This window comes from Alistipes sp. CHKCI003, from assembly GCF_900021155.1.
Classification (GTDB): domain Bacteria; phylum Bacteroidota; class Bacteroidia; order Bacteroidales; family Rikenellaceae; genus Alistipes; species Alistipes excrementavium.
Genome location: NZ_FCNT01000012.1, coordinates 171,561 through 227,923, shown reverse-complemented (window position 1 = coordinate 227,923; position 56,363 = coordinate 171,561). Strand labels below are relative to the sequence as shown.

The 56,363-nt window shown below is 58.9% G+C and carries 52 protein-coding genes, 1 tRNA gene and 1 riboswitch (2 of these 54 cut by a window edge); of the genes, 27 read left to right on the top strand and 26 right to left on the bottom strand.

Annotated features, from left to right (window positions below):
• From BN3659_RS02270 to BN3659_RS02250, 5 genes are all read right to left on the bottom strand, one after another.
• Positions 1-1,604 carry the 5' portion of a tetratricopeptide repeat protein gene (locus BN3659_RS02270; RefSeq protein WP_091534233.1) on the bottom strand. The gene continues 388 nt to the left of window position 1, outside the view, so the window shows 1,604 of its 1,992 coding nt (coding positions 1-1,604); the start codon lies at positions 1,602-1,604; its stop codon lies beyond the left edge, outside the window.
• 80 nt (positions 1,605-1,684) lie between these two features.
• A complete protein-coding gene (gene era / locus BN3659_RS02265) occupies positions 1,685-2,566 on the bottom strand; it encodes a GTPase Era (protein ID WP_091534231.1) in 882 nt (293 codons plus the stop codon).
• A 250-nt stretch (positions 2,567-2,816) separates the two neighbouring features.
• On the bottom strand, positions 2,817-6,209 hold the full coding sequence (locus BN3659_RS02260; protein ID WP_091534230.1) for a DUF5689 domain-containing protein: 3,393 nt from the start codon (positions 6,207-6,209) through the stop codon (positions 2,817-2,819).
• 254 nt (positions 6,210-6,463) lie between these two features.
• Entirely contained in the window at positions 6,464-7,786 is a 1,323-nt protein-coding gene (ffh, locus tag BN3659_RS02255; RefSeq protein WP_091534228.1) for a signal recognition particle protein, read from the bottom strand.
• A gap of 413 nt (positions 7,787-8,199) precedes the next feature.
• Positions 8,200-8,273, bottom strand: a tRNA-Gln gene (locus BN3659_RS02250).
• Between the two features lie 543 nt (positions 8,274-8,816).
• Between BN3659_RS02250 and nhaD the strand changes: the two genes are divergently transcribed.
• Together nhaD and BN3659_RS02240 are read left to right on the top strand one after the other, a co-directional pair.
• A complete protein-coding gene (gene nhaD / locus BN3659_RS02245; RefSeq protein ID WP_171847679.1) occupies positions 8,817-10,145 on the top strand; it encodes a sodium:proton antiporter NhaD in 1,329 nt (442 codons plus the stop codon).
• Between the two features lie 306 nt (positions 10,146-10,451).
• Positions 10,452-10,664: a hypothetical protein gene (locus BN3659_RS02240; protein WP_091534226.1), complete on the top strand. Its 213-nt coding sequence runs from the start codon at positions 10,452-10,454 to the stop codon at positions 10,662-10,664.
• A gap of 181 nt (positions 10,665-10,845) precedes the next feature.
• On the opposite strand, the gene BN3659_RS02235 is transcribed toward BN3659_RS02240, so the two are convergent.
• Positions 10,846-11,220 carry a thioesterase family protein gene (locus tag BN3659_RS02235; protein WP_091534224.1) on the bottom strand — a complete coding sequence of 125 codons (375 nt, stop codon included), beginning with the start codon at positions 11,218-11,220 and terminating at the stop codon, positions 10,846-10,848.
• Positions 11,221-11,492: 272 nt separating this feature from the next.
• Here BN3659_RS02235 and BN3659_RS02230 point away from each other — a divergent pair, with 272 nt between their 5' ends.
• On the top strand, positions 11,493-12,074 hold the full coding sequence (locus BN3659_RS02230) for a DUF4294 domain-containing protein (protein WP_091534316.1): 582 nt from the start codon (positions 11,493-11,495) through the stop codon (positions 12,072-12,074).
• A gap of 497 nt (positions 12,075-12,571) precedes the next feature.
• Here the strand turns inward: BN3659_RS02230 and BN3659_RS02225 are convergent, their stop codons facing one another.
• The 6 genes from BN3659_RS02225 to BN3659_RS02200 form a co-directional block, all read right to left on the bottom strand.
• Positions 12,572-12,937, bottom strand: a complete 366-nt coding sequence (locus BN3659_RS02225) for a hypothetical protein (protein WP_091534222.1) — start codon at positions 12,935-12,937, stop codon at positions 12,572-12,574.
• Between the two features lies 1 nt (position 12,938).
• The gene (locus tag BN3659_RS02220) at positions 12,939-13,190 is read right to left on the bottom strand and encodes a GlsB/YeaQ/YmgE family stress response membrane protein (protein ID WP_091534220.1); all 252 of its coding nucleotides are present in this window, start codon (positions 13,188-13,190) and stop codon (positions 12,939-12,941) included.
• Positions 13,191-13,436: 246 nt separating this feature from the next.
• The gene (locus tag BN3659_RS02215; RefSeq protein ID WP_091534219.1) at positions 13,437-13,691 is read right to left on the bottom strand and encodes a TIGR03905 family TSCPD domain-containing protein; all 255 of its coding nucleotides are present in this window, start codon (positions 13,689-13,691) and stop codon (positions 13,437-13,439) included.
• A 144-nt stretch (positions 13,692-13,835) separates the two neighbouring features.
• The gene (gene yajC / locus BN3659_RS02210; RefSeq protein ID WP_091534217.1) at positions 13,836-14,162 is read right to left on the bottom strand and encodes a preprotein translocase subunit YajC; all 327 of its coding nucleotides are present in this window, start codon (positions 14,160-14,162) and stop codon (positions 13,836-13,838) included.
• Between the two features lie 74 nt (positions 14,163-14,236).
• On the bottom strand, positions 14,237-14,662 hold the full coding sequence (locus BN3659_RS13585; protein WP_224757819.1) for a DUF1573 domain-containing protein: 426 nt from the start codon (positions 14,660-14,662) through the stop codon (positions 14,237-14,239).
• Position 14,663: 1 nt separating this feature from the next.
• On the bottom strand, positions 14,664-15,599 hold the full coding sequence (locus BN3659_RS02200) for a transcription antitermination protein NusB (protein WP_091534215.1): 936 nt from the start codon (positions 15,597-15,599) through the stop codon (positions 14,664-14,666).
• A 913-nt stretch (positions 15,600-16,512) separates the two neighbouring features.
• Between BN3659_RS02200 and BN3659_RS02190 the strand changes: the two genes are divergently transcribed.
• The 6 genes from BN3659_RS02190 (at position 16,513) to BN3659_RS02165 (ending at position 21,623) form a co-directional block, all read left to right on the top strand.
• Entirely contained in the window at positions 16,513-17,862 is a 1,350-nt protein-coding gene (locus BN3659_RS02190; RefSeq protein WP_091534212.1) for a C10 family peptidase, read from the top strand.
• Between the two features lie 9 nt (positions 17,863-17,871).
• Positions 17,872-18,513: a hypothetical protein gene (locus tag BN3659_RS02185; protein WP_141682458.1), complete on the top strand. Its 642-nt coding sequence runs from the start codon at positions 17,872-17,874 to the stop codon at positions 18,511-18,513.
• A 136-nt stretch (positions 18,514-18,649) separates the two neighbouring features.
• A complete protein-coding gene (locus BN3659_RS02180) occupies positions 18,650-19,276 on the top strand; it encodes a hypothetical protein (protein WP_141682457.1) in 627 nt (208 codons plus the stop codon).
• Between the two features lie 137 nt (positions 19,277-19,413).
• Positions 19,414-20,076: a hypothetical protein gene (locus tag BN3659_RS02175; protein WP_141682456.1), complete on the top strand. Its 663-nt coding sequence runs from the start codon at positions 19,414-19,416 to the stop codon at positions 20,074-20,076.
• Between the two features lie 136 nt (positions 20,077-20,212).
• A complete protein-coding gene (locus BN3659_RS02170; protein ID WP_141682455.1) occupies positions 20,213-20,836 on the top strand; it encodes a hypothetical protein in 624 nt (207 codons plus the stop codon).
• Positions 20,837-20,978: 142 nt separating this feature from the next.
• Positions 20,979-21,623, top strand: coding sequence for a hypothetical protein (locus tag BN3659_RS02165; protein ID WP_141682454.1), 645 nt, complete (start codon positions 20,979-20,981; stop codon positions 21,621-21,623).
• Between the two features lie 225 nt (positions 21,624-21,848).
• Here the strand turns inward: BN3659_RS02165 and BN3659_RS12735 are convergent, their stop codons facing one another.
• The gene (locus BN3659_RS12735) at positions 21,849-22,277 is read right to left on the bottom strand and encodes a hypothetical protein (protein WP_141682453.1); all 429 of its coding nucleotides are present in this window, start codon (positions 22,275-22,277) and stop codon (positions 21,849-21,851) included.
• Between the two features lie 22 nt (positions 22,278-22,299).
• On the opposite strand from BN3659_RS12735, the gene BN3659_RS02155 reads away from it, so the two are divergent.
• The 4 genes from BN3659_RS02155 (at position 22,300) to BN3659_RS02140 (ending at position 25,093) form a co-directional block, all read left to right on the top strand.
• Entirely contained in the window at positions 22,300-23,586 is a 1,287-nt protein-coding gene (locus BN3659_RS02155; RefSeq protein ID WP_091534198.1) for a BaiN/RdsA family NAD(P)/FAD-dependent oxidoreductase, read from the top strand.
• A gap of 140 nt (positions 23,587-23,726) precedes the next feature.
• On the top strand, positions 23,727-24,101 hold the full coding sequence (locus BN3659_RS02150) for a hypothetical protein (protein ID WP_224757820.1): 375 nt from the start codon (positions 23,727-23,729) through the stop codon (positions 24,099-24,101).
• Positions 24,098-24,649 carry a cob(I)yrinic acid a,c-diamide adenosyltransferase gene (locus tag BN3659_RS02145; protein ID WP_091534195.1) on the top strand — a complete coding sequence of 184 codons (552 nt, stop codon included), beginning with the start codon at positions 24,098-24,100 and terminating at the stop codon, positions 24,647-24,649. Before BN3659_RS02150 ends, BN3659_RS02145 begins: the two co-directional genes overlap by 4 nt.
• Positions 24,650-24,871: 222 nt before the next feature.
• Positions 24,872-25,093 carry a DUF2795 domain-containing protein gene (locus BN3659_RS02140; RefSeq protein ID WP_091534193.1) on the top strand — a complete coding sequence of 74 codons (222 nt, stop codon included), beginning with the start codon at positions 24,872-24,874 and terminating at the stop codon, positions 25,091-25,093.
• A 546-nt stretch (positions 25,094-25,639) separates the two neighbouring features.
• On the opposite strand, the gene BN3659_RS02135 is transcribed toward BN3659_RS02140, so the two are convergent.
• From BN3659_RS02135 to BN3659_RS02105, 6 genes are all read right to left on the bottom strand, one after another.
• Complete coding sequence (locus tag BN3659_RS02135; RefSeq protein WP_091534313.1) at positions 25,640-26,074, bottom strand: PepSY-like domain-containing protein; 435 nt, start codon at positions 26,072-26,074, stop codon at positions 25,640-25,642.
• Positions 26,075-26,273: 199 nt separating this feature from the next.
• Positions 26,274-26,969, bottom strand: a complete 696-nt coding sequence (locus BN3659_RS02130) for an SOS response-associated peptidase (RefSeq protein WP_091534191.1) — start codon at positions 26,967-26,969, stop codon at positions 26,274-26,276.
• 40 nt (positions 26,970-27,009) lie between these two features.
• Complete coding sequence (locus tag BN3659_RS02125; protein WP_091534189.1) at positions 27,010-28,269, bottom strand: Y-family DNA polymerase; 1,260 nt, start codon at positions 28,267-28,269, stop codon at positions 27,010-27,012.
• A gap of 661 nt (positions 28,270-28,930) precedes the next feature.
• Positions 28,931-29,368 carry a LexA family protein gene (locus tag BN3659_RS02115; protein ID WP_091534186.1) on the bottom strand — a complete coding sequence of 146 codons (438 nt, stop codon included), beginning with the start codon at positions 29,366-29,368 and terminating at the stop codon, positions 28,931-28,933.
• Positions 29,369-29,667: 299 nt separating this feature from the next.
• A complete protein-coding gene (locus BN3659_RS02110) occupies positions 29,668-30,432 on the bottom strand; it encodes a class I SAM-dependent methyltransferase (RefSeq protein WP_091534184.1) in 765 nt (254 codons plus the stop codon).
• The gene (locus BN3659_RS02105; protein ID WP_091534182.1) at positions 30,432-31,271 is read right to left on the bottom strand and encodes a CvfB family protein; all 840 of its coding nucleotides are present in this window, start codon (positions 31,269-31,271) and stop codon (positions 30,432-30,434) included. Before BN3659_RS02105 ends, BN3659_RS02110 begins: the two co-directional genes overlap by 1 nt.
• A 105-nt stretch (positions 31,272-31,376) precedes the next feature.
• On the opposite strand from BN3659_RS02105, the gene BN3659_RS02100 reads away from it, so the two are divergent.
• The 4 genes from BN3659_RS02100 to BN3659_RS02085 all read left to right on the top strand — a co-directional run bounded on the left by BN3659_RS02100 (position 31,377) and on the right by BN3659_RS02085 (position 36,351).
• Positions 31,377-32,147 (top strand): nitrilase-related carbon-nitrogen hydrolase, encoded by a 771-nt coding sequence (locus BN3659_RS02100; protein WP_091534181.1) that lies wholly within the window; start codon positions 31,377-31,379, stop codon positions 32,145-32,147.
• 146 nt (positions 32,148-32,293) lie between these two features.
• Positions 32,294-35,116 carry an excinuclease ABC subunit UvrA gene (gene uvrA, locus BN3659_RS02095; protein ID WP_091534179.1) on the top strand — a complete coding sequence of 941 codons (2,823 nt, stop codon included), beginning with the start codon at positions 32,294-32,296 and terminating at the stop codon, positions 35,114-35,116.
• 48 nt (positions 35,117-35,164) lie between these two features.
• Entirely contained in the window at positions 35,165-35,707 is a 543-nt protein-coding gene (locus BN3659_RS02090) for a DUF4251 domain-containing protein (protein WP_091534178.1), read from the top strand.
• A gap of 5 nt (positions 35,708-35,712) precedes the next feature.
• Complete coding sequence (locus BN3659_RS02085) at positions 35,713-36,351, top strand: hypothetical protein (protein ID WP_091534176.1); 639 nt, start codon at positions 35,713-35,715, stop codon at positions 36,349-36,351.
• Between the two features lie 241 nt (positions 36,352-36,592).
• Here the strand turns inward: BN3659_RS02085 and ispF are convergent, their stop codons facing one another.
• Positions 36,593-37,072 (bottom strand): 2-C-methyl-D-erythritol 2,4-cyclodiphosphate synthase, encoded by a 480-nt coding sequence (gene ispF, locus BN3659_RS02080; RefSeq protein ID WP_091534311.1) that lies wholly within the window; start codon positions 37,070-37,072, stop codon positions 36,593-36,595.
• 305 nt (positions 37,073-37,377) lie between these two features.
• Between ispF and BN3659_RS02075 the strand changes: the two genes are divergently transcribed.
• From BN3659_RS02075 to obgE, 6 genes are all read left to right on the top strand, one after another.
• Entirely contained in the window at positions 37,378-38,832 is a 1,455-nt protein-coding gene (locus BN3659_RS02075; RefSeq protein WP_091534174.1) for an aminoacyl-histidine dipeptidase, read from the top strand.
• Positions 38,829-41,258 (top strand): TonB-dependent receptor, encoded by a 2,430-nt coding sequence (locus tag BN3659_RS02070; protein WP_091534173.1) that lies wholly within the window; start codon positions 38,829-38,831, stop codon positions 41,256-41,258. The genes BN3659_RS02075 and BN3659_RS02070 overlap by 4 nt, the downstream gene beginning before the upstream one ends.
• Before the next feature lie 158 nt (positions 41,259-41,416).
• Complete coding sequence (locus tag BN3659_RS12730; RefSeq protein ID WP_141682452.1) at positions 41,417-41,878, top strand: hypothetical protein; 462 nt, start codon at positions 41,417-41,419, stop codon at positions 41,876-41,878.
• A 10-nt stretch (positions 41,879-41,888) separates the two neighbouring features.
• On the top strand, positions 41,889-42,380 hold the full coding sequence (locus tag BN3659_RS02065) for a hypothetical protein (RefSeq protein ID WP_091534172.1): 492 nt from the start codon (positions 41,889-41,891) through the stop codon (positions 42,378-42,380).
• A 269-nt stretch (positions 42,381-42,649) separates the two neighbouring features.
• On the top strand, positions 42,650-43,756 hold the full coding sequence (gene ald / locus BN3659_RS02060; protein ID WP_091534171.1) for an alanine dehydrogenase: 1,107 nt from the start codon (positions 42,650-42,652) through the stop codon (positions 43,754-43,756).
• A gap of 331 nt (positions 43,757-44,087) precedes the next feature.
• The gene (gene obgE / locus BN3659_RS02055) at positions 44,088-45,080 is read left to right on the top strand and encodes a GTPase ObgE (protein WP_091534169.1); all 993 of its coding nucleotides are present in this window, start codon (positions 44,088-44,090) and stop codon (positions 45,078-45,080) included.
• Here obgE and BN3659_RS02050 read toward each other — a convergent pair.
• Genes BN3659_RS02050 through serB form a run of 3 tightly spaced genes read right to left on the bottom strand, consistent with a single transcriptional unit; the run spans position 45,010 to position 47,982 of the window.
• Positions 45,010-45,972 carry a DUF5689 domain-containing protein gene (locus tag BN3659_RS02050; RefSeq protein ID WP_141682451.1) on the bottom strand — a complete coding sequence of 321 codons (963 nt, stop codon included), beginning with the start codon at positions 45,970-45,972 and terminating at the stop codon, positions 45,010-45,012. The genes obgE and BN3659_RS02050 overlap by 71 nt on opposite strands.
• Positions 45,950-46,750 (bottom strand): DUF5689 domain-containing protein, encoded by an 801-nt coding sequence (locus BN3659_RS02045; protein ID WP_091534165.1) that lies wholly within the window; start codon positions 46,748-46,750, stop codon positions 45,950-45,952. Before BN3659_RS02045 ends, BN3659_RS02050 begins: the two co-directional genes overlap by 23 nt.
• Before the next feature lie 11 nt (positions 46,751-46,761).
• Entirely contained in the window at positions 46,762-47,982 is a 1,221-nt protein-coding gene (serB, locus tag BN3659_RS02040) for a phosphoserine phosphatase SerB (RefSeq protein ID WP_091534164.1), read from the bottom strand.
• Positions 47,983-48,153: 171 nt separating this feature from the next.
• On the opposite strand from serB, the gene BN3659_RS02035 reads away from it, so the two are divergent.
• The 3 genes from BN3659_RS02035 (at position 48,154) to BN3659_RS02025 (ending at position 50,406) form a co-directional block, all read left to right on the top strand.
• Positions 48,154-49,068: a mechanosensitive ion channel family protein gene (locus BN3659_RS02035; RefSeq protein WP_091534162.1), complete on the top strand. Its 915-nt coding sequence runs from the start codon at positions 48,154-48,156 to the stop codon at positions 49,066-49,068.
• 26 nt (positions 49,069-49,094) lie between these two features.
• Positions 49,095-49,520 (top strand): DUF5606 family protein, encoded by a 426-nt coding sequence (locus tag BN3659_RS02030; protein WP_091534160.1) that lies wholly within the window; start codon positions 49,095-49,097, stop codon positions 49,518-49,520.
• Between the two features lie 397 nt (positions 49,521-49,917).
• Positions 49,918-50,406, top strand: a complete 489-nt coding sequence (locus BN3659_RS02025) for a methylglyoxal synthase (RefSeq protein ID WP_091534158.1) — start codon at positions 49,918-49,920, stop codon at positions 50,404-50,406.
• A 192-nt stretch (positions 50,407-50,598) separates the two neighbouring features.
• Here the strand turns inward: BN3659_RS02025 and BN3659_RS02020 are convergent, their stop codons facing one another.
• The 3 genes from BN3659_RS02020 to BN3659_RS02010 all read right to left on the bottom strand — a co-directional run bounded on the left by BN3659_RS02020 (position 50,599) and on the right by BN3659_RS02010 (position 55,519).
• Positions 50,599-52,476, bottom strand: coding sequence for a DUF5074 domain-containing protein (locus BN3659_RS02020; RefSeq protein WP_091534156.1), 1,878 nt, complete (start codon positions 52,474-52,476; stop codon positions 50,599-50,601).
• A 138-nt stretch (positions 52,477-52,614) separates the two neighbouring features.
• Positions 52,615-52,833: riboswitch (cobalamin riboswitch) on the bottom strand.
• 401 nt (positions 52,834-53,234) lie between these two features.
• The gene (gene dusB, locus BN3659_RS02015; RefSeq protein WP_091534155.1) at positions 53,235-54,257 is read right to left on the bottom strand and encodes a tRNA dihydrouridine synthase DusB; all 1,023 of its coding nucleotides are present in this window, start codon (positions 54,255-54,257) and stop codon (positions 53,235-53,237) included.
• The gene (locus BN3659_RS02010; RefSeq protein WP_091534153.1) at positions 54,254-55,519 is read right to left on the bottom strand and encodes a hemolysin family protein; all 1,266 of its coding nucleotides are present in this window, start codon (positions 55,517-55,519) and stop codon (positions 54,254-54,256) included. The genes dusB and BN3659_RS02010 overlap by 4 nt, the downstream gene beginning before the upstream one ends.
• Positions 55,520-55,754: 235 nt before the next feature.
• Here BN3659_RS02010 and argS point away from each other — a divergent pair, with 235 nt between their 5' ends.
• Positions 55,755-56,363 carry the 5' portion of an arginine--tRNA ligase gene (gene argS, locus BN3659_RS02005; protein WP_091534309.1) on the top strand. 1,173 nt of this gene lie beyond the right edge of the window, so the window shows 609 of its 1,782 coding nt (coding positions 1-609); it begins with the start codon at positions 55,755-55,757; its stop codon lies off the right edge, out of view.

Below are 56,363 nucleotides of genomic sequence, written 5' to 3'. Positions count from 1 at the left end.
ATGAAGTCGATCATCTCGGCCCGCGTGGTCGAGCGGTTGAGGTAGAGGAACGGATTGCCCGGGTTGAGTTCGATGGCTGCCGAATAGGTGTTCACCGCGTTGGTGTACTGCTTGATGAGCGACTGCGTGATGCCCCGTTCGAACAGCACGGTCCATGCGTCGGGCGTGCGGCGCAGCTGCTCGGCGCAGTGTTTATCGAATCCGATGAGCGAGTCGGCCGGAATGTCGCTCTCGCCGCACGAGATGGTGAGGTATGCGTTGCCGACGCGCTGTTTGAAGTCCTCGATACGCTGCACGTGGTAGCGGTCGGGGGCGGGCGCCGTGTCGGGATACATGAGCGTGAATTTGAAGAGCGGCAGCAGCTGCAACTCCTCGCCGCCCGTCCCGCGCGACGCGGACCGCTCGAAGCTGCCGCCCGAGAATTTGCTGTCGAACGAGAGCAGGCGGTCGAACCGCTGCGTGGTGTCGGCGAAAATCGAGTAGGTGCTGTCGCTCAGGCGCGAGCGGTATTCCGCGATCTTTTGTCGGGCGATGGCGCGGTCCTGCTGTGCTCCGGCTTCGTCGCGCAGCAGCGCGCGGAGGTTGCTGCGGTTGAGGTAGGCGTTGGCGAAGTCGGGGTAGAGTTCGATCGCCCGCGTGTAGTCCCGCACGGCGTCGTCGAGATTGCCCAGTTCGGTGTTCAGCAGTGCACGGTTGTAGTAGACCAGCACGTTGTCGGGCGAGTAGAACGCCACCTGATTGTAGTCGTCGAGCGCACGGTTGTAGTCGCCGATCTGCGTGCGCAGGATGGCGCGGTTGAAGTAGGTGAGGGCATTGGTGGAGTCGAGCCGGATCACCCGGTCGAAGTCCCCGAGCGATTGCATCGGGCGGTTGGTTTCGGAGTAGACCAGCGCGCGGTTGAAGTAGGAGAGCAGATACGTGGAGTCGCAGCCGATGGCTTTGTCGAAGTCCGCTTCGGCTTCGCGGTAGCGTTTCTGCTGCATGTAGAGCGTGCCGCGCCGGTTGTAGCTGTCGGGGTTTTCGCGGTTGGTGCGGATCGCGGTGTCGAAATTCTCGTAGGCGCGGGCCGTGTCCTTGAGGTAGAGATAGCAGACGCCGCGGTTGATGAAGGCGTCGGCCACCTTGTTCTCCTGTCGGATGAACATGTCGAAATCCTCGATGGCCTCCTCGAACTGCTGGTTCAGCAGGCGGGTAACGCCGCGGCTGTAATAGGGGTTGGGCAGATCGGGCCGCAGCTCGATGGCCTCCTCGAAGTCCCGCAGTGCGTCGTCGTAATTGCCCAGCCGCGAGCGGGTGATGGCGCGGTAGGTGTAGGCCGTGGTGAAGACGGGGTTCTTTTCGATGGCGGTCGTGAAGTCGGCGTCGGCGCCCAGCAGGTCGTCGAGGTTGTACTTGGCGATGCCGCGCAGGAAGTAGCCCTCGTAGGCATCTTCGTCGAAACGCAGCAGGGTGTTGAGCGTGCGTATGGCCTCCTGATAGTCGTTGTTCATCATGCAGGTGCGGCCCATCCAGAAGAAGTAATCCCGGTTGTACTGCGCATGCGCCGTCGCGCTCCCGAGGAGCGTGGCGAGCATTGCGATGATACCTGCGATCGATTTGCGCATCCTGTCCGACAGCCTGCTGTGTTTCGTTTCAGTGTATTTATTTGTATGACGAACGGATATTCCCGTCGAATTCGTATCCGTCATTCGGGATCGTAGCCGAAACGTTTGAGCTGGCGCTCGTCGTTGCGCCAGTCGTCGCTCACCTTGACGTGTAGTTGGAGGAAGACCTTTTTCCCGAGAAATTCCTCCATGTCCTCGCGGGCGGCCTGCCCCGCGCGCTTGAGCTTTTCGCCTTTGTGTCCGATGAGAATGCCTTTCTGCGAGTCGCGCATGACGTAGATCGTGGCTGCGATGCGGTCGATCGCAGGCTCCTCCTTGTAGCTGTCGATCTCGATCTGGCAGCTGTAAGGAATCTCCTTGTCGTAGAACTTGAGTATCTTTTCGCGGATGATCTCCGAGGCGAAGAAGCGCAGCGATTTGTCCGTCAGCGTGTCCTTCGGATAGAACGCCGGTCCCTCGGGCAGCAGCTCCAGAATCCTGCGGAACAGCCCCTCGACGTTGAACCGCTCCTTGGCCGACACGGGGATGATCTCCGCCGCGGGCAGCCGGTCATGCCACTCGTCCACCAGCGCATCGAGCGCTTCGGGGTTCGAAAGGTCGATCTTGTTGACGACTACGATCGTCGGGATGCCGCTCTCGCGGATGCGGCCGACGATCTCGGACGAACGGTCGCTCTGCTCGACGGTGTCCGTAACGTAGAGGATCACGTCGGCGTCGCCCACGGCGCCCGTTACGAACTTCATCATCGACTCCTGCAATTTGTAGCTGGGTTTGAGGATGCCCGGCGTGTCGGAGAAGACGATCTGGAAATCGTCGCCCGAGACGATGCCCATGATGCGGTGGCGCGTGGTCTGGGCCTTGGAGGTGATGATGGAGAGCTTCTCGCCCACGAGGGCGTTCATCAGCGTCGATTTTCCGACGTTGGGGTTGCCGATGATGTTTACGAATCCGGACTTGTGCATGCGATACTGTCGTTATAGTGAACAAATGTACGAAAAAAACGGTAAAAAATCGTCCGGAGGCGTTTTTTCGCTTCCGCAAGACGTTTCGGCCGCTCCGGCCGGAAGACGGCGGTTGCGGGCGCTTGCGCGGATGTCCGCACCTCGCTTCGGCGGAGGGGAATGAAAAGGAACCGGATGAATCCGGCAAATGTCCTGCCGAATATCCGGTTCCCTGCGAAAAAAGTGCCGGCTTATGCGCCGGAGCGGAGGATCATTCGAAACCTGCTACGTCCGCGAGGCTGACGGGGTAGATCTGATAGGTTCCTCTGTAGATCTCCATCACGCCGCTCAGGTCCGCCGTCTTCTGAGCGATCGTCCTGTCCTTGAATACGGCGTAGTTGGTTACACGGGCGGCAATGGTGATTCCGTTGGCTCCCGTGAAGTTCGTGGTGGTGGTTTTGCCGCCCACGACCCACGTGGTCGCCGATTTATCGGGCGTCAGGGATTTCACGGTTACGTACTGTCCGAGGTAGTCGCCGGCCTGCGTGTCGTCGATCACGGGAACCTTCATCTCGGCTTTGTCTCCCGTGGCGAAGACAGTCGCCCTCTTCACTTGCGGGAGCCCCTGATAGAGGTCGTATTCGGCGTATTTCAGGCTGACGATCACCTCCGAGCCGACCGGCAGGGTGGCGTCGGTATAGTCCATGCCCTTGAGGATGATGCCCGAACCGGGTTCGCCCGTATTGTCCACGAGCGAGAGGATCTGATAGAGGTTGCCGCCTTCGTTGTTGGCTGCGATGTAACCTTTTACGGCCACCAGATCGCTCAGCGGCGCACCCGGTTCGAGAGCGGCCAGACGCGCGTTGAGCTCCTTGACCGTGAGTGCCTCGCTTTCGTCGGGCATCACCTCCTGCTGGGTGTTCTCGATGGAGATCGCCATCGTGTTGAGGTATTTCACGTCCGATCCGGAGACGCCGACCGCATAGCCCCTGACACGTACTTCGCGTTTTTCGAAGCTGGAGATGTTGAGCGAGCTGTTGGGGTAGACCACCGAACCTACGACGGACGTTCCGTCCACTGCCACGTTATAGTGGTACTGGTAGTGCTGGTCGCGGTAAGTGGTGAGCGTACCGACGTATTCGATGTAACGGATGTCCGGTGCTAAGACGTATGCGTCGAACTGCTCGGCCTCGAACACTTCGGGTTCGGGCTGCGTGAAACTACCCTTGCCGAGCACCGTGATCTCGCTCGATTCGCCGAACTGCTTCATGCCTCCGTATTCGGTGGTCGCGCCTTCCACCGAGACGCGGTCGCCTACGGATGTACCGTGGTTTTTCTTGAACACGAGGATCGTGCCCGTGTCGTCGCGGACGAGGAAACCCTTGCTGTGGGTGCCGATCACCTGTCCTTCGATCTTGTAGATTTCGTCGATGGGACCGGCGAGCACTTGGTCTACGGTCGACAGAGGCACTTCGTCTTCGGCGCCGAAGACGATCTGCTGACCGCCGTCGCCCGCGAGCAGCAGCACGTCGTCGATGCGATTGGCGCTGCCGATCTTAGCCGTGAATTTGATGTAAAGGGTTGAAGTCCCCTCCGGCAGCGTGAAGTCGGCCGTGGCCAGTCGCCATTGTCCGGGATCGTCGGCGACGCCGCCGAAGTCGTAATCGAGTTTCTGAGACCACATCTGTCCGTCGGCGGAGAGCCGTACCTCGAAGTCGGAGGTAATGAATTGGTTGCTGCCGCCTTGTGAATAGCGCTGCGCGCCGAAGGTGAGCCGGAGATCGCGCGACGGAACGGCGATTTTGGCAATCGTGAAATGGTTGGGAGCCGTAGAGAAGAAGATGTTGTTCTTGCCCGAGCCCTCGTAGAGCGAGAGGCTGCCTTTCGAGGACTGGTTCGACCGCACGGACATATGTTCGTAATCGTAGGTTACCTGATCCGCGCCCGAACCTTTGTGGTTGATCCAGCCGTCGAACTGATCGAGGAAAGGCCACTGGCTGCCGTCGCCGAAGGTTTCGGACGAGAGCGACTTGTCGAACGTCGAGTAGTAGATCGCTCCGTCGGGTACGGGTTCTTCGTAGACGCCGTTGTCCTTAACCTCGACCGGAATCGTGTAGAGGTAGTTCTTGTACGATCCGAAGAGCCAGCCCGTAATGGTGAGTACGTGGTTGTCGTACTGCTCCTTGAACCGGTCGCTCATGTAATCGAGACTGCCCTGTACCGAGGTGCCGTCGATTTCGACGTTGACGTAGTTGCCGGAGACCAGCACGGTGCCCGTGTAGGTCGCGTAGCGGATTTCGGGAGCGTCCATATAGGCTTCGATGTCCGCCGTCGAGAGAACCTCGGGCCGGGGGAGCGCCGCCTCTTCGTGTCCGGTTTTTTCGAGTTCGCAACCCTTGCCGAACTGAAGCAGTCCGTTGCGGATCTCGGTCTTGCCCGAGACGGTTACGATGTCGCCGACGGCAAGGGCGTGTTCGGCACCCTTGAAGGCGTAGATGCGAGCGTCGTCCTGCTGGAGCAGTACGCCCTGTTCGTTCGTACCTACGACCGTCGCGCCTTCTACTTCGAACGAAGAGCCGGCGTCGGCCGCGAGCACGTCGGCCAGCGTGCCCTTGCCGCCCTGAACGACGAAGCGCGCTTCGGTGAGGCGGATGTCGCCGCCCGTGCAAGGCATCAGTTGGAGCGTCGTGTTGTAGATGCTCGCGATGCCCGATACCGAACCGCTCTTGTCGGTCGGAATCGCCTCCTGTGCGTAATCAGCAGTCTGGAGCGTGTAAATTTTGAAGGATTTGCCGTCGCGCGTCTCCATCGAGACGTTGCCTTTGTTGCTGTCGGAATTCCATGTGCCGGTTTCACCGGCTTCGGGCTGTACGGCTTCGATCGTTACGTACTGCGATTCGTACTCCTTGAGCTTGTCGGCCGCGATGGTTATCGGCTTCAGCGGATCGATGTGTTCCGCTACCTCGGGTTTGTTGCCGGTCGAAAGTTGTAGTTGGCCGTTGTAGAGCTGTGCCTGAGCGTCGCTGAGCGAAACCTCGACGACATCGCCGCGGACGAACGTGTTATCCGCTTCGTCGATTGAGAGTGCGAGGCCGCTGCCGCCCTCGGCGGTGTCGTCCGCGACGTTGACGAGGAACGGACGCTGATTGCCGCTTTCGCGGTCCGAAACGACGATCCCGCGGAGCGTCAGTGCGCGGATCTCGTCGGGCAGGTCCGTTTTTTCGGCTGTGGGGCCGGTTGCGAGAATCTTTTCACGGATCGGAGCGACGTTGGTTTCGGCGGCCGGCGTACGGACCGTCTGCTTCACGGTGCAGCGGCCGGTGTCGGCGGCTCCCTGACTGCCGAGGGCCGTAACGACGATCGTGCCCGTGCGGGCTTCCGTATTGGCTTCCACCGTAACGTTCAAGGTTGCGGAACCTTTGCCGCTTTTGCGGTCGAGAATGATCCAATCCTCGGCCTCGACGGTCCATTCGAACGGTCCGTTGAGCTTGATTTCGAGCGTTTGAGTCTGTGTCTGAGCGCAATCGAATTCGAGCGATTCCGTAACCGCGATTTCGGGCAGTGCCGCGTCGTCGGCATCGTCGTCCGAACAGGCGTGGAAGACCGCGCCGAACGTTAACATGGATACTGCGAGGAGCATCCGTTTCCAAAAAGAATGTTGCATCGTCTGTAGAGTTTTTTGTGGAAAATAACGGGACGAAAATAATATTTATTACGATGCCGTCGAATGAAACGGATGTTTAATTCGTGTGAAATTCGTTTTCGGTTCTCTTCCTGTTCATTAAAAAAAGGGCTGTCTAACGAGTTTTAGACACCCCTTTTTATTCGTACCGCTATTCGGGGACTTTTCCGAATACGCGATTCTCGGAGGATTGAAAAAAACTTGTCGGACAGCCCCTTTGCGATGCTGAGGCGCGGTCAGCGTCTCAGGCCCGCACGCGGCATTTTCAGATTGCCGCCCGCCACGGCCTTCATCATCTTGCGCGTCTGCTCGAACTGCTTCATCAGGCGGTTGACGTCCGCGAGGGTCGTGCCGCTGCCCTTGGCGATGCGTTCGCGGCGGCGGGCGTTGATGATTTCGGGGTGCTCGCGCTCGGCGGGCGTCATCGACGAGATGATCGCCTCGGTCTGCTTGAAGGCGTCGTCGGGAATATCCACGTTCTTGAGTGCCTTGCCCATGCCCGGGATCATCGAGGCGAGGTCCTTGAGGTTGCCCATCTTCTTGATCTGGGCGATCTGACCCATGAAGTCGTTGAAGTTGAACTGGTCCTTGACGATCTTCTTTTTCAGCCGCCGCGCCTCCTCTTCGTCGAACTGCTCCTGCGCACGCTCCACGAGCGACACCACGTCGCCCATGCCGAGGATGCGGTCGGCCATGCGTTCGGGGTGGAACACCTGCAGGGCGTCCATCTTCTCGCCGCTCGATATGAATTTGAGCGGTTTGGCGACCACCGAGCGGATCGAGATGGCCGCACCGCCGCGCGTATCGCCGTCGAGTTTGGTGAGCACCACGCCGTCGAAGTCGAGGCGGTCGTTGAACTCGCGGGCCGTGTTCACGGCGTCCTGACCCGTCATGGCATCCACCACGAAGAGGGTCTCCGAAGGTTTCACGGCCTCCTTGATCGCCGCGATTTCCCGCATCATCGCTTCGTCCACGGCCAGACGTCCCGCCGTATCGACGATCACGACGTTGTACGACTTCTGGCGGGCGTAGCGGATGGCGTTCTCGGCGATCTGCACGGGATTCGTGTTTCCCGCCTCGGTGTACACCTCCACGCCGATCTGACCGCCGAGCACCTGCAACTGGTCGATGGCGGCCGGACGGTAGACGTCGCCCGCCACGAGCAGTACTTGACGCCCTCTCTTGCTTTTGAGGAACGAGGCCAGCTTGCCCGAAAAGGTCGTTTTGCCCGAACCCTGCAAACCCGCGATGAGGATCACGGCGGGGGTGCCTTCCAGCCGGATGTCGGTGGCCGTGCCGCCCATCAGGGCCGCCAGTTCGTCGCGCACGATCTTGGTCATCATCTGACCCGGCTTGACGGATTTCAGCACGTCCTGTCCGAGTGCTTTGGACTTCACTTCGTCGGTGAAAGTCTTGGCTACCTTGTAGTTGACGTCGGCGTCGATCAGCGCGCGGCGGATCTCCTTGAGGGTCTCCGCGACGTTGATTTCCGTGATGCGGCCTTCGCCCTTGAGGAGTTTGAACGACCGTTCGAGTTTATCGGTTAAATTTTCAAACATGGTACGGTGGGTTGACTTGTTTTTTCGTTCTGACGGCAAAGATACGAAAAGTCGGGCGCAAAAACGAATTTAATTCGTTTTTGCCGGGACGGAGTACTCTACATGCAGGCCGAAAGCCGGAATTTTCGCCGGGAAATCGCCATGCGCATGATATGAAACGTCCGGCGGCGTGGAGCGGGGAGGAATCGGGATCGTCCGATCCGTCGTCGCCTCGGGTGCCGGTGTAAGCCCCGTTGTCTGTCCGGCTGCATGTCCGGCCGGCCGGACATTTGCTGATTTTCCGGTTGTCGGTTTTGCTTCTGACGGAGGTCTTGTTGCCGGTCCTCCGTTTGCGCGCCGTTCGGCCGGGGGCTGCCCCGCCGGAACAAGGAGACGACGACAGAGGGGAGATTCCCGAAAGAACCTCCCCTCTGTGGTTGAGCTACCTGGATTCGAACCAGGAACGACAGAACCAAAATCTGCTGTGTTACCGTTACACCATAGCTCAATCGTCCGCTCGAAAGCGTTTGCAAAGGTACATAAAAATTCAGAATATCCAATTCTTCGACGAAAAAATGGTGTAAGGCGGAGACCGTATTTCGTTTTTTTCTATTTTAGCAGGAAATCCCGCGCGGAACGAGTGCGGAGTGAACGGCTCGTTTCTTGCAGTCGGACGTCCGGTGCCGTATGTGCGGTGTCGTTCGTGCGTCGGTTTTGTCGTCCGGCGGCGGTTCCGCAAGACGGCGTTCGCCGTCTTATGGAAGGTGCGGGGAGGAAAGGCGGTTTCCGGTTCCGGCAGGCTGGGAATGGTGCCCGGAAATGAGGGCTGGGCCGGAAAGCGGGGCTGTCGTCCGGGCGGTGTGCGGCTGCGGGCGAAACCGCAAGACGCCGCCGTCTGCGTGAGGAGGCCGGGTGCCCCTCCTTTCGGACGTTTTCCGCAAACCGGATGCAGCGCCGGCCCTGATCCGGGCTCTGCCGGGCGAAGTTCGCATTGCGCCCGGCATACCGTAACCGCCGGTCGAATGGGTCGAATTAGTTACATGGAATGCCTATGATTCTTGCGATGATTCTGATTTTCGTGTTGGGCTATGCGTGCATCGCCCTCGAACACAAACTCCGGGTGGACAAAGCCGCCGTCGCACTGCTGATGAGCGGTGCGGTCTGGACCGTCCTCAGCCTCTTCGGCCACGACGCGAACATGACGCACGAATTGGTCGATAAGCTGGGCGATACCTGCGAAATCCTCGTCTTCCTGATCGGAGCCATGACCATCGTCGATCTGATCGACTTCCACGGCGGCTTTTCGGTCATCACCGGCCATATCACCACCCGCAACAAGCATAAGCTGCTGTGGCTGCTGGCCGTCATCACCTTCTTCATGTCGGCTGTGCTGGACAACATGACCACCACGATCATCATGGTAATGTTGCTGCGGCAGATGATCCCCGATCAGCGCGAGCGGTGGATCTACGCTTCGATGATCGTCATCGCGGCCAATGCGGGCGGCGCGTGGTCGCCCATCGGCGACGTTACGACGATCATGCTCTGGATGCGGGGCAACGTGAGCGCCGGACCGTTGGTGGAGTCGTTGTTCCTGCCGTGTCTGGCTGCGGTGGCGATTCCGACCGCCATTGCGGCGCGGTATATCAAGGGAAGCCAGACCGCCGCCGTGGATTTCAAGCCCGACGACTCGCTGCCCGCGGGCGTGGGACCGCGGATGAGCCATTTCATCCTGATCGTCGGCGTACTGAGCCTGTTGTTCGTGCCGGTCTTCAAGAGCCTCACGGGACTGCCGCCCTATATGGGGATGATGGTGTCGCTGGGCGTGATGTGGGTGCTGACGGAGATCCTCTACGACCGGAAGCCGAATATGGAGGAGTCGATCCAATGCCGCGTGTCGAAGGTGCTCAAACACATCGACATGCCGACGATCCTCTTTTTCCTTGGTATCCTGATGTCGGTGGCCGCGCTGGAGAGTGCGGGCGTGCTGGCCGATCTGGCGGCGCTGCTCGATAAGGGGCTTCACGAAGTTTTCGCCATCGCGGGCATCATCGGACTGCTCTCGTCGGTGATCGACAACGTGCCGCTGGTAGCGGCCAGCATGGGGATGTATCCCATCGCCGATGCGGCCGCAATCGCTGCCGCGGCCGATCCGGCCTACATGCAGTCGTTCGTGGCGGACGGTCTGTTCTGGCATCTGCTGACCTACTGCGCCGGTGTGGGCGGCAGTCTGCTGATTATCGGCTCGGCTGCAGGTGTCGTGGCGATGGGGCTCGAAAAGATCAATTTCGCTTGGTACTTCAAGCGTATTTCGCTGCTGGCCTTGGCCGGGTACTTCGGGGGCATCGCTGTGATCTGGATCGAAAAATTGTTGTTCTGAACTCCGGAACAATCGGGGCGCGGACAGTCCCGGCCCCGCGGCGTCGTTGCTGTACCTTCCCCGGAGGCTCGGGCATGCGGTGCCTCCGCCCCGTCCGTTTGGTTTTGGCACGGCCGCCTATGCTGTTTTTTCGGCGCACGTCTTATCCGTTCGGTTCGCCCGGTTTGCTCGGTCCGGACGTGCGGTCTGTCCGGGTTTCGGCATTCGGGCCGGCCGTTCGTCGGCCGCAGGACCGCGACGATCGGTGCGCGGCCCTTTTAGGCATATTGTTTGGAGGGTTCCGGTCGTAACCAAAATACAGCGACGATGAAAAAAGCACAGGAGGGTCCGTTCGGCGAACGGATCGAGACCGACCCGACGGTTCGCGGCATCAAGGTGCGCACGCAGCGGACGCTGGCCGATTCGATGCATGTGGAGTGCCCCGAGCCGTCGCCCGACGGCAGGGTGGGGCGTGAAAAAGTCGAGGAAGATACGATGCTCATCAACCCCGACGTCAACAGCATGGACAGCAGGGGATAACGCTGAAAGGGACAGCCCGACGAATCTCCGTTGAACGGTTCCGCCCATGCCGGAACAAACTCCGGCATGGGCGAAACCGTTTCCGAGGCTGTCGTACGGCTTCGCCGTTTGCGCTCCGCTACGGCACGGTCGCAGGCCGCTCCGCCGTCGCCCGTATGACCTTATGCCCCCGCTGCCTGCGTTATTTCACCTTGGACATGAATTTCTCGCGGTCCACGATGTAGCGGATGTGAACCCCTTCGCCGATCATCCCTTCGGCGTCGCGGGCGCCGACGTTGAAAGTCAGTTTGCGGCCTTCTACTTCGGCGAGCACGGCCGTCGCGGTGATTTCGGCACCCGCCCCGGAGGGTTTGATGTGGGTTACGTTCATCTCGGCGCCTACGGTCGTGGAGCCTGCGGGAAGCGCGGCGGCTACGGCCCTCATAGCCGCATTCTCCATCAGCGCCACCATGGCCGGCGTGGCGAAAACGGGCAGGTCGCCCGAGCCCATTTCGGCGGCCGTGTTGTCTGCCGCCACCACGGTGCGGCTTTGGCAGGTGAGTCCTTTTTCCAACATAATATCCGGAAAGTTTTGTTCGTTTGACTTGTATAATCGTTATCTTTGTTGCAAAGGTATAATTATTTATGTTTATCCGCAATTTTATCTTCCGCTCCGATTTCGTATCGGCGTGCCATGCGCCTGCACGGCGGTTCCGGCAGTCTGCCGCCGCGCCCGTGCGACGGGGTGCGTGCCGCTCCGAAGCGTGCGCTCGGGCGGCCGGCGACGGGTTGCAGGCGAATTGCCGGCGGAGGATCGGGGACGGACAGACATGCCGTTTTTTGCCGGCGATGAAGAGGGCGATTTTTCTTTTGGCCGCCGTGCTCGGCCTATTATCCGCTGTCGATGCCGCGGCCCAGCCCGCGCGGCGCGGTTATTTATTGCAGGAGTGGACGGTCGTGAACGGCGATTCCGTTCCGCTGATCCATATCGCGCCGGTCTACATCTTCGACCGGCCGGTCGATCTGCGCCGCTACCGCAAGCTGGTGGACGCCGTGAAGCGGGTCTATCCCGTGGCGCAACTCGCGCGCCTGAAGATGGCGGACATGGAAGAGGAGCTGCTCCGATTGCCGGACAGAAAAGCCCAAAAAGCCTACATCAAACAGATCTACAACGAGATCAAGGAGGAGTATACGCCCGTGCTGAAGAGGATGACCCGCACGCAGGGCAAGGTGCTGCTGAAACTCATCGACCGGGAGACGGACTACACGGCTTACGACATCCTCAAGGAGTTTCGCGGCGGATTCGTGGCGGGATTCTGGCAGGGCATATCGCGCATCTTCGGCCAGAACCTCAAATCGGAATACGACAAGGACGGACAGGACCGCGTCATCGAACAGATCATCGTCTACTACGAGGCGGGACTGCTCTGAGGCTTGCCGCAGAGGGATGCAGCGCCGGTCCGTGCCGACCGCATCCGTGCGGAGCGGTCGGTCGTGTGCGTCGTCCGGTCAGCCGCAGACCGTCTGTCCGAGCGGACGGTTTTTCTGCGGTGCCCGGTTCATGCCGGCGACGGGCCGATCGGAGGAGGGGTGGCGGCCGACGGCCCGGGCAGGTTTGCGGTCCGGCCGCTGCAGCGGCGTTTCGGCTGGGGCGCTCGTCGCACGGATGGAAGATCGCGGCGACGGGCGGCCCGGGGTGAGTTTCCGGACCGGCTTCCGCGGTGCCGGTTCGTGGAAGGCCGGCGTTTGTCGGGGACGAGATTGCGGCTCGGTCGGAATACGACAGAACCGGCGTTTCCGGCGGATATGCCGCACCGCTTCGCAGTGTGCGCCGCACCGCTGCTTTCGGACCTGTATGATGGGAAACGCCCCTTTCCCGGCGGGTCGATTCCGCGGAAAGGGGCATTCCGAGCGGTGTGGGCGTGGCGCTAACTCCGCATCTTTTCTTTGAGGCGGTTGGCTGTCTCCGCGACTTTACCGGCGGCGGCAGCCACTCCCTCTTTCATCTTGTCGGTCGCTTTCGCTACTCCCTCTTTGATCTTTTCGGAGGTGTTGTGCAGATTCTCCTTCGCGTCGTTGCGTACACGTTCGGCTTTCGCCTCCGTGCGGCGTGTGGCGGCGTCGATCTTTTCCGAAGCGTCGTGCAGCTCTTTGCCGGCTTCGCGGCCGATGCGTTCGCCTTTCGTCTGCGCGCAAGAGGTGGCGGCGTCGGTCTTGCGCGACATCAAATCCATCGTTTCGCGGTCTTGCTCCGCGTTGGAGCTGCCGGCCGTATTGATACTCCGATGGTCCATGTCAAGCGTTTTTTTTGTGATTGATGAGCGAAACGATCCACAGCAGGATGACGGCGCCTGCGATCGAGGTGAGCAGACTGCCCAGCGTTCCGACCGGAATCCAGCCGAACCAAGAGAAGATCCAGCCGCCCAGCAAGCCGCCGATGACGCCGACGACCAAATTGACGAGCAGCCCCGAGCCGCTGCCCTTGACGATCAGGTTGGCCAGCCATCCGGCGACCAGACCGATCAAAAGATACCATAAGAAATACATAACCGCAATGTGATTTAGTTTTCCATTGCGGTTGCAAATTCCGTTCCTTTTTTCAGATATTTATCCGGCGGCAAGTTTCGCCGGACCGGCTCGGAGGCGTTGCGAAGTTCTCCTCGCCGGCTCTATGCGGCAGCTGCGTTCGTAGTTGCCGCATACCGCTTTCGTGGTCGGATCGAGTTCGGTGCTGTGCCATGGCTCGCATCCGGAAGCGGGTGCCGGCACCGGCGGGACGAGCCTCCGCCCGTTTCATTTTGTCGCGAGCTGCCTGAGCGCGCGTGCCAGCTGGTCGGGGCAGGAGGTGCCTTTGCCCCGACAGTCGATACCGCTCAGTCTGGCGATCGCCTCGGCAGTTTCCATACCTTTCACGAGCGCCGAAATTCCTTGCAGGTTGCCGTGGCAGCCGCCCGTGAACACCACGCTGCGGATCGTGCCGTCTTCGACTGCGATGTCGATTTGCCGCGAACAGGTCCCGTGCGGCGTATAGGTGAGTTTCTGTTCCATGACGTTTTTTGCGGTACAAAAATAACGGGTTCTGCGGATTCGTGCAATTTTTTGCGGAGCCGAGAGCCCGGACGGCCGTATTTCAGTCGTGCGGGATGCAAAAAACCGCGGTCGGGAAGACCGCGGTTTTGCATCCTAAGTTTTTTATTTCTGCTGGGCCTGCGGCAGATCCGACGGGTCGGCTACGACCATGTCTTTGTTGATGCGCAGCGTTACGTCGCTGTCCACTTCGATCAAAAGGGTGTTGTCCTTGACCTCTTTGACCGTGCCATAGATGCCTCCGGCGGTAATGATCTTGCTGCCCTTTTTGAGCGATTCGCGGAATGCCTGCATCTGTTTGCGGCGTTTGGACTCGGGTCGCCACATGAAGAGCCAGAGGACCAAGACCATGAGGCCGATCATGATGAGCATGCTGTATTGCTGCATGAAACCCGGCTGGGGCTGTGCGACGGCCTGAAGTAAATGAATCATAGTTCGTTGTTTTTAAGAGTTTGCATTTATCGGTTAACGGGACAAAGATACGAATTATTGCGGGATTCGCAACATTATTCCACTTCGGCCTCGACATAGATTTTCAGCGGTTTCCGACCGCCGGCAAACCGGACCTCCAAAAGTTTGAACTGCCAGCCGGTGAGCCCGCGGGCGTCGAAGATCATCCGTGCGGCCCGCTTCTCGCCGGGCAGAATGGGCTGATTGTCAAATTCCAGTGTCGTGCATCCGCAGCTCCGCGTGCATTCGGCGACGACCGCCGGACGATCCGAGGCGTTGTGCAGGATCAGCGGCTTCACCGCGATTTCGCCCGAGCGCATATAGCCGAACCGCACAGTATCCGTGCCGCCGGAGCGGAGAATCGCGTCGGAAAAGACGATGGTCTGTCCGCTCGGAGCGGCGTGCTTCTCCGTCCGGCGCCCTCCGCAGGACGCACAGGCCGATGCGGCGGCGAGCAGAAGTAGGATCCCCCCTATGCGCATGTCAGATCAGCCCGCGGCCGCTTTTGAGGATGCGGTTGTCGGCCGTGAGCGCTTCGACCATCTTGTCCAGTACGCCGTTGATGAAGACGCTGCTGCCCGGGGTGGAGTAGTATTTCGATATTTCGATATACTCGTCGAGCGTAACCTTCACCGGTATCGAGGGAAACGAGATGAGCTCGGCCATCGCCGTGCCGATAATCAGATTGTCCATGAAAACGATGCGTTCCACGTCCCAGTTCCGTGTGAATTTTTCGATGTATCGCTGGTTGTCCGCGTAGTTGACGAGCGATTTCTCGAAGAGGGTTTTCACGAAATCGAGGTCGTCGTCGCTTTTGAATTGGGGCAGGACCTTCGCTTCGAGGTGCGAAGGTCGCAGATTCGACAGCGTGCGCAACACCATCGCGATGATGTAGCCCAGATCGCCGTCCCACAGGATCGACATCTCTTCGAGCGCCGTGTCCAGCGCGTCGTTGTCCTGCATCTCCTTGAAGAAATCCTCGACGAGTTTCCGGTCGTCGGCGAACGAGCGCTCTTCGCGCGCCATATAGTCTCGGTAGTAGTCGCTGTCGGTGAGCTGCATGTAGAGCGTGCGGATCAGATCCGGTTGCTGCGCCCAGCCCAGCTTGCGGGCTGCGAGCCGGTCGTTGACCGAATCGCTGTTCGCCAGCACGCGGATCACGGCATTATCTACGAATTTGGTGTTGGGGTTGAGATCTTCGTGGGTGGGAAGTTTTTTCCGGCGGTTCAGTTCGATGCGCTGTTCGCCGTAGCGAACCAGCTCGGCCGGCAGTGCAAGCATCTGGAAATAGAGGTCGTAAGCCTTGTCGATGGAGGCCAGCAACGATTTTTCGGAAGCGATCATGCTGTCCGCATCCGATTTCAGATGCGCGTAGAGGGCTTTTATCACCTTGATTCGAAGTAATCTTCTGCTCAACATATATAGAACGGTTTCTGCATTTTGCGGTGCAAAGATAGGAATAAAAAACGAGAATGGGAGCGGATCGGGGCAAGAAGGTTGCAAGCAAGGGATTTAGAGAGGACCGGACTATGCTGGCGAAGCCGAGCGGAAGCCGTCGGGAAGCCGACTGAAACCTGAGCTGCATTATTTTCCCGTTGCTCCGATCCGAATGGCCAAGGCGGTTTCGGAAGGATTTCGAAGCACTGGAATACGAGCTCTGTGCGTCTTGTTCCGACTGCGAATATAGCCGGATTTCCCGAATTCGGACAGAGGAAGGCGAAAAAAGTTATGTCTCGGGTGCGATTGCATGGGTTCGATGCGATTTGCGTATCGAAGAACAGTTCTGCAAGGAATGGTTTTGTAACCAAAGATTGCCGACAAATCACAATCCGCAATACCGGAGCGGGAATTAAATCGGATGCGGCGGCTGTACGGCGTGGAACTCGGTGCGGGGCGTTCCGTCGCACGAATCGTTTGGGCGGGCGACGCGGGACGGGGGCTGCCCATCGGCATCGGACGGGATGCCGGCACGGTCGAGGCTGCGGGCTTTGTCTGCTTCGGGGGCTCGACTACGAACGGCTGGCCCTTAACGCCGGCCTCTGCGAACCGCCGGATTCTTTGATCGCACCGGTCGCGTTTCGGAGCGTTTCATCCGCTGTTCTGTATCCGAATCCGTTGGATTGCATTTTTTCCGCAGACTGCACCGGTGTCGCTGTCATACCGATTGCGACGGGAATTACGACGCAAATATTTTATTGTATTAAGGTTTTATTTTGGTCATTTCAGACGAAAGTACCGGCTGGGATTTGGATTCGAAATAATTTTGTATATCTTTGTTTTATAAACAGATAGCAAAATGCTATCCGGATAAACTTTATAAAATTATTTATTTATGCAGAAGATTTACAAAGTTTTGAAGGTTGCGGTTGCCGCCTCGCTGTTATCCGGCGTTGTCCTGTGCGGCGGCTGCGCCCGCGACGGGATTCTGCCCGTCGAAGAGCCGACGGTGTCGGATGCTGTCGGTCCGGATCATGTAAGCGTCGAATCGGCGCTGGCGGCTTTGGCTCGCTTTCAGGCGGACGATCCGACGACCCGCTCGTCGGATGTTCCGGCCGTATCGCATGTGGATGTGCTGATGCGCAGCGAGGTTTCTCCGGCGACGCGCACGTCGGGCACCGCAGCGGATGCCCCGCTGTGCTACATCGCTCAGTTCGAAGGGGGCGGCTACGCGGTTCTCGGAGCCGACGCGAAGCAGGGCGGCGTGATCGCCTATGTGCCTCAAGGGAGGCTGACGGCCGCGGATATGGCGGCGGCTAAGGCCGCCACGGACCGCGGCGAGGACTACGAAACGCCGACCTACATCCATGCTTGCATGGTGGCTTACCTCGAAGCGGCGGCGGACGGAAAGGTGGAGCGGGAAGCTGAAGCGGAGAATGATATGAAACCAGAGACTCGCATTGATGTGCCCGTATTACCGGAATGGCCTTTTGAACCTATTCCGGATTATGTGTTATTGATGAAGACGACGTGGCATCAGGATTATCCGTACAATGCTTATTGCTATACGTATGACGGGAAACAAGCAAAAGTCGGTTGCGTGGCATTGGCTCTGGGACAAATTCTGGCTTATAATATGAAAACCTTCGGAGTGGGGCCCGATGTGTTGATGCCTCACAATGGATTGATCGGCAATAATTTTCGCCCCAATTGGACTCATATTACCAAAGCTATTGAAACAGCTACTCCGGCTGCCACATATCTTTATGCGATTCAGAGGTATCTTTCGGAATTGGGAAAGGCGGTCGGGATGAACTATGGAGTCGATGAATCTTTAGCTAATTCCGCTTTGGATGTTCCGAATTTTTTGAAAAGAATTCTGGGATATACGAATATCGCCTATAAAGAGATGACAATTGAGGATATTAGAACCCAGTTGAGGTTTAACAAAACGCCTGTTTATGCATGCGGATCGGCTCGATACGATGACACCAGTTTAGGTATTGAAAAGGGCGGACCTCATGCATGGGTTATCGATGGATGGCAGGAAAAAACTGAATGGCATGGCACTGGAGGTGGTGTGGTCGGTGATGTATCGGTTAAGGTAGATTACGTATATTGTCGTTATGGTTATGAGGATGCCAAACACGATGGCTGGGTGAAGTATGATGTGCTTGCCAGTCCTGTTCTCAAAGACGAAATTTATCAAGGTATAAACATGGTTAGTTATTATCTCAATAAATAATAAAATATTATGAATCAATATTTAAGAAGTATTTTTATATTCTTGTTGGTAATTTTTTTGGTAAGCTGCGACAAAGATGATAACCCTGCACCTATGTCGGTGTCTACGCCTGAACCTGCCGAAACGCATCCGGTGGAGACCGTATTGGATGGAACATATTGGAGGCAAGATAAAGTCTGTTTCGTTTATACGAAAAAATGGGCACAAGGAGAGCTGGAATTTTCCGATGATATTATAAATGAGTCCGTCCAATGGTCGGGCGGAAAATTTTATTATCCGCGTTTAGAGATCTTTTCCGTAGAGCCGGATACCCGTAAGGTTCGGGAGTACGATTCGGGTACCTACGTCGGATCGTACTATTATCACAATCGGTATATCATGGAATACCCGGATGGAAACCATGTGCTTATCAGAGCTTTGGATGAATTGACAGGCTATGTGGGCGCAGCGTTCAATGTTCCTTTGGAAGTGGTTTCCTGTACGGATGAAGAAATCATCCTCGACGGACCGATCAAACCGTATATCTGGCAGGAATGGAAGTTGGATGAGATATCGGAGTATCAGAATATCATCTATCTGGGTATTCGCGTCTATTGGACCAAAATCGAGAACGGAGCCGAACTATTGGAGCCGTCGAATCCTCTCGACTGATTTCGAAGTAGACGCTTCTTTGGGGTAATCCCGCTCTATGGAGCGGGATTTTTTTATCAGTTTTGTTTTTGATATTTGCAAGCGAATACCTTTTTTCCTACATTTGTATCAGTCATCCATTAAAACGCCTTATTCTATGAAAACATTCTTAGCAAAACCGTTGTTTCTGATCTTTGCGTCTCTTTTCGTTTTTGCCTGCGATAAGGACGATTCTCCGCAGTTGCAAGCCTCACAGTTGGAAGAGATTATAGCCGGCCATTATTGGAACGAGAAGATTCATTTCATGGTATATGGTTCGTTAGATCAATGGCCGAAAACGATACATGAACATTCGGAAGATATCATTGAATTTTTTAGATCGGATGGTAGCAATCCGTATCCCGACCAGACGACGCTGGATCAAATCTACGTTGAAAAGGATACCCGAAAGGTATGGCGTTATATGAAGGACAAATACGGAGGATATGTAACTCATTATCAAAATAGTTATAAGATTACATACGATGATGTGAACCGGTCGATCCGTATTTGTTCGCCTTTCGATTCGTTGACCTATATGAACGCGGTAACGGAATCCGAAATGAGAATCGTATCGATGGATGAGAACGAGATCGTTTTCGATGCGCCGATCAAACCGTTCATTCGGGAGCATTGGCATTTGGATGTTCTTTCCGAGAGTCATTATGAGGATTACCTCGGTATTCGGATTCATTGGACGAAAATGAATCCGAGTGCGTTTCAATCCAGCAAACCGTTGGATTGAGATTTTAGCGGCGCTTTTTCGGGAGTGCGTCCCGCTCTGCGGAGCGGGATTTTTTTATCAGTTTTGTTTTCGATATTTGCAAGCGAATGCCTTTTTTCCTATATTTGTATCAGTCATCCATTAAAACGCCTTATTCTATGAAAACATTTTTGGCAAAACCGTTGCTTCTGATTATTGCGTCTCTTTTCGTTTTTGCCTGTGCCGAGGACGACGATCCGGTATCGACACCTGTTTTGACACCCGACACCGGGATCGTATCCGCAAAACATCCGGTCGCACAAGTGCTCGAAGGCAACTACTGGCAGGAAAAGATCTGTTTCACATATCAGGAGACAGGAAGAGATAATCCTTATTCGAGCGATATACAGATTACTGGGGACATTGTCGATGAGTTTGCTTGGGAGGGAAAGGTTATGATCGACGAACGTCTCGATATATTTTATGTAGCATCCGGAACGGGAGGTGTCCATGCTTATGAATACGATCAGTCATATACGGGAAATTGGTATTATCGCAAGCGGTATTGGCTGGAGTATCTTGCCGATAACCGGGTTCGTGTCAGTACGGACGACGAGCATAGCGCCTATTACGGTGCCGATTCGAATATCGATCTGCGTGTGGTGAGTTGTACGGATCGAGAAATTGTCTTGGATGGGCCGATCAAACCCTATATCTGGCAGAACTGGGATTTGACGCATGCATATGAAATGAGAGGACACATGTATCTGGGTATCCGTGTCTATTGGACCAAAATCGAGAACGGAGCCGAACTATTGGAGCCGTCGAACCCGCTCGACTGATTTCGAAGTAGACGCTTCCTTGGGGTATTCCCGCTCTATGGAGCGGGATTTTTTTATCAGTTTTGTTTTCGATATTTGCAAGCGAATACCTTTTTTCCTACATTTGTATCAGTCATCCATTAAAACGCCTTATTCTATGAAAACATTCTTAGCAAAACCGTTGTTTCTGATTTTTGCTTCTCTTTTCGTTTTTGCCTGCGCCGAAGACGCCGATCCGGTGCCTGCGTCGGAAACGCCACGTCTGGAGGATATCATAGCGGGAAATTACTGGAGCGAAAGCATCCATTTTATGTCTTATAGAACAGGGGTTTATTGGCCGAAAATAGAAGAATCCGATGAAGATATCATTACGGGTTTCGATCTTGCCGGTGGTCTTTCGTATGCCGATCAGACAGCATTGGATAAAATTTACGTCGAGAAGGATACCCGAAAGGTATGGCGTTATATGAAAGATAAGTACGGCGGATATGTGGGACATTACCGGAACAGTTATACGACCAGATACGATGACGTGAACCAGTGTATCCGGATTCTTTCTCCGTTCGATTCGCTGGCATTTATGAATGCTGTGGTGGGTTCAGAAATGCAAGTCGTCGAAATTCTCGAAGACGAGATCGTATTCGATGCACCGCTCAAACCTTTTATAGAGGATAATTGGCTATTGAATCGGTTCAATTCCGGACGAAAATATGTGGGCATTCGGATTCATTGGACCAAGACGGATCCTAATGCCCTTCAACACAGCAAACCTCTCGACTGAATTTATTAGCGGCGCTTTTTCGGGAGTAGTGCGTCCCGCTCTGCGGAGCGGGATTTTTTTTATCAGTTTTGTTTTCGATATTTGCAAGCGAATACCTTTTTTCCTACATTTGTATCAGTCATCCATTAAAACGCCTTATTCTATGAAAACATTCTTAGCAAAACCGTTGCTTCTGATCTTTGCGTCTCTTTTCGTGTCGGCCTGCGATAAAGACGATAACCCTGCACCTATGTCGGTGTCTACGCCCGAACCTGCCGAAACGCATCCGGTGGAGGCCGCATTGGATGGAACATATTGGAGGCAAGATAAAGTCTGTTTCGTTTATACGAAAAAATGGGCACAAGGAGAGCTGGAATTTTCCGATGATATTATAAATGAGTCCGTCCAATGGTCGGGCGGAAAATTTTATTATCCGCGTTTAGAGATCTTTTCCGTAGAGCCGGATACCCGTAAGGTTCGGGAATACGATTCGGGTACCTACGTCGGATCGTACTATTATCACAATCGGTATATCATGGAATACCCGGATGGAAACCATGTGCTTATCAGAGCTTTGGATGAATTGACAGGCTATGTGGGCGCAGCGTTCAATGTTCCTTTGGAAGTGGTTTCCTGTACGGATGAAGAAATCATCCTCGACGGACCGATCAAACCGTATATCTGGCAGGAATGGAAGTTGGATGAGATATCGGAGTATCAGAATATCATCTATCTGGGTATCCGCGTCTATTGGACCAAGATCGAGAACGGAGCCGAACTATTGGAGCCGTCGAATCCGCTCGACTGAGTTGCGAAGCGGACATTCGAGAGGGCTGTCCCGCAAATTTCCTGTCCCTCCCTTTTGGAATCGGCCTATTCGGAAAAAAGCTTGCGTAACGATGCAGTTAAAAAGAGGTTGTCTGAAACTTATCGGACAGCCTCTTGTTTCGTCAGAATTTGTCCGGAATATTTGCTGTCCGGCCCATGTGTTTTTTGTGTCGAGACACAATTCCGACGAATCGACCCCTCCCCGTTATGAATCTGATTCGTGCAAATATGTCGTCGTTTTAAGGGCGATGGCACTTTCGAGGCTGCAATCCGTCGGTTCGCTTCGACGATCCGGTCGGGCTCGTCCGCCCGACCGATCGAAAAGCGGATGGTTCGGCATGTCGCAGCGGATGCGGAATCGGAGCTCGTATGTGCCGGACGGAGCGTTTTCGGAAAGGCCTTCCGACTGGAAATTCCCTTGGATCGGTTGCCGGATCATGTTCGTTGCGTGGTCTGGAAGGAACGCGATCCTGTCGCTTGGCTGGGTGAACGGCTCTGCATGATGGAGCCGGAGGTGTTCGAACGGGCGTGTCCGAAAGCCGGGGGCAATCGAATCCGAATCCGAAACATCGGGCGGAAGTATCTGTGTGCCGGATGATGTTTTTTCCGTGTTGCCGCATTGCGCTTTGCCCATTGTTTCGTACCTTTGCGACCGTATGGAACAGACCGAAACAACTGCTGTCCGCCAGCCCTACGACGTGATCGTCGTGGGTGCCGGAGCCGCAGGTATGATGGCCGCCGGAACCGCCGCCCGCAACGGACGGCGGGTCCTGCTGCTCGAAAAAATGGAAAAGTCGGGCCGGAAGGTCCGCATCACCGGCAAAGGACGGTGCAATGTAACCAATGCCCGTCCTCCGGAGGATTTTGCGGCGCACGTGAGAGCCAACGCCTCGTTTTTCGCCCCGGCTTTCGCGGAGTTCGACAATAGGGCGACGATCCGGTTTTTCGAACGCATGGGGGTGAAACTCGACATCGAGCGCGGGGACCGCGTTTTCCCCAAGAGCGGCAAAGCTTGGGACATTGCCAATGCGCTGTTGGAGTTTTGCGTGGAGAACGGCGTGAAGATCGAATACAATACGCGCGTTACGGAGATCATGACGGTCGGCAGCCGCGTCTTCGGGGTGCGTTACCTCAACCGGCGCGGCTTCGTGCGCAAGGAGGAGTGCCCGCAGGTGATCGTCTGCACGGGCGGCGTCTCCTATCCGGCAACGGGATCGACGGGCGACGGCTATGCGTTCGCCGCCGATCTGGGGCATACGGTCGTGCCTGTGCGTCCGTCGCTGACGCCGCTCGTAACGTCGCACCCGCAAGCGAAATATATGGATAGAGTGTTGCTGCGCAACGTGCGTGCGACATTGGACATCGACGGCGAAACGGTGCGCGAAGAGTTCGGCGAACTGGGCTTTTCGGAACGGGGCATAGACGGTGCCGTGGCGCTGCGCATGAGCCGCGATGCGGTCGATGCGCTGATCGACGGACGCAGCGTGAAGCTGACGTTGGATCTGAAGCCTGCGCTCGCCGACGAGGTGCTGCGCGAGCGGATCCGGCGAGAGATCGCGGAGATGCAGCCGACGGAGTTCTTTGCCGAGCTGCTGCGCAAGCTGGTGCCGAAACCGCTGGTCATGCCTTTGGCGCAAGAGTTGGACATCCATTCGAAATGTTATATCGAGAAGATCGCGGACGGGCAGATCGAACGCCTCATCCGAGTGTTGAAAGGGTGGGTGTTTCCGATTGCGGATTATGCGCCGTTCGAGTACGCCGTCGTTACGGCGGGCGGCGTGAGCTGCGACGAAGTGGATCCGCATACGATGGAATCTTTGAAAATCAGGGGGCTTTATTTCGCGGGCGAGGTGCTCGATCTCGATGCCGATACGGGCGGCTACAACCTTCAGATCGCTTTCTCGACAGGTCGTATGGCAGGGATGTTGAAGAGACGGAGATGACGTTGGGAGGGCGGTATATTCGGTTGCCGCACTTGTCGGCCCGGGTCGGGGAGCTTCGCAATCGGCTCTCGCGGGCGCGTTATTTCCGCGGACACGGCGTGCATTCGCCGTTCGTCTATTCGGTCGTCCGGCAGGTTTTCATGTCGCACAGACTGCTCTCTGCGGAGACTTCGCTGCGGGATGCGCTCGTTGCGGCGGGGGTTCCCGAGCGCCGGGCGATGGAGTTGCAGAACTTGATGACCCACTGCGAATACCGCACTTTCGCGATCGACGAGGCGTCGGCCGAGTTGTGCGTTGCAACGCGCATGCTGCCGAAGGCGGAGACGCTCCGGCTGGTGCGGACCGCCTGTGGGAGAGGCGCTACGATCGCCGTGATGGAACCTTATGCCGACCGCGACCGGGAACGGATGTGCGGAGCCATCGTGGCCGGACACGGCTCCACGACGGTCGATAATCGGGGCTATCTGTTGATATTCAACAATAAATACCTTCCGAAACAACATTTTAGAATATGAAAGTATATACCAGAACGGGCGATAATGGAACGACTTCGCTTGTCGGAGGCGAACGGGTGCGTAAGACGGACGAACGGGTCGAAGCCTATGGCACGGTGGACGAATTGATGGCTTTTACCGCCTTATTGGGCGATTGTCTGCGCGAAGATCCGTCGCTTGCGGATCGGGTGGAAGAGCTGAACCGCATCCTGTCGCAGCTGATGACGGTCGCTGCTTCGCTTGCTACGGGCAAAGGGGGCGAAGACAAGGTCGTTCCGTTGGGCGAGGAGGCTGCCGGGTGGCTCGAAAGCCGGATCGACGCGATGCAGGAGGCGCTGCCGCCGATTGCCAAATTCACCATTCCGGGCGGTCATCGGGCCGTTTCGATGTGTCATGTGTGCCGTACCGTCTGCCGGCGTGCCGAACGGGCTGCGCTGCGCGCCGACCATGCGTACGGAGCGGAGCCGTCGGCATTGGTCTATCTCAACAGGCTGTCGGATTATTTTTATCTGCTGGGGCGTACCTTGACGGAGTATTTCGCTGTGGAAGAGACGCTATGGATTCCCTGATGCGAAGAGGCCGTTACAGATGCATGATGTTTCATACTATTTTCTTGGTTTGTATCGTTTTTTTTATACTTTTGCAAGTCGGTATTGAGACAGGATACTCGCAAGCGATGTTGGCAAGCAAAATAAGGGACGTTTTTGTCAAGCCGAGTGCAATCCGGGCCTGCCCGGTGATTGCCTAAGCGGGAAACGACTGGGAAAATAGAACTTATAAATTTTACGACTATGTACTGGACACTTGAATTGGCATCCAAACTCGAAGACGCTCCATGGCCTGCGACGAAAGATGAGCTGATCGATTATGCTACACGTTCTGGGGCTCCGCTCGAAGTGCTTGAGAATTTGCAGGAAATCGAAGACGAGGGCGATATTTACGAGTCCATTGAAGATATTTGGCCCGACTATCCCTCGAAGGAGGATTTTTTCTTCAACGAGGAGGAGTATTAAAATGAATTTCGGCCCGAAAAGGCTCGAAATAATTATACGGAATGTTTAACGGCACGATTTTCTCGATCGTGCCGTAGTATTTTTGCGTATATGGGGAAGATGCGACATCTCTCTTTCGGGATCTGCCGTGCAGGGTGATTGCTGTTTGGCGCAAGAGCGTCGTCGGGCGTCGGCCCGGGTAACGATAGCAGGCCCCAGCCGATTCAATTTGCCTCTCCGAGAATTGTCCGTTCGGAACGGTCCCGTTTAGCGGAACCGTTTCGCTGAACCGATGGCAGACGCGAACGCAGGTGCGGGCTCAGCCGAGGCGGGAAAGCGACTGCTCCAGAGCGAACGAATGAACGGGGCTGTCCGACAAGCTTTTTCAACCCTCAGAGAATTGCGTATTGGGAAAAGTTCCCGATGAGCAGTACGAATGAAAAAGGAGCTGTCTAACAAGTCTGATTCCAACGATTTCACCCCTGCCGGAATGAATTCCGACAGGGGTGATTTCCGATTTTCGGGACTTGTTGGACAGCCCCTTGTCGCATCGGCGAAGCTCGACAACTATTTCTCGGCTTTCACGAAGTCGCCGTTGCTGTCGAAGTAGAGGAACGTGCCGTCCGAGAGTTTGGCTTTATAGCCGTCGGCGGTCGTGGCGAGCATCATGATGTGCAGGTTGGGATACTTGGCACCTGCATAGGTTTTGATTTTCACGGGAATCGCCGTTGCGGGAACAGGACCGTTCTTCATGATGATTTCCGACCAGTTGCCGCTGCCGCCTTCGAACGAGATCTGGTTGCCGCTGTTGAAGAAGACGGTGTATTTGTCCCACGAAGCCTCGCGGTCCATTTCCACGTCTTTGACTTTCTCTTTCGGGAAATTTTTCTGGATGAACTCCTGCGAGCTCTTCGGAAGTTTACCGAAATCGACCTTTTGAGGCGCCGCGCTTACGGAAAATGCGGTAGCCGCACAAACCAGAAGAAGTAAGAACTTTTTCATAATTTTAATAAATTTGTTAAAATAAATGCACATGTGGCGTTGCAAAAGGTGTTCCAATTTCGATGCCGGGTCTTTCGAAAAAGAGTCTCGTAGGAGCGTATTTCCTCCGCCGGCTGCGATTCCCCGGCTCTTTTTCACCGGAAAAAGAGCTGCAGGACGCGCGAAGCGCGGCTTTCGGTCGGAGAAAAACGTGCGGCGCTTACGGTTGCGCGGCCGGCGTCAGGATCGTGGGGTCTCCGGCATCTTTGCGCAGAAAGTCGCTGCGGATGATTTCGCACTGCATTTTTGATCCGGGCGGAGGAGTGAAAAACTCCGCGATTTCTGCATCCGTCAGACGGGGATCGAGCCAGCGCTCTTCGTCTTCGTTACGCAGGATCAGCGGCATCCTGTAGCGGGAGTTGTGAATGCGGCGCATCGGCCCGGCGGCCGGAACCGTGAGGATGGAGTAGGTCGCCGCCGTTTCGTCCGTCGTTTCGTCGTGCCAGCAGTCGTAAATCCCCGCGAATGCGAAAATGGGACGGTCGCGGACGGTGATGTAGTACGGGATTTTCCGGTCCGCTTCGTGCCGCCAGTCGAAATAGCCCGATGCCGGAACGAGACAGCGTTTGCGGCGGATCGGTTCGCGGAAGGAGGGTTTGACGAAAACCGTTTCCGCACGGGCGTTGATCGTGCGGTTGCGGATCGCCAGCGCATCTTCGAGACCGCGGGTCCAGAAAGGGATCAGTCCCCAGCGGAAGAGGCCGATCTGTGCGTCGGCCGTAACGACGGGATATTCCGCATGGGAGAATGCCGACACGTGGTAGAGCGGGCGGAAGTCTCCGATCCGGTCGACGCTGCGGCCGAAGCGGCGGCCGAGCTGGACGGGGTCGGCGATCAGGGCGGTGTGGTAGCACATAAGTTATATAGAGTAGATTGAGAGTTGCGACGGTGCGGTTTCAGGTCGATTTGACCCGAATGATCTGCGCCCAGTCGGTCGTGAATTTGCGGGACAAGTGGTTGCGGTTCATTTTGAAGGGTTCGAAACCTTCGGCAGCCGTTGCGACCTTGTGGCGTCCGTAGACGGCGTTCAGTCGGTCCATCGCCGCCATCAGCCGGTCGTGCCGGGCGCGGTCGGCCGCATCGAACAGGTCGCGCTGCACGCCGCATTTGGGGCGTATGTCGGAGAGAATCACTCCCGCACGTTTGTAAACGAAGCCTTTGCGGCAGAGTTGTCGGAGCAGCTGCGCCGCGTAAGCCGTCAGTTCCAGCGTGCTATCGGTCGGCACGGAGAGTTTGAGGAGCCGGCTCTCGTAGGACTGCGGCACCTCTTCCCGATGGCGGTTCGTGAGTAGAAATACGGCGATCTCGGCGCACAACCCGTGTTGCGCACGCAGTTTTTCGGCGCAGGCCGCCGCGTATTGGGCGATGCACCGATGCAGCTCCTCGTAATCGCCCGTGTCGCGGGCGAAGGTGCGCGTCGTGGCGATCTGTTTCTTGTCGGCGGGCATTTGTTCGAATCCGATGCACGGCTCGCCCTTCAGTTCCCGCTGCATCCGGAGACCCACGACGCCCATTCGTTTGCGGATCCACTCCTGCGGCAACTGCGTGAAGTCCCAAGCCGTGCGGATGTTCCGCGTCTCAAGCAGGGCGGCCCACCGGTGGCCGATGCCCCAGACATCGCCGATCGGGAATTTGCGGAGGACCTTTTCGATCTGCTCGGGGCGGTGCATGAAGCAGCAGCCGCCGAGCTTGGGATAACGCTTGCAGAGTTTCGATGCGATCTTGGCCAGTGTTTTGGTCGGTGCGATGCCGAGACTGAGCGGAATGCCCGTGTGGCGTCGCACGGTGCGGACGATTTCGAGTCCCTGCTGGCGGAGGGTCTCTTCGTCGAATCCCGTGAAGTCGAGAAACGCTTCGTCGATGGAGTAGACCTCGGCGGGGGCGAAACGCCGGAGGAGGTTCATCACGCGGCGCGACATATCTCCGTACAGGACGAAGTTGGACGAGAAAACGGCCACGTCGTTTCTGCGGACGAGTTCTCTGATCCGGAAGTAGGGAACACCCATTGCGATGCCCAGCTCCTTGGCTTCGTTGGAGCGTGCTATGACGCAACCGTCGTTGTTCGAAAGCACGACGATGGGGCGTTCCGCGAGCGACGGATCGAACACCCGTTCGCACGATGCGTAAAAATTGTTGCAGTCCGCTAATCCGTACATCGGTTATTGTCTCTATGTTGTCTGTCGTCGTTCCGTGAGCGCCCGTTTCCGGTTCGGGCGGCCGTCCGCCTCCGGTCGGTGCGCGGGGCGGCCGTGTCCGCCGGCGGAATCGTTGCGGCCTGTCCGGCATCGGGCGACCGTGTTGAACGAACGCCGCTGCGGGGCGTTATCTTCCCGGATGAGGCTTCTCAGCCGCCATCCCGCCCCGATGCCGCACGGGTTTTTGCCGTCGGCAGCGTATCTGCGCAGCTGCCGCAGTTGGGATTCGCATTGTCTTCCCGGATGAAGCTTCGCAGCTGCCATCTTGCCCCGGTGCCGCACGATCCGCCGTGCGCACAGCATCGAAGGGGCGCTGCCTTCGGCATCCCGGGACTATCGGAGGCCGTTTTCGGCTCGGGCCGTCGGGTTTCGACGTTTCCGGTCGCGTGCGCGGTTTCGCCCCTCTCTGGAGCTGGAGCGCGGCAGGCGGGATCGAGTGCGTCCGGACAGGACAGGCTCCGCTTCGGAAACGAAGCCTGCATCGTATGTTTGCTCCCCGCAAAACACGCGGTGATGCTGTGCGGCGCGGCAGGAGCGAATGCCGGTGCAGGACGTAAAGAGCGCACGTGTCGCCGCCGCATCTGCCGTCGTTTCCGTCGCTGCGGGCGCGGGGCGCGGGCCGTCAGACGCTTTTAAGGATCCATTTCACCACGCCCCAGACCGCGAATTCGCGGTCGGGCGAGACCTCGATGGTCCGGTATTTCGGATTGGCCGGCACGAGCAGAATCCGGTGCGGTTCGATCCGTACGCGCTTGAGCGTGAACTCTCCGTCGACGTATGCCACGGCCAGACAGCCGTCGTACGGCTCCACCGCCTTGTCCACCACCAGCAGATCGCCTTCGGCGATTCCCTCGCCTTGCATCGAATCCCCCTCCACACGGGCGAAAAAGGTCGCTTCGGGGTGCCGGACGACCAGCCGGTTCAGGTCCAGCGATCCTTCGAGAAAGTCGTCGGCCGGAGAGGGAAAGCCCGCATGCACGCCGCTTTCGGCCAGCGGAATTTCGAGCGGTCCGGCCGGTTCGGGCCGGTAGATTTTCAGTTTGTCGTCGGAAGCTTCCATACGCGCAGGTGTTTCCGCTCCGGAAGGCAAAAACCGTTCCTCCGTGCGCAGGAAAATCTTTGACGGGTGTGGCGAAAACTCCGGTCGGATGATCCGGCGGAAGCGTGCCGGTCCGGTCGGGACCGTTTTCGGGTGCTTACTCCCGGTCCGTTCGCCCGCGCCTCCGTGCGTCCGTTCCCGCCCTTTCAGCACGATCGTTTCCGCGCCTGTCCCCGTGCCTGACCGCAGACAAGACCGTGAAGGTTCCCGTCGGGCGCGGCGAAGACGAACGTGCGGCGGAGAAAGCCTGCGTTGCGCGGTTACTTTCGTGCGACGTAAAAGAGGTCGAAACACGTGTCCGAGACGGGGCCGATGCGATAGTCGTCCATCGTGATCGAGCGCGTGAGTTCGCCGTCGGCACGAAGCAGCCGCCGGCGGTTGAGGCGGTTCAGCAGATCGTAGGGCAGTTGCAGCAGTTTGCGCGGCAGCCGGTGCTGGAGGTCCAGCAGATCGAAGCGCGTGATGCGCTCGACGCTGCGGCGGTTCTTTTCGTAGTACTCCATCACCTTTTCGTTGCCGAAGACGCCGAGCGCTTCGACCCCGGCGAATTCGCATTCGAGCAGGTTGCGCAATTGTCCGGCGGTGTATTCGCGGACGTGCCACGGGTTGCGCGTGAGGGACATCGGGGCGTTGGGCGTGGTCAGGACGAATCGTCCGCCCGGACGCAGCACCCGCCGCACCTCGCGCACGAATTCGCGGTCGCGGCGGATGTGTTCGATCACTTGGAACGAGATCACGCAGTCGAAACTGTTCGACGCGAAGCAGAGCGGCGGTACCACAGCCTGCTGGAACACGACCCGTTCCATGTCCGCAAAGCCTCTTTCGGGCACGTGTTTGTCCACCGTAACGAAATGCGAGGCGCGGGGTGCGACGACTTCGACGCCGTATCCCGCGCCGGTTCCGATTTCGAGCACTTCGCCTTCGATGCGTTCGGCTGCGGCGTGATAGGCCAGCAACGAGCGTTGGAATACGAAGTTGTCCGAGGCGTCGCGCGAGACGCGCTCCGCCGTTGCGATCTTAGCCATTATCTGTCCGTGAGTTTGATTCCTTCGTCCGTGGCCTCCGCTTCGCCGCTTTTGAGCAGCATGCCGAGCGCCCGCTTGAATGCCTTTTTGCTCATCGCGGTACGTGCGGCGATCTCCTCCGGCGCGCTCCGGTCGCCCAGTGGGAGCGAGCCTCCGTTGTCGCGGAGCATCCGGCGCAGTACGTCGGCGGAGTCTTTGACCTGTGCATAGCCCTGCCGCTGGAGGCTCACGTCGATGCGGTTGTCCTCGGTGATGCGGCTCACGAATCCCGTGAGCCGGTCGCCGACGGCCACGGGTCGGAAGAGCTGGTTGCGGTAGAGCATCCCCCAGTGGCGGTTCCGGACGATTACGCGGTAGCCGATCGGGCTTTCCGACGCGACCAGCAGAGGAACCTCTTCGCGGGGTTTTACGGTGATCGTGTCGTTGTTGATGAAACTTTTGAGCCGCTGCGTCGCCACGCACCGGCCTGTGATGTCGTCTTCGTAGAGGTAGACGACGTAACTGTGGCCCGTGAAGACGCCGCCCTGCTGGTTGCGGTTGGGCAGAAAGAGGTCCTTGCCGTAGAGCCCCCAGTCGAGAAAGGCGCCGTGCGGGGTTTTGTCCACGACTTTCAGGAAGCCCGCTTCGCCCGCCCGGAGCAGCGGCGTCTCGGTCGTGGCCACCAGCCGGTCTTCCGAATCGTGGTAGACGAAGACCTCCTTGCGGTCGCCCGCCTTGTCGGCGAGCGAAGTGTAGCGGTTGGGGAGCAGCACTTCGGCTCCCTCCTCGTCGGCGAGGTAAAGACCGTATTCCGATACGCGCGTAACGGTGAGGGTCTGGGTATGTCCGGCTTTGAGCATGGCGGATGGGGGATTGGTTTCGTGTTTGCAAAAATACGATTTTTTCGGGGCTCCGCGGCGCATCGGAGGAAAAATTGCTATATTTGTTTCAAATTACGAAACCAAATGAAGCTGAACGTTGCAATTTGTCAGGTAGATATGGAGTGGGAGGAGATCGGACACAATCTCGCCCGCATCGAAAAAGTGGTGGCCGAGGCGGCGGCCGACGTGGTGGTGCTGCCCGAAATGTTCGCCACGGGATTCAAGCTGCGCCCCTCGGTGGTCGCCGAGCCGATGGACGGGGCCGTGGTTACGGCCATGCGCCGCTGGGCTGGAGAATATAACAAGGCCGTCGTCGGCAGCGTGGTGATCGAGGAGGAGGGGAAATACCGCAACCGCATGCTCTTCGTCGAGCCGTCGGGCAAGATGACCCAATACGACAAGCACCATCTGTTCCGCCCGGGCGGCGAGGCGCGCGACTACACTCCGGGCAACCGCCGCGTGGTGGTCGAATACAAGGGATTCCGTTTTCTGATGCTCGTATGCTACGACCTGCGGTTCCCTGTCTGGAGCCGCAATCGCGGCGACTACGACGCGATCATCTACTGTGCTTCGTGGGACAACAAACGACGCGATGCGTGGCGTACGCTGCTGCGCGCCCGCGCTATCGAGAATCAGTGCTACGTGATTGGCGTGAACCGCGTGGGGACCGATCCCGATGCGGTCTACATCGGCGATTCGATGGCCGTGGACTACATCGGCCGCACGTTGGCCGATGCCGAAAGCGGCGAATGGACGATGGTCGTAACGCTCGACCTCGAAGAGCAGCGCGCTTTCCGTCAGTCGTTCCCCGCATGGATGGACGCCGACGATTTCGAACTGAAGACGGCCGAATAGGGCGCGCAAACCGCAAATCGGGAGATATTTCGCTTCTTTATTGTTTCTCGTTCGGCAAACGAGTCGTATCTTTGCACGGATATTTCCGTGCGAAGATTTTTTTTCGCCGTCCAATAAAGGGAGCCGGCCGCACGTTATTGAATACGATGAAAGAGGAAAGCATCAAGATACTCGGCGCGAGGGTTCACAACCTGAAGAACGTAGACCTCGAAATTCCGCGTCGCAAACTCGTGGTAATCACCGGACTCAGCGGCTCGGGCAAATCGTCGCTGGCCTTCGACACGATCTATGCCGAGGGGCAGCGCCGCTACATGGAGACGCTCTCGGCCTACGCGCGTCAGTTCGTCGGGACGATGGAGCGCCCCGATGTGGACAAGATCACGGGACTGAGCCCCGTGGTGGCAATCGAGCAGAAGACCACCAACAAGAATCCCCGTTCGACGGTCGGGACCGTTACGGAGATCAACGACTTCCTGCGTCTGCTCTACGCGCGCGCGTCGCGTGCCTATTCGCCTGCCACGGGCGAGGAGATGGTGCATTACACGGACGAGCAGATCGCCGATCTGATCCTCCGGGATTTCGACGGTCGCAGGATCGCCCTGCTCGCTCCCGTGGTGAAGGGCCGCAAGGGGCACTACCGCGAACTGTTCGAACAGTTGGCCAAGAAGGGGTATATCTATGCCCGCATCGACGGCGAGATCCGCGAAATCGCGGCGGGCATGAAGCTCGACCGCTATAAGATCCACACGGTCGATCTGGTGGTCGACCGCCTCGGCGTATCGCCCGATGCCGCCGAACGGCTGATGAGCTCGTTGCAGGAGGCGATGCGGCAGGGCAAGGGGACGATGGCCGTCTACGACTACGGTACGGAGAAGCTGCGCTACTATTCGCGCAGCCTGATGTGCCCCACGACGGGCGCGGCGTTCGAAGACCCCGCGCCGCATACCTTCTCGTTCAACTCGCCCAAGGGGGCCTGTCCCCGTTGCAACGGATTGGGCGAGGAGGCGGTCTTCGACCGTTCGAAGATCATCCCCGATCCGAAGCGTTCGCTGCGCGAAGGGGCGGTCGAACCGCTCGGCAAATACCGCAACAACATGCTCTTCGCCATGCTCGAAACGCTCGGCCGGCGCTACGGTTTCACGATCGACGATCCCGTGGAAGCGATCTCCGACGAAGGGATGAACGCCATCCTCTACGGCGATTCCGAGCCGCTGACGATCGACATGACGGAGTATGCCTCGTCGGGCGGCAACCGCTTCGCGTCGTGGGAGGGCGTGGCCGAGTACATCTCGGCGACGGCCGAGGACGACGAATCGGCCCGCGGTCGCAAGTGGCGCGAGCAGTTCCTCGCCTACCGCAAGTGCAGCCTATGCGGAGGCAGCCGTCTGAAGCGGGAGGCTTTGCAGTTCCGCATCGGCGGGCGGAACATCGCCGAAGTCTCGAACCTCTCGATTGCCGAATTCGCCGAGTGGATGGGCGGCGTGGAGGCGCAGATGACTCCGAAGGAGCGGGCGATCGCACAGGAGGTGGTCAAGGAGATCCGCGAACGCACGCACTTCCTGCTGGAAGTGGGGCTGGGTTATCTGTCGTTGTCGCGTGCGTCGCGTTCGCTCTCGGGCGGCGAGAGCCAGCGCATCCGGCTGGCGACCCAGATCGGTTCGAAGCTGGTGAACGTGCTCTACATCCTCGACGAACCCTCCATCGGACTGCACCAGCGCGACAATCAGCGTTTGATCCGCAGCCTCGAAGGGCTGCGCGACGCAGGCAATTCGGTGATCGTGGTGGAGCACGACGAGGATATGATGCGTGCGGCCGACTGCATCGTGGATGTGGGACCCCGTGCGGGCCGCCGCGGGGGCCACATCGTCGCGGCGGGGACGTTCGACGACATCCTCGCCTCGGATTCGATCACGGCCGACTACCTGACGGGCCGGCGTCGGATCGAGGTGCCGGAGAAGCTGCGCAAGGGCACGGGGCGGAGCATCGTGATCCGCGGTGCGAAGGGCAACAATCTGAAAAACATAGATGCGGAGTTTCCGCTCGGGAAGCTGATCTGCGTTACGGGCGTGAGCGGTTCGGGCAAATCCACACTCGTGAACGAGACGCTGCGTCCGATCCTGAGCCGGGCGCTCTACCGCTCCTACGACCGGCCGCTCGAATACGATTCGGTCGAGGGGATCGGCGAGATCGACAAGCTCGTGGTGGTGGACCAGTCGCCCATCGGGCGCACGCCGCGCAGCAATCCCGCGACCTATTCGGACGTTTTCACCGACATCCGCAAGCTTTTCGAGAAGACGCCCGATGCGCAGATCCGCGGTTTCAAGGCGGGCCGCTTCTCGTTCAACGTGAAGGGCGGCCGCTGCGAAGAGTGCCGCGGAGCGGGCGTGCAGACCATCGAGATGAATTTTCTGCCCGACGTCTACGTTACGTGCAAGACGTGCGGCGGACACCGCTACAACCGCGAGACGCTCGAAGTGAAGTATAAGGGCAAGTCGATCGACGACGTGCTGAACATGACGGTCAACATGGCCGTGGAATTTTTCGAGAACGTACCGAACATCCACCAGAAATTGCGGGCCATTCAGGAGGTCGGACTGGGGTACCTCACTCTCGGTCAACCCTGTACGACCCTTTCGGGCGGCGAGAGCCAGCGCATCAAGCTCGCGGCGGAGCTGTCGAAACGCGACACGGGCCGCACGCTCTACATCCTCGACGAGCCCACGACGGGACTTCATTTCGAGGATATACGGCAACTGCTCGACGTGCTGAACAAACTGGTCGACCGCGGCAATACGGCCATCGTCATCGAGCACAACCTCGACGTGGTGAAGGTGGCCGACCACCTGATCGACATCGGACCCGAGGGGGGCGCCGCGGGCGGGCGGATCGTCGCAGCCGGAACCCCGCACGAGGTGGCGCGCTGTGCGGCGAGCTATACGGGGCAATTTCTGGCGCGTATGGGTATCTGATCCGTTCGGGCACCGTATTTGTACTCGTAGCGCAAAACCTTATGCGCTATGAGAAAGTTTATCGTTATTGCTTTGGGTGTGCTGCTTTGCGCGGGCGCCTACACCGTGATCGGACAGAAGAAGATGCTGTCGCCGAAGGAAGAGAAGCGCGAAGTGCGCGAAAAACGGCGTGCGGACCGCATCGCCGAATTCGAGAAACACGTCGATTCGATCGTGCTTTCGCGGAATTTCCAGTTCAATCCCCAGACCATGCAGCGCATGCCGGCCGGACCGATCCGTCAGCTGCTCAATCCGCAGTTCAACCTCGGCATCTGGGACGGAACGATGGATATTTGCCTGCCGTACATCAAAGGATACGTCTCCCCGTACTATGTAACCATCCTGAACTATACGATCGGCAACGTGCAGGGGTATACGACCGAACAGACCAACGAGGGCTGGATGGTAACCTTCTCCACGTCGCTCTTCACGGCGTCGACCTATACGTTCACGCTGGAAATCTTCACGCGCACGGGCGGCGCGACGCTGACGATCACCAACCCGTGGTATAATCCCGTGCAGTATTCGGGCACCATCACGCAACTTTATTAGGGGCCATGCGTGCGGGACGTTGCATACTGAACCTCGTATTGTGTCTGGGTACCGCTGCGGCGGCCGCCCAGACGCAGCAGGTTACGATCGAGGCCGGCGACAGCATCCCTCTGACCACCGTCGTCCCCGTGCAGCAGACGCCCGTGCGGATCACCGAACGGACGACCGTCTACGACGAAAGCGAACGGGGCATGAACCGGGCCGAACGCCGTGCCTACAAAGCCCGGCTTTTCGCCCAGCGGATCGACTCGCTGATCCAGAGCCGCAACTACATGTTCTTCCCGAACAGCATGCAGGGTTTGCCGGGCGGCATGATCCGGAACATCTATGCCGAATATTTCTTTTTCGGCCTTTTCGTGGACCATGCCGAAGTGCACCTGCCCACGGAGCGGAGTTTCACGCAGCATTTGGGAATGCTCAACTTCGATTCGATGAATATCCGCAACTATCAGGCGTCGCATCTGCAATGGGGATGGAACGTTACGATGAATGTTTTCGACGGCGACGTGTGCTACACGGCCGATCTGGAGATTTCGACCATCACGGGCGAAGCCGTGCTCACGCTGCTCACGCCCACGGTAACGATGCGCTACGTCGGAGCCTTGTGGAACGGCCGCTGGGCGGGCGGGCCTCCGAGACGCTGACCCGGTGCGGGCGGGCCGCCGTGCCTGATGCGGGATCGCCGCGGCATCCGTTTCGAAGACGGCGGGCGGACGTGTCCGTCGCACGGTCGGCAGGCAGCTCCGACTGCGCCGTACGACGATACGTCGTGTCCCGGGAAGGTTATTCGGACCGGGGCGTATCCCTATGCGACGCCGCGGGGGCGGCTGCCCGCCTGCGGGGGTCCGCCCCGTATGAAGCGGCAAAGGAACTTCGCCGTTTGGCCTATTTTTTGTATATCAAGGCCACAGCCGAGGCAGAGACGCCCTCCTCGCGGCCTTCGAAGCCGAGGTGCTCTGTGGTCGTAGCTTTGACCGACACGCGGTCGACGCCTACACCCATTGCACCGGCCATCGCCGCGCGCATCGCTTCGATGTGCGGGCGCAGTTTCGGCTTCTGCATCGAGATCGTGCAATCGACATTGCCGATCTCGTATTTTTTTTGCCGCAGCAGCTCCGCGACCCTCCGCAAGAGGATTCGGGAGTCGATGCCGGCGAAATCGTCCGAGGTGTCGGGAAAGTGCAGTCCGATGTCGCCGAGGGCCGCAGCTCCCAGCAGTGCGTCGCACACGGCGTGGATCGCCGCGTCGCCGTCCGAGTGGGCGATACATCCTTTGGTATGGGGGATTTCGACACCCCCGAGCACGAGCCGCAGCCCCTCGCCGAGGGCGTGCACGTCGTAACCGTGTCCTATTCTGAAGTCCATGAGCGAAGTGTTTTCCGTCAAAGATACGAATAAGTCGGGCGCAAAAGCAAATTTATTCGCATTTTGCCGGGAAAGAGTGTCTGAGACGAAGCCAAAGATGCGAACCAAGTCGGGCGCACGAGCGAATCTGTTTGCGTTTGCCGGGCGGGGAGCGCCTGAGCCGGCGTCCGAAGATGCGCATTTTATTCCGTATCCGTTCCGTCCGAAGCGGAGGATTGCGGCGGCGGTAATAAAAACGGGCCGATCCCTTGTCCGTTCGGCGAAAATCGTTAATTTTGCAAATAGAACGCAAATACTTTCTATATATGTCTGCAATCGCATCTTTGGAACCCAAGACCGTGTGGGAGATTTTCGACGCCATCACGCAGGTTCCGCGCCCTTCGAAACGGGAGGGAAAAATCATCGATTTTCTGATCGCATTCGCCGAAAAACACGGGATCGAATACCGGAAAGACGCTACCGGCAACATCGTGATGCGCAAGCCCGCCACTCCGGGCTACGAGTCGCGTCCCGCGGTGATCCTTCAGGCTCACATGGACATGGTCTGCGAGAAGAATTCGGACGTGGAGTTCGATTTCGACGAAGACCCTATCCGCACCCGCATCGACGGGGAGTGGGTGAAGGCCGAGGGCACGACGCTCGGCGCCGACGACGGCATCGGCATGGCGGCGGCGCTCGCCGTGCTGGTCGATCCCGCGTCGGAGCACGGACCGGTCGAGGCGCTCTTCACGGTGGACGAGGAGACGGGGCTCACGGGTGCTTTCGGACTGGGCGAGGGAATGCTCGAAGGCAAATACCTCATCAACCTCGATTCGGAGGACGAGGGCGAGATCTTCATCGGATGCGCCGGCGGTGTCGACACCGTCGCCACGTTCCGCTATGCGACCGAAGAGGCGCCGAAGAACTATGCCTATTTCCGGCTCGGTGTTTCCGACCTCGTGGGCGGCCACTCGGGCGACGACATCGACAAGGGACGCGCCAATTCGAATAAGATCGCGGCCCGTCTGCTGTGGGAGGGCATGCAGAGTTTCGGGCTGAGGCTGAGTTGTTTCGACGGGGGCAATCTCCGCAATGCCATCCCGCGCGAGGCATATGCCGTCTTCGGCGTACGGGAGCATGCGAAGGACGAGTTCCTGAAGCGCTTCCGTCTGTTCGCGGAGGAGGTGAAGGCCGAATTCAAGTTTTCGGAGCCCAAGCTCGAACTGTCGCTCGTCGAACTGCCGTCGGTGGATACGGTCCTCGACGCCGCGTCGCAGCGCGCGCTGGTCTATGCTCTCGTGGGTGTGCCCAACGGCGTGATCGCCATGTCGCAGGCCATGCCCGGATTGGTGGAGACCTCGACCAACCTCGCGTCGGTGAAATTCGTCGGCGACGGGCGGATCGTCGTTACCTCGTCGCAGCGTTCGTCGGTCGAGAGCGCCAAGACCTATGTGATGCGGATGGTCGAATCGGTCTTCGCGCTGGCCGGCGCCGACGTCGTCCATTCGGACGGTTATCCGGGCTGGGCTCCCGATCCGCAGTCGAAACTGCTGGCGGTTACGAAGGAGTGCTACCGCGAGCGATTCGGTGTCGAGCCCAAGGTGCGGGCGATCCATGCCGGACTGGAGTGCGGCCTTTTCCTTGAGAAATATCCCGGTCTGGAGATGGTTTCGATCGGCCCTACGCTGCGCGGCGTCCATTCGCCCGACGAACGGCTGGAGATCGCCACGGTGCCGAAGTTCTGGAATCTGCTCTCCGATGTGCTGAAGCGAATCCGATGAATCCGCTTCGGGCTGTGTGTCTGACCGCGGGGATCATCGCCTCTCTCTCCGCGGCGGCACAGGAACCTGAAACCTATTATTATCCCTACGAGGCGGAGCCGGCAGAGCGCATTTCGATGCTGCTCACCGACTCCGTATTGTTTTACAGAGCCGTGCAGACGCCGGTCGACCTCTTCGGCGAAGCGACGGACTACGACCTGTCGTTCGTGCGATCGAAACGCCGCGGAGAGGAATACGCCGCGGAGCGGACCGAGGTGAACGGCGCGGAGGTGGGATGGCGCTATTTCGCCGCGCTGCGTGCGCTCGGAGCCGAGGAGCGGACCATGGCCGGATTGCAGATGTCCGACGGCCGTCTCGGAGGCCCGAACGGGCTCCGGTCGTTCCGCCTCGGCGACGGGGAGCTGCTGCCCGCGGGCCGTGCGGCTGCGGGGTTCACGGACCGCAACTATCTGTTCGCCGCAAAGGCCTCCTATGCCGGTGCATGGGGCCGCGGTTGGGATTATTCCGCTGCCGTGGATGCCCGCACGGGCCGCGACCTGCATGTGCGGGGCGTCTTCACGAATGCCTTGACCGCTTCGTTGCGGGCGACCAAACGGTTGGGCGAGGGACACAGGCTGTCGCTCGCGGCGATTTTGCCGCCGTCGATGCGTGGGCTCAGGTCGGGTTCGACCGAGGAGGCGTTCACGCTGACGGGCGACCGCCTCTACAATCCCGCGTGGGGTTATCAGGACGGCAAGGTGCGCAGTGCCCGCGTCAGGCGCGAATTCCTGCCATTCGCCGTCGCCTCCTATGCCGTGCCGCTTTCGGCCTCGACCGATCTCGAAACGACCGTCGGAGCGGTGGCGGGCGTGTCGAAATACAGCACGCTCGGATGGTACGACGCCCGCACGCCCCTACCCGACAACTACCGTTATCTGCCGAGCTATACGGGCGACCGCGAAACCGAGGAGGCATGGCGGTCGCGCGATCCGCGCTACACGCAGATCGATTGGGACGAGCTTTATGCCCAGAACCGCATGAAGGGCGGCGAGGCTGTCCACGCGCTCGAAGACCGGGTGGAGCGGATCTGCGACTTGCAGTTCGACGCGGTGTTCGCAACCCGTGTCGGCGAACGGCTGACGCTGCACTACGGAGCGGCCGTTCGCTGGAACCGCACCCGGAGCTACAAACAGATGCGCGATCTGCTCGGTGCCGCCTACCGGACGGATATAGACCAGTACCTCGTAGACGACGACACCTACGGCAACCTTCTGCAAAACGATCTGCGGCATCCGAACCGCCGAATCGGCGTGGGCGACCGTTTCGGATACGATTACGCGCTCACGACGCTCGATGCGGGGCTGCGCGTGCAGATCCAGTACCGCGCCGACCGCTTCCGCTGCGACGCCGGGACCGAAATCCGCGAAAGCTCGGTACGGCGCAGAGGCTATTTCGAAAAGGAGCTCTTCTCGGGCGGACGTTCCTACGGCTGTTCGGCCGCAATCCGTTTCACACCTTATCTTTTCAAGATTTCGGCGGGGTGGGCCTTCTCGCCGAAATCCTATGTCGGGGCCTCGGCGATGGCCGCCGCCGAACGACCCGATGCGGAGGCGCTGTTCCTCCAGCCGCAGTACAACAACCGCACGGCGGATCGCCCCCGTCTGCGCAGACGCTGGGCGGGAGAGTTGGTTTTCAACTACACGGACCGCACGTTCGACCTGCGGGCGGCTGCCTATGTGCAGCTCTCCCGCGACGGGATGGAGGCATGGCGCTATTACGACGATCTGGCCGGTCTCTTCTGCGATCTCTCCGCTTCGGGTATCGGAATGCGCGCTTACGGCATCGAGGCGGCGGCCGCCATTCGGCTCTCCTACCGCTGGCGGCTGTCGCTGGCCGCGGCAGTCGGGCGCTATGAGTACGACCGCGATCCGCGTCTGACGATCCTCGCCGATGCGGACAATGCGCCCGTGGAGGTCGGCGCCGTGAGCCACATGGGCGGCTGCCGGACGGGCAATGCGCCGCAGAGGTCGGCCCTGACCGAGATCGTCTATTTCGGACCGAAAGGGTGGGGCTTCCGCTGTACGGCAGCCTATGTCGGCGGCCGCTATGCCGAACCCGCGTTCCTGCGCCGCACGGAGCGCGTGGCGCGGCAGGCCGCCGCGACGGCCGAGGCGTTCGACCGTTTCACGGAGCAGGAGCGGCTCGCCGATGCCTTCGCGCTCGGCGCCTCGGCCTTCAAGACTTTTTATTTCGATGCATCGCGTCTCACGATTTCGCTCATGCTCCGCAATCTGCTCAACGACCGCGATCAGGTCTACGCCGCCTACGAATCGCTGCGCGTGCGGCGGATGCGCAGCGGCGACACCTACGCCTATGCGCCGTTCGAGACCCGCCGCACCTATGCCTATCCGCGGTCGTTCTACGTTTCGGTCTCGTATCGGTTCTGAATGTTTTGTGGTTTATCGTATAATATATTCGAAATAAGGTTTTTGTGTGTTTTTTGCAATATTTTTTTGCGGTGTAGAAGCGTGTTTGTTTATTTCTCATTGCCGTTATCGGTATTAACCTGCATGGATGTGATGAGCAATCAATTCCTATTAAATCTATGTCTCAGGACTATACGGCAAAGTTACCACAACATGATGCAGTTGTCTACGACGATATTCGATTCAGTTTGAATAACATTGCTTCAAGTACACGAACGTTAAGCGGTAAAGAGTACAAAATTGTTGCATCGAATGACGAGATGGACATAACGATGATTTCGTATCTGTTCATTGATAAAATAGACGGAGGATATTTATTGGAACATTACACTGAAGATAAACGGTTGATCGCCTCGATACGATGTAATGAAAATCTCATGATTGAGGATATATTTATTGAATCATTGCCTGAAACGAGAGGGTTACGGTTTTGGTGGGTTTGTACACAAGCTCGATATAATGAAATGAGAAAATATCGGGAAACAGAAGGTGGTATGTGGATGGATATAGCAAACGATTGGTTGCCGATGTCTACGATCAGCGCCATAGCTTCTGGATTGTATTGTATGGGAACTAAATAATCAGGTAATAATGTATTTGGCTGTTCTGACGACGCTGGCCGGATTGCATTTCGCGATCGTCGCCGTGTATCTGATTACGCGCAAGATCGACTATCCTTTGTGGGTCTATGTCGCGGTTGCACTGTTCTGCTGGTGGCCGCCGGCGATTCTGCTCGTCCAGTTCCATGCGGAGAAGCGATTGGCGACTTGTGCGGCGGAGCGGACGCTCGCGGAGGATAAATTCCATCTGTCGGGTCTGACCGCGGTCTGTTCCGTGGTTTTGCAGGGCTTTACGGCTATGTACGGCAGGTCGGCGATACCGGCTGCTGCGGACGATGTCGTGCCGCTCTTTTCCGCGGCCGCATCGCTGCTGTCGACCGTAGTGCTGTTGTACGCCTTGCATCTGTTGCAGAAGAAGAACGAACGAAATATGAACGAAAACAGGAGCCGGAAAAACGGCTCCTGTTTTCGTGTGCCCGATCCGCACCCTTTCCGTAACCGTGTCTTTTGCTCCTGCGGCTGAACCTTACGGGCCGAAGTTGCATGGGGTGGTTTCATCCGGCCGCGGTCGTCCGGCCCGCGGCGGTGCGAGGCCCGTGGTCGCGGGTTGAACGATCTTCCTCATCGGCCGACGATGGCTGGCGCGCCTGTCCGAGAACGGCAGAAAACGGGATATATACTAAAATAAGAATCTTTCCCGAGCGGTCTTGAACGAATTTTTTGCGTTGTGAGTGCCGGATTTCCATAATTTTTGTAAATTGAGGCGGAAAATCCACTTAAAACTTCAGACATATGATTATCGGTATTCCTAAAGAGATCAAGAACAACGAGAACCGCGTCGCTCTGACGCCTTCGGGCGCATGCGAGATGATCAAGCACGGCCACCGCGTCTGCATACAGGCTTCGGCCGGCGCGAACACCGGATTTCCGGACGAAGCCTATGCGGCCGTAGGTGCCGAGATACTGCCTACGATCGAGGAGATCTATGCGCAGGCGGAGATGATCGTGAAGGTCAAGGAGCCGATAGCCCCCGAATACGGGTTGATCCGCAAAGATCAGCTCGTGTTCACCTACTTCCATTTCGCCAGCAGCGAACCGCTCACCCGGGCGATGATCGACAGCGGGGCGGTCTGCTGCGCCTACGAGACCGTCGAACGTGCGGACCGCTCGCTGCCGCTGCTGATTCCCATGTCGGAAGTCGCGGGCCGCATGTCGACGCAGGAGGGGCTTTACTTCCTCGAAAAGCCCCACGGCGGCAAGGGTGTGCTGCTGGGCGGTGTTCCGGGCGTGAAGCCGGCCAAGGTGTTCGTGATCGGCGCAGGCGTCGTGGGAACCGCCGCAGCACGAACGGCAGCCGGTACGGGTGCCGACGTTACGATCTGCGATATTTCGCTGCCGCGTCTGACCTATCTGGCCGACGTGATGCCCGGGAACGTGAAGACGCTGATGTCGTCCGAATACAACATCCGCGAGGAGCTCCGGCACGCCGATCTGGTGATCGGGTCGGTGCTGATCCCGGGTGCGAAGGCCCCGAAGCTCGTTACGCGCGACATGCTCCGTGATATGGAGCCCGGGACGGTGATGGTCGATGTGGCCATCGACCAAGGCGGTTGCTTCGAGACGTCGCGGCCCACGACGCACGAGGATCCCGTCTATTTCGTCGACGGTATCCTGCACTATTGCGTGGCGAATATCCCGGGGGCCGTGCCCTATACCTCGACGCTCGCACTGACCAATGCCACGCTGCCCTATGCGCTCCAGTTGGCCGACAAGGGATGGCGCCGCGCCTGTCGGGAAAACCGCGAACTGGCGCTCGGGCTCAACGTCGTGGAGGGGAAAGTCGTCTATAAGCCCGTGGCCGATGCGTGGGGGCTTCCCTGCGAGGCGCTGAACCTGTAAACGGTTCGGGCCGTGCGCCCGGTGCCGATGGCCTAAAAAGAGTTCGGAGCTTTGTCGGTCGCCGTGTCGCCGGTTGTCGGATCACGGCCGCCGGCCGGGGCGGTGTCGGAACGTCCGGATGCAGCGAAAGCCGCATCCGGCTTTTCATTCCGCATAGCTTTTCGTACCGCCCGGCTTTTCGTTTCGGCAAACCGAATGGACGCGGTCTTGCGCCCGACCTATTTTCTTGACCTTCGATTTCGTCTCAGATGCTTCCGTCCGGTAAAACGCGAATAAATTTGTTTTTGCGCCCGACTTATTCGTATCTTTGCCCGTAAAAACAGACAGATTTATGGCAGGTTCCAATTTTGTGGACTACGTGAAGATTTTTGCCCGTTCGGGGCACGGAGGTGCGGGCTCCGCCCATTTCCGGCGCGAGAAGTTCGTGGCCTTCGGAGGTCCCGACGGCGGCGACGGCGGTCGGGGTGGCAGCATCGTGTTGCAGGGCGACCGTCAGTATTGGACGCTCATCCATCTCAAGTACCAGCGCCACCAGTTCGCCGGGGACGGAGAGAACGGCTCGGGCGCCCGCTCGTCGGGCAAGGATGCGAAGGACATCGTGATACCCGTGCCGCTGGGGACGGTGGCGCGCAATGCCGAGACGGGCGAGATCGTCGGAGAGGTAACGGCCGAGGGCGAGCGGCTCGTGCTGCTCAAGGGCGGCCGCGGCGGGCTCGGGAACTGGCACTTCAAAAGCGCTACCAATCAAACGCCGCGTTACGCCCAGCCCGGCGAAGAGGGAGCCGAAGGGGCTTTCATCCTCGAACTCAAGGTGCTGGCGGATGTGGGGCTGGTGGGCTTCCCCAATGCGGGCAAGAGTACGCTGCTCTCGGTGGTCTCGGCGGCGAAACCCAAGATCGCCGACTATGCGTTCACTACGCTCGAACCCAATCTCGGGATCGTTGAGGTCCGCGACCACAAGTCGTTCGTGATGGCCGACATCCCGGGAATCATCGAGGGGGCGCACGAAGGCCGCGGACTGGGCACCCGTTTCCTGCGCCACATCGAACGCAACTCGGTGCTGCTTTTCATGATTCCGGCCGACAGCGACGACATACGCCGCGATTACGACATCCTGCTGGGCGAACTCACGCAGTACAATCCCGAACTGCTCGACAAACAGCGTTTGCTGGCCGTTACGAAGTGCGACATGCTCGACGAAGAGTTGATGGATCAGATGCGCGGCCATCTGCCCGAGGGGATACCCGCTCTTTTCATCTCGTCGGTCTCGGGATTGAATATTCCGCAGCTGAAAGACATGCTTTGGGAGGCGCTTCAGCGATAGCGAGGTCGATCTCGTAGTTTACGATGCGGAGCGAGAGTTCTCCGTTGAAGTAGTCTACGATCCCGTTTACGGAGCCTGTGCCCGGCGGCACGGGCTCCTCCGCATAGTGGCAGGAGGGGAGGACCCGCACCGGAAATCTGCCGCCGGAGGAGTCTGCGAGGGTCCTCACGGTCGTCTGCAAGGCTCCGGTCTCGGGATCGCGTCCGCACCACGGCTCGCCCGCTTCGAGGAACCGGACCGTTTCGAAACGCACGTAGCGGTCCGCATCGCCGGCCGTGAGTTCGGCGAACCGCACTGTCTGCGGACGGCGCGTGCCGGCATTGAGCGCCGTGCAGCGGATGTAGCGGTCCAGCTCGGAGCCCGGAATGCGGTCGACGCTGTATTCGCCCGTGGGCGGGGCGCCTAACTGCACCTTGCCGCCGTAGTCGCCGAGCGCCAGTCCGGAGCAGTAGACCGAGACGCGCGCACCCAATGGGAAAAGATTGGCGAGGTCGGTGCGGTCCACGGCGATTTCGATGCCGCCCGAGGCATCCTCCACGACGAGCGTCTTGGGAAATTCGTCCCGTATGTCGTTGGCCGTTACGATCCCTTCGATTTTGAGTTCCCGTGTCAGACGGGTGGATGAGCCCCGGCATAGCGATTTGAGATGGGCGATGGAGACGAAGGGTCCGTTCTCATCGTCGAATTCGAGGCGTGTGGCCGAGTTGCACGCCGCACCTGCGAGAGCCGCCGCAAACAGCAGGCTGCCGGCCGCCGCACGCAGCATCGCACGGTAACGGGGCGTTTGCCGCCGCGGCCGCTCGGCGGAGGATCGCAGCGAAGACATCGTCGCGGAACTGCCCCGGATGCCGATCTGGTTGGACCGGGCCTTAATACCAGCAATCCGTCTCATCGCGCAGTTTGAGCAGATAGCGGGGCGCGTCGTCCGCCCCCGAGGTGTACTGGAGGATGCCGACGAGGAGCACCTCGCATTCGGGAATCGCCCGGTCCGCGAAATCGGCATACGCACGCGTGTAGGTGCGGATGGTGTTGCCATCGGCGTCGGTGAAGCGTTTGTATCCGGCCCACGTCGCCTCCTCGACCGTTTCGGGGGCGTAGCGGAGGCCGTCGATGCGGACCAGCCGTCCGGCCATGTCGGGCGTGAGTTCGCCGATCGTGCAGACGGCCGGCCGCAGCGGGGAGTACGTGTCGCCGCGGAAGACGTGGGCATCGAGCGCGGCGCGCGAGCCGAGGTAGTCGGTGGCATAGCCGCTGCCCGCTTCGGGGAGGCGGCCGATTTGCAGCACGCCGTAGCTTTCTCCGAGCGCGAGCCCCCGAAGTCCGACCGTCAGTTCGCAGCCCTCGGGGTAGACGTTGTGCAGACCGTCGATGCCGGCCATCAGTTCCGCGGCAGCGCCCTGCTCTTCGAGGACGAGCGTGCGGTAGAAATTGCCGGCGCGATCGCTCGTAACGACACGGCCGCGGACGAAGATGTCGCTTTCGATCCGGACCGTCCGACCTGCATAGAGGCGGTGCAGTTCGGCGAGGGTCGTGGTCGCCGGAGGAGTTTCGATCGTCGTCGCGGGAGTGCCGGCGTCGTCGTAGCAACCCGCGGAGAACAGCGAGAGCACCGCGCCGCAGAGCAGGCCGCGACGGCGGATGACGGTGTGTCGGAAGAGGCGCCAAAACATGATTTTGCCGGTTATTCGATGCGGGAGTCCTTGAGACCGAGAAAGTAGAGGATGCCGTCGAGCCCGATGGTCGAGATCGACTGCCGGGCCGTGGCCTTCACTTTGGGTTTGGCGTGGAATGCGATGCCCAGACCCGCGATGCTCAGCATCGGCAGGTCGTTGGCACCGTCGCCCACGGCCACCGACTGCGCGAGGTTGATCTCCTCGAACTGGCACAGCAGCCGCAGCAGTTCGGCCTTGCGGCGTCCGTCGACCACCTCGCCCGTGAAGCGGCCAGTGAGCCGTCCGTCCTCGATCTCCAGTTCGTTGGCATAGACGTAGTCGAATCCGTATTTCTGGCGCAGATAGTTGCCGAAATAGGTGAAACCGCCCGAAAGGATTGCTGTCTTGTAACCCACACGCTTGAGGATCGTCATCATGCGTTCGAGCCCTTCGGTGATGGGCAGGCGGCGGGCGATGTCCTCCATCACCGAGACATCCAGCCCCTTGAGGAGCGCCACGCGCTGCGTGAAACTTTCGCGGAAGTCGATCTCGCCCCGCATGGCGCTGGCCGTGATGGCGCGCACGCGGTCGCCGACGCCGGCCCGTTCGGCCAGTTCGTCGATCACCTCGGTCTCGATGAGCGTCGAATCCATGTCGAAGCAGATCAGGCGGCGGCTGCGGCGGTAGATGTCGTCCTTCTGGAACGAAACGTCGAGCCCCATGTCCGAGAGGTTCATGAAGCGCTCCTGCATGGCGCTCTTGGCCGCATCGTCGAGCGAGCCGCGGACCGAGAGTTCGATGCACGATTTGGCTGCGCGGTCGTCCTCGCGCAGCGGTACACGTCCCGTGAGGCGGCGGATGGCGTCGATGTTGAGCCCGTGCTCGGCCACCACGCGCGTAACTTCGGCGATGTGGCGGGCCGTAACCTGCCGCCCGAGCAGGGTGATGATGTAGCGGTTGCGGCCCTGAAGGCTGACCCAACCGTTGTAGTCCGCTTCGGAAATCGGGGTGAAACGGATCATCACGCCCAGCTCCGATGCCTTGAAGAGCAACTCTTTCATGATGTTTCCCGATTTGTCGGAGGTCGTCCGGAAGAGGATGCCCAACGTCAACGACTGGTGGATGTTGGCCTGTCCGATGTCGAGGACGAAGGCGTCGTAGCGGGCCAGAATTTCGGTGAGCGACGAAGTCATGCCGGGCTTGTCTTCGCCGGATATGTTGATCTGGATGATTTCGACTTTGCTTTCCATTGTACGGTCGTTTATTCGCTTTTGTAGCACAAAGATAGGGATATTCTCCTTTTTTTGGTTATTTTTGCCGTGCGAATCGCCCCATTTCGTTAAGCCGGGCGCAGAGCCGGACGGCCAGTGCGGGCTTTGCCGAGGCGGGAAATGGAAAAAAGGTATTCGACGGAAACGAATATGCACCCTCTTTTTTTTCAGGCCGACCGGTTGCAGCCGTTGATGCTGCCCGACAGCGTGCAAAAAGCGAACCTCGCCGAGACGATCGACAAGGTCGTGCACATGGATTACAGAGCGTTTTTCATGGGGATGCTCGGCGATGCCGTGTGGATCGTGCTGAAGATCGTGCTCGCATTGCTCATCTATGCCGTGGGCCGCTGGATCATCCGACGGATCGTCCGGGTGCTGGATGCCGTGCTCGAACGCCGGCAGATCGACGTGTCGCTGCGCTCGTTTCTGCGTCATACGATGCGCGTGGTCTTCTCGCTATTGCTGATTCTGAGCGTGATCCAGACACTCGGCGTAAACGTTACCTCGATCATCGCGCTCTTCGCTTCGGCTACGTTGGCCGTCGGTATGGCGCTGAGCGGCACGGCGCAGAACTTCGCCGGCGGCGTGATGATCCTGCTCATGAAACCCTATCGCGTGGGGGACTACATCTCCGCACAGGGGCAGTCGGGGACCGTGAAGGAGATCAAACTCTTTTCGACGGTGATTCTTACGGCGGACAACCAGACGATCTATATTCCCAACAACACCATCGCTACGGCGATCATCGACAACTACTCGACGGCCGAGTTGCGCCGTGTGGAATGGACGGTGGGCATCTCCTACGGCGACGACGTGGACGTCGCCCGCCGGGCGATCCTCGAACTGCTCGAAGCCGATCCGAGGGTGGAGCGGAGTCCGGCGCCCGTGGTGTGGGTGGCTGCGCTCGCGGACAGTGCGGTGAATCTTTCCGTGCGGGCGTGGGTGAAGAACGCCGACTACTGGAACGTCTTTTTCGAATACAACGAGAAAATGTACAAGACACTGCCCGAGAAGGGAATCGGCTTCCCTTTCCCGCAGATGGATGTGCATGTGAAACGGAACTGATACTAATCTTTATATAACGCAGAACGATGGAACTCAAAGAGATTTTGGCGATTTCGGGTCAGCCCGGCCTTTACAGATATGTGGCGCAGTCGACGCGCGGCGTGATCGTGGAGTCGCTTCTCGACGGCAAACGGATGAATGCCGCCGCCAATGCCAAGGTCAGCGCGCTGACCGAGATTTCGATGTTTACCGAAGGCGACGATATTCCGCTCGCGGAGGTGTTCGACCGGATTTACGTGCAGACGGGCGGCAAGGAGGCGATCAGCCACCGGGAGACGCCCGAGCGAATCAAGGCGGCGTTCGCCGAGGTGCTTCCCGAATACGACCGCGACCGCGTGCATGTCTCGGATATGAAGAAATGTTTCGCATGGTATAACATCCTCGTCGGTGCAGGCTTCACGAAGTTCGAACTGCCGAAAGACGAGAAGGACGGAACCGAAGCGGAGGCGTAGGAGGGGCCGGATGCCTTACAGAGGGGGGGGAGCCGTCGTGTAAGCGGCGGATACCCCCTTTCCCTTTTTCGGGGCATTCGGACCAGAGGTTCCGGTTCCTGTTCCGGTTCCTGTTCCGATTCCTGTTCTTGTTCCGGTTTAGGTTCTGGTTCTGGTTCCTGTTTCGGTTCCGCTGCGGGCGATCTGTCCGCAGACGGCAGGCGTGCGTTCCGCATGTGCGGAGCACCGGTCCTTTCGGAATAGCGGCGGAACGGGATCGTCTTCCGTTTCCCGTCGTTACGATTCGGTGAACTTTTTCGGCATGATTTACAAAGCGTCCGATTTGTATTATATTTGTATCGTTCGATTCATTTACGAAAGAAGGCCGCCGGCAGGCTTTCGCAAAAGAGATGCAGCTATGGATAAAAGAAAGTGTATGGCGCTCGTGGCGCACGACAACATGAAACACGACCTTGCGGAGTGGGTCGACTGGAATTGCAGGAAACTGAGCCGGCATCGGCTGGTTTGTACGGGAACGACCGGTAAGATGGTGGAAAAGACGTTGCTCGACCATCGTGAGACGCACGACCTCGACGACTGTCCCGAAGCGCTCGAACTCGAAATCACACTGCTCAAATCCGGTCCCTTGGGCGGCGACCAGCAGCTCGGCTCGATGATCGCGGACGGGAAGATCAGCGCCCTGTTCTTTTTCTGGGATCCGATGTCGGCCCAGCCGCACGATGTGGATGTCAAGGCCCTGCTGCGTCTGGCGACGCTCTACAATGTACCGACGGCGGTGAACCGCTCGACCGCCGATTTCCTCATTTCGTCACCGCTCTTCGACGACGACGATTACGAACCCGTGGTGAAGGATTACAGGGCTTACGTCGAACGGGTGCTGGAATAGACGCGGGGCCCCGGCAAGGTGCGGATGCTCCGACCCGTGTGCGGAAGGAGGGGTCCCCTCTTTTCGGATGGATGCTTCCGCTTCCGCAAGAACGAGGGTTGGGGGGCGAATCTTCGGACGTGTCGAACGAAAAGAGGCTGTCTGCGCAAACCGCGCGGACAGCCTCTTTTGCATTCGGGAGCGTTCGGTGGATCAGAATACGATCATCGACGGGAACCAGTAGATGGTTTCGTTCTCGCTCAGGTAGGGGATCGTTTGCTCCAATGTGCCGTCGGCACCGAGGACCGCGATGTAGGTTTTCAGATAGTTGGCGCCCCAGCCGTCCTTGGTGTAGCTGACGTAAATCTTTCCGGTGTCGGGATCGACCGCAACGCCCGAACCGTATACCGAATATCCCTCGGGCATAGACCACAGATCGGAGAATGTGCCGGTGGCGACGTCGTATTTGCCCAGTGCCTTGCCGTAAACGCTCCAGCCGCTTCCGATCTGTTGGATGAAGTAGAGGCTGCTGCCGTCCGGAGCGGCTGCAAGGGAGCGGGGAGTGTAGGCCATCGAATTGAAATAGAGCGAGTAATCGCCTGTCGGGATGGTCGTTACCTTGTCGTTTGCGGGGTCGATCCGAACGATCTGCGTGTTGTTGGCAGCCCATACCGAACCGTCGTTCAGCGTAACGAAACCGGTCGCGGCGTCGCAGAGTTCGGTGGGGGCGCCGCCGGTCGAGGGATCGTAGGAGTAGACCTTGTTCGAGAAGATGAAGTAGAGTTTGCCGCCCGCGGCGCAGAGGTCTCGACCGCCGTTGAAGCCTTCGAAAATGCGGTCGTTCGTGTCGAGCGTCAGCGGATTGAGGCCCACTTTGTAGACGCCGCCGCCGCTGGTGATGTAACCCGTCGTTGCGTCGAATACGGTGAAGCCCATCACTTGTCGCAGTTCGTCGGTGTAATTTTCGCCGGAGAGCTCCGACTTGTAGTTGAAGTCCGCATCGGTTTCGACGATGAAGTGCTCGTCCTTGGCCGTGAGGTACGTCAAACCGTTCGTTGCGTTGCGGACCATCGTAACGCCCGTGTTGCCCAGCGGATGTTCGGGATTGACGGAGGCATAGACGCGGCTGATCCACTCGCCGTCGACGTAGTAGTTGACCGAAGCGGGCATCTTGCCGAGCTGTCCTTCGTTGTAGACGAAGAATCCGCCTTCGGGCAGCGTGCAGTAGAGTTTCACGGCCGCCATCATCGCGTGGCCCGAGAGGTCCGTGCCGACGATCTTCAGCCGTTCGCCGTTGGCGGCGGCCGTTGCGGCTGCCGGAGCGGTTACGGTTACTTTGCCTGTCTGCTCGTCGAGTCGGGCGGTCCAGCCTTCGGGTACGGACATCAGCTCCACGAAAGCGACCCGGGCGGCGGTATAGGCGATTTCGGCCGTCTGGCCTGCGGGAACATAGAGCGTGGCGGATGCGAACAGCAGCGAGCTCTCCTTGTATTTGGCGATCGTGATGGCCGAACCGTCCGCCAGCGTCAGAATCACTGCGTCCTCGGTCTCATCCACGTCGCTGAAGAACGAGTCGCCCTGTGCCTTCACGGGGGCGCCGTTCGACTCTACTCGTTCGCCGTCGACGGTCCAATATCCCTCGTCGTCGATGGCCAGTACGGGCGAATGCCCGTCAGTGCCGGCCGGACCCGTCGCGCCTGCGGCACCCGTTACGGGAATCTTATCCTGCGAGTCGGGTGCGGTGATGAACTCGCCGTCCAGCGTCCAGTAAAGCACGCCGTTCTCCTCCTTCACGCCGATCTTCGCACCGTCGGTTCCGTTCGTGCCGTTCGTACCGTGCTTGACGACGATCGAGGTGTTGTTGCTGAAGTCGATTTTGTAGCCTTCGGTCGTTTCGGTTACTTGCGTGATCAGCGCCCCGTCCTGCATGGCCGTCTGGAGGGTCGTAACCTGCTGGTTGAGCGATGCGATGTCCGTCTTGATCTGTTCGATCTCCTGCCAGAGGGCCGTGTCGTCGTAATCGTCCGAGCAGCTCCAAGCTCCGGAAGCGGCTGCCGCGAGGCAGCATAAAGCGAATAATTTCTTCATCATATTTATAAAAATTAAAGTTAGGTGCACGAAAAAACCGCCTGCGTTCGCACACAAGCGGCTGTATGATGATAATCAAAGAGAAATCGTCGACAATAGCGACAGACCTTTCCGTTCGATTACGACCCGACACCCGCGAGCGTAACGCATGTGCGCAAGGCAGGTCTTCTGACTTGTCCCCTCTCCGCCGACGCCTTCCCGATCGCCGAGGATCAGTGGCTATGTGTGGCGGAGTCGTCCTCTCCCTGTCGGGAGGACCGGAACTCACAGCAGCAGGTACTGTCGCCGAATTGCACGGCGTTCCCTATTGATTCCCGTAAGCCTGAGCTTACTTCGGAAACCTTGGCGCGGCAAAGGTAACCATTTTTTCGGGATAATGTACCGCGGATTCGATTTTGTTTCGGAAAGAACGCTGCGGCCGTCCGTGAGGAGCGTCGGGATATTCCGTCCGTCCGGCTGGCTGACGAAAGGTCGTGCATCGTCGGTCGTGCGGCATGGCGGCGACGCCGTGCGGTACGGCGGGGCGATGTGCATTGCGGTGTAACGGGGAACTGCGGGAGTGTTGTATCGTCGGTGCTGCGGTAAGTCGGGGTACCGTCCGTCGTGGTGGGGCTGCCGTGGTGGGGCGCGGCGAAGTGTCGTATGATGCGATGCAGCGTTCCGTGCGGCGGGGTGAGCTTCGCCGGTTTTGCCGCGTATTGTTGAGCGATGCGGCAATCGGGTGGGGCGGCGGGGAGTGCCCGCTTCGCCGGCCGCTCCGTTCAGAGATCGTGCGACAGGGGAGCCGGAACGACTTGCGACGCATCGAAATCGCCCCAACGTTCGGCGATGGAGTCGATCGTGGCGAACAGCTCCGCGATGTCGGTGAGCGTTACGAGTTTGAGCCGCGTGGATTTGAAGTCGGGCAGCCCCTTGAAGTAGTTGGAAAGGTGGCGGCGCATCTCGATCACGCCCACGTATTCGCCCTTGACTTCGATGGATTTGGCCAGATGTTCGCGCGCGATGGCCGCACGCTCCCGCACCGACGGCTGCGGAAGCACTTCGCCTGTCGAGAGGAAATGCTTGATCTCGCGGAAGATCCACGGCCGTCCGTAGGTCGCGCGGCCGATCATCACCCCGTCCACTCCGTAGCGGTCGAACATCTCCCGGGCCTTGGGTCCCGAATCCACGTCGCCGTTGCCGATGATCGGTATGCGGATCGCGGGATTGTTTTTCACGGCGCCGATGAGCGTCCAGTCCGCCTCGCCGCGGTACATCTGGGCGCGCGTGCGGCCGTGGATCGTGAGGGCCGCGATGCCCGTGTCTTGCAGCCGGAGGGCGATCTCTTCGATATTTTTCGATTCGTCGTCCCAGCCCAGACGGGTTTTGACCGTTACGGGCATACGGACCGCCTCGACGATCCGGCGCGTCATCTCGACCATCAGCGGCACGTCGCGCATCATGCCCGAGCCGGCTCCGCGGCCGGCAATCTTCTTCACGGGGCAACCGAAGTTGATGTCGACGAGATCGGGTCCGGCGGCCTCGGCCATGCGCGCCGCTTCGACCATCGGTTCGATCCGGTTGCCGTAGATCTGGATGCCGACGGGCCGTTCGGCGTCGTCGAAGCGCAGCTTGGCGAGCGATTTGGCCGCGTCGCGGATCAGGCCGTCGGCCGATATGAATTCGGTGTAGACGACATCGGCCCCGAACCGTTTGCACATGTAGCGGAACGAAGGGTCGGTAACGTCCTCCATCGGCGCCAGAAAAAGGGGCCGGTCGCCCAGCTCTATGCCGGCGATTTTCATGACAGACGGGTTACGAGTATTTTGTCGATGCGCGCTCCGTCCATGTCCACGATTTCGAACCGGAACATCTGCCATTGCAGCTGTTCGCCCGTCTGGGGGATGTGCTCCAGCTCGTCGAGGATCAGGCCGCTGAGGGTGTTGTATTCGTTGTGCGGAAGAACGTCCTCCAAACCGTAGTAGGCCAGAAAGTCGTAGAACGGACATTGGCCGTCCACGAGTGCGGAGCCGTCTTCGCGCGGCACGATGTCGGGCTCCTCGCGCTCTTCGAGCATCGTGCCCACGAGCGCTTCGAGAATGTCGCGCAGCGTAACGATCCCCTGCGTAATGCCGAATTCGTCGCACACGATGCCGTAGCCGAGATGCTCGGTCCGGAGCTGTTCGAGCGCGTTGTAGACCTCGGTTTCTTCATGGAAGAACTTGGCCGGTCGAAGCACCTTCCGCACCGCGAAATCGGGATCGTTGATGTGGGTGAACAGATCCTTGAGGTAGACCACGCCCTCCACGCGGTCGAGATTGCCGTCGGCGACGGGAAAGCGGTTGTGCGGCGAACCGTCGACCAGTTCGCGGATGCGGTCGGCCGACATCGAGAGGTCGATCCAGACGATTTCGCTCCGGTGGGTCATGATCGAATCCACCGTGCGGTCGCCGAGCGAAAAGACGCGGCCCACGATCTTCTGCTCCACCTCCTGCACTTCGCCGTCTTCGGCGCCTTCCTGTATGATCGATCGGATTTCGGCTTCGGTTACTTTGCTTTCCGTCTCTTTGAGGCCCATGAGGCGCGTTACGGCTTCGATGCTCCGCGAAAGCAGCCATACGAAGGGGGAGGCCGCCACCGAGAGGATGTGCATGGGACGCGCCACGGCCTTGGCCACCCGTTCCGATGCGTTCAGTCCGATGCGCTTGGGGACCAGCTCGCCGAAGACGATCGTGATATAGGTAACGACTACGACGATGACCACCTGCGCGATCATCGTCGCGGTGCGCAGCGGCAGGCCCGTGGCGGCGAGCAGGACGCCGAAACGCCCGGCCAGCGCGTCGCCCGAATAGATACCCGTGAGGATGCCGATCAGCGTGATGCCGATCTGCACCGTCGAGAGGAACTTGTCGGGATCCTCGGCCAGCAGCAGGGCTTGCCGTGCCGTTTTGCTTCCCTGTTTGGCCTGCGTGTTCAGGTTCGACTTGCGGGCCGAGATGAGCGCTACTTCGGACATGGCGAAAAGACCGTTGAGCAGAATCAGCAGCAGAATGATGATTATTTCCATTGTATTCAGGTAATTATATGCTCCGCCGCACCGGAGTTTCCGGCCATCCGGACCGGAGGGCCGACCGCAGGTGCGTACGGGCAGGTAATCACGGGTCGTTATTTCGGAGACAAAGATACACATTGTTTGCGATTTTCATGCGGTTTGCGGAAGCTTTCCCCGAATTAGGGGATCCGGCGGGATTGATTTTTCGCCGAAAAGCGTTAAATTTGCCCCCAAATTCGTTGAAATGATGATGAAGATCGAAAACTTTGTTTCGGATGCGGTGCTCCGTTCCGCGGAGGCACTCTATGGCAGGCTCGAAGAGGGGCAGTTGCAGATACAGAAGACCCGCAGGGAGTTCGAGGGGGACTATACGCTCGTAACTTTTCCGCTGCTGCGACGAAGCCGCAAGTCGCCCGAAGCGACCGCGAACGAAATAGGGGAGCACATCGTCGCCCATACGCCCGAGATACGTTCGTTCAACGTCATCAAAGGTTTTCTCAACCTGACGCTCGACTGCGCGTTCTGGCAGGCCCGCTTCGCCGAAATCGCGGCCGACGACGCCTACGGCACGGCCCCTGCCACGGGCCGGACGGTGATGATCGAATACTCGTCGCCCAACACCAACAAACCGCTCCATCTGGGACACGTCCGCAATAATCTGCTCGGCTACTCCGTGGCGCGGATTCTTGAGGCTAACGGCCACACGGTCATCAAGGCCAATCTGGTGAACGACCGCGGCATCCACATCTGCAAATCGATGCTGGCGTGGAAACTCTACGGCGGAGGCGAGACGCCCGCATCGTCGGGCATGAAGGGCGATCATCTGGTCGGGAAATACTACGTCGAGTTCGACAAACGC

Bases quoted from the DNA above. Each gene is read 5' to 3' on its own strand.
- era (WP_091534231.1), bottom strand. From the start codon at position 2,566: ATGCACAAGTCCGGATTCGTAAACATCATCGGCAACCCCAACGTCGGA.
- BN3659_RS02260 (WP_091534230.1), bottom strand. From the start codon at position 6,209: ATGCAACATTCTTTTTGGAAACGGATGCTCCTCGCAGTATCCATGTTA.
- ffh (WP_091534228.1), bottom strand. From the start codon at position 7,786: ATGTTTGAAAATTTAACCGATAAACTCGAACGGTCGTTCAAACTCCTC.
- nhaD (WP_171847679.1), top strand. From the start codon at position 8,817: ATGATTCTTGCGATGATTCTGATTTTCGTGTTGGGCTATGCGTGCATC.
- BN3659_RS02240 (WP_091534226.1), top strand. From the start codon at position 10,452: ATGAAAAAAGCACAGGAGGGTCCGTTCGGCGAACGGATCGAGACCGAC.
- BN3659_RS02235 (WP_091534224.1), bottom strand. From the start codon at position 11,220: ATGTTGGAAAAAGGACTCACCTGCCAAAGCCGCACCGTGGTGGCGGCA.
- BN3659_RS02230 (WP_091534316.1), top strand. From the start codon at position 11,493: ATGAAGAGGGCGATTTTTCTTTTGGCCGCCGTGCTCGGCCTATTATCC.
- BN3659_RS02225 (WP_091534222.1), bottom strand. From the start codon at position 12,937: ATGGACCATCGGAGTATCAATACGGCCGGCAGCTCCAACGCGGAGCAA.
- BN3659_RS02220 (WP_091534220.1), bottom strand. From the start codon at position 13,190: ATGTATTTCTTATGGTATCTTTTGATCGGTCTGGTCGCCGGATGGCTG.
- BN3659_RS02215 (WP_091534219.1), bottom strand. From the start codon at position 13,691: ATGGAACAGAAACTCACCTATACGCCGCACGGGACCTGTTCGCGGCAA.
- yajC (WP_091534217.1), bottom strand. From the start codon at position 14,162: ATGATTCATTTACTTCAGGCCGTCGCACAGCCCCAGCCGGGTTTCATG.
- BN3659_RS13585 (WP_224757819.1), bottom strand. From the start codon at position 14,662: ATGCGCATAGGGGGGATCCTACTTCTGCTCGCCGCCGCATCGGCCTGT.
- BN3659_RS02200 (WP_091534215.1), bottom strand. From the start codon at position 15,599: ATGTTGAGCAGAAGATTACTTCGAATCAAGGTGATAAAAGCCCTCTAC.
- BN3659_RS02190 (WP_091534212.1), top strand. From the start codon at position 16,513: ATGCAGAAGATTTACAAAGTTTTGAAGGTTGCGGTTGCCGCCTCGCTG.
- BN3659_RS02185 (WP_141682458.1), top strand. From the start codon at position 17,872: ATGAATCAATATTTAAGAAGTATTTTTATATTCTTGTTGGTAATTTTT.
- BN3659_RS02180 (WP_141682457.1), top strand. From the start codon at position 18,650: ATGAAAACATTCTTAGCAAAACCGTTGTTTCTGATCTTTGCGTCTCTT.
- BN3659_RS02175 (WP_141682456.1), top strand. From the start codon at position 19,414: ATGAAAACATTTTTGGCAAAACCGTTGCTTCTGATTATTGCGTCTCTT.
- BN3659_RS02170 (WP_141682455.1), top strand. From the start codon at position 20,213: ATGAAAACATTCTTAGCAAAACCGTTGTTTCTGATTTTTGCTTCTCTT.
- BN3659_RS02165 (WP_141682454.1), top strand. From the start codon at position 20,979: ATGAAAACATTCTTAGCAAAACCGTTGCTTCTGATCTTTGCGTCTCTT.
- BN3659_RS12735 (WP_141682453.1), bottom strand. From the start codon at position 22,277: ATGGGCAAAGCGCAATGCGGCAACACGGAAAAAACATCATCCGGCACA.
- BN3659_RS02155 (WP_091534198.1), top strand. From the start codon at position 22,300: ATGGAACAGACCGAAACAACTGCTGTCCGCCAGCCCTACGACGTGATC.
- BN3659_RS02150 (WP_224757820.1), top strand. From the start codon at position 23,727: ATGTCGCACAGACTGCTCTCTGCGGAGACTTCGCTGCGGGATGCGCTC.
- BN3659_RS02145 (WP_091534195.1), top strand. From the start codon at position 24,098: ATGAAAGTATATACCAGAACGGGCGATAATGGAACGACTTCGCTTGTC.
- BN3659_RS02140 (WP_091534193.1), top strand. From the start codon at position 24,872: ATGTACTGGACACTTGAATTGGCATCCAAACTCGAAGACGCTCCATGG.
- BN3659_RS02135 (WP_091534313.1), bottom strand. From the start codon at position 26,074: ATGAAAAAGTTCTTACTTCTTCTGGTTTGTGCGGCTACCGCATTTTCC.
- BN3659_RS02130 (WP_091534191.1), bottom strand. From the start codon at position 26,969: ATGTGCTACCACACCGCCCTGATCGCCGACCCCGTCCAGCTCGGCCGC.
- BN3659_RS02125 (WP_091534189.1), bottom strand. From the start codon at position 28,269: ATGTACGGATTAGCGGACTGCAACAATTTTTACGCATCGTGCGAACGG.
- BN3659_RS02115 (WP_091534186.1), bottom strand. From the start codon at position 29,368: ATGGAAGCTTCCGACGACAAACTGAAAATCTACCGGCCCGAACCGGCC.
- BN3659_RS02110 (WP_091534184.1), bottom strand. From the start codon at position 30,432: ATGGCTAAGATCGCAACGGCGGAGCGCGTCTCGCGCGACGCCTCGGAC.
- BN3659_RS02105 (WP_091534182.1), bottom strand. From the start codon at position 31,271: ATGCTCAAAGCCGGACATACCCAGACCCTCACCGTTACGCGCGTATCG.
- BN3659_RS02100 (WP_091534181.1), top strand. From the start codon at position 31,377: ATGAAGCTGAACGTTGCAATTTGTCAGGTAGATATGGAGTGGGAGGAG.
- uvrA (WP_091534179.1), top strand. From the start codon at position 32,294: ATGAAAGAGGAAAGCATCAAGATACTCGGCGCGAGGGTTCACAACCTG.
- BN3659_RS02090 (WP_091534178.1), top strand. From the start codon at position 35,165: ATGAGAAAGTTTATCGTTATTGCTTTGGGTGTGCTGCTTTGCGCGGGC.
- BN3659_RS02085 (WP_091534176.1), top strand. From the start codon at position 35,713: ATGCGTGCGGGACGTTGCATACTGAACCTCGTATTGTGTCTGGGTACC.
- ispF (WP_091534311.1), bottom strand. From the start codon at position 37,072: ATGGACTTCAGAATAGGACACGGTTACGACGTGCACGCCCTCGGCGAG.
- BN3659_RS02075 (WP_091534174.1), top strand. From the start codon at position 37,378: ATGTCTGCAATCGCATCTTTGGAACCCAAGACCGTGTGGGAGATTTTC.
- BN3659_RS02070 (WP_091534173.1), top strand. From the start codon at position 38,829: ATGAATCCGCTTCGGGCTGTGTGTCTGACCGCGGGGATCATCGCCTCT.
- BN3659_RS12730 (WP_141682452.1), top strand. From the start codon at position 41,417: ATGTCTCAGGACTATACGGCAAAGTTACCACAACATGATGCAGTTGTC.
- BN3659_RS02065 (WP_091534172.1), top strand. From the start codon at position 41,889: ATGTATTTGGCTGTTCTGACGACGCTGGCCGGATTGCATTTCGCGATC.
- ald (WP_091534171.1), top strand. From the start codon at position 42,650: ATGATTATCGGTATTCCTAAAGAGATCAAGAACAACGAGAACCGCGTC.
- obgE (WP_091534169.1), top strand. From the start codon at position 44,088: ATGGCAGGTTCCAATTTTGTGGACTACGTGAAGATTTTTGCCCGTTCG.
- BN3659_RS02050 (WP_141682451.1), bottom strand. From the start codon at position 45,972: ATGAGACGGATTGCTGGTATTAAGGCCCGGTCCAACCAGATCGGCATC.
- BN3659_RS02045 (WP_091534165.1), bottom strand. From the start codon at position 46,750: ATGTTTTGGCGCCTCTTCCGACACACCGTCATCCGCCGTCGCGGCCTG.
- serB (WP_091534164.1), bottom strand. From the start codon at position 47,982: ATGGAAAGCAAAGTCGAAATCATCCAGATCAACATATCCGGCGAAGAC.
- BN3659_RS02035 (WP_091534162.1), top strand. From the start codon at position 48,154: ATGCACCCTCTTTTTTTTCAGGCCGACCGGTTGCAGCCGTTGATGCTG.
- BN3659_RS02030 (WP_091534160.1), top strand. From the start codon at position 49,095: ATGGAACTCAAAGAGATTTTGGCGATTTCGGGTCAGCCCGGCCTTTAC.
- BN3659_RS02025 (WP_091534158.1), top strand. From the start codon at position 49,918: ATGGATAAAAGAAAGTGTATGGCGCTCGTGGCGCACGACAACATGAAA.
- BN3659_RS02020 (WP_091534156.1), bottom strand. From the start codon at position 52,476: ATGATGAAGAAATTATTCGCTTTATGCTGCCTCGCGGCAGCCGCTTCC.
- dusB (WP_091534155.1), bottom strand. From the start codon at position 54,257: ATGAAAATCGCCGGCATAGAGCTGGGCGACCGGCCCCTTTTTCTGGCG.
- BN3659_RS02010 (WP_091534153.1), bottom strand. From the start codon at position 55,519: ATGGAAATAATCATCATTCTGCTGCTGATTCTGCTCAACGGTCTTTTC.